Here is a 55,925-nt window from a genome sequence, read left to right on the forward strand (position 1 = left end):
CCCTCGCCGTACTCGCTGACGAGGCTCGCGCCGAGGACGCGTCCGGAGTCGCGATCGGCGGTCAGGGTAACGGTGACGGTCCCGTCCTCGGGATAGTAACCGGCGCGGGAGTTCGCCGTCACCGTTTCGGTGACCGGGTCGAACCCGGCTGCGCGGGCCTCGTCGGGGTCGAGAACGCCGGTTCGGGCGGCCTCGACGTCGAACGCCTTCACGGCCGCCGTGCCGGCGATACCGCCGCCCTCGGTCGGCGTGCCGGTGACCGTCTGTCCGACCGCACGACCGTGTCGGTTGGCGGTCAACGCCAGCGGCACGTACGCCGGGTCGCCGGTGACGACGTGCGTCGCCTCGGCGCAGTCGCCCGCCGCGTAGACGTCCGCCGCGCTCGTCTCCCGATAGACGTCGGTGGCGATCGCACCGGTCTCGCCGAGTTCGATCCCGGCGTCTTCGGCGAGGGCCGTTCGGGGGCGAACACCGGTCCCGAGCAGCACCATCTCGACCGCGACTCGCTCGTCGTCGGTGACGACGGCCTCGACGCGGTCGCCGCCCGCCAGCTCCCGAACGTCGGCATCGAGACGGAGCGCGACGTCCTGTTCTCGGAGGTGGTCGGCGACGTATTCGCTCGTTTCGTCGCTGAACCCCTTCAAAACGCGATCGCCGCGCTGGAACAGGGACACCTCGAACCCGTTCGCCGCCAGCGCCTCGGCCATCTCGACGCCGATGTAGCCGCCGCCGACGATGCCAACGGGGCCGGTACAGTTCTCGAGGTACCGACAGGCCGGCCCCCGATCCGGTTGCTGAAGTCCCTCGCCGTCGCGCGCTCGAGCGACGTACTCGCGGAGTTCCTTCCCGTCGCTCATCGAGCCGAGCGTGTACACGCCCTCGCGGTCGACGCCGTCGATCGGCGGCACCACCGACTCCGATCCCGTCGCGATCAGGAGGTGTCCGTAGGGCTGGACGACCGTTCCGGCCGCGGATTCGGCAGTGACCGTCCGCGCGTCGGTGTCGATCTCGACCACCTCGTGTCCCGTCCGGAGATCGATGTCGCGCTCCTCGCGGAACTCCTCGGGGGTCACCGAGACGAGCTCCTCGAGCGACTGAATCTCCCCTTTGACGTAGTAGGGGAGTCCGCAGGCACCGTAGGAAACCCACTCGCCTCGTTCGAACACGACGACGTCGCGGTCGGGATCGTCGCGTCTCGCCTTGCTCGCCGCGGACATTCCGGCTGCGTCACCGCCGACGACGACGAACGGATCGTTCATACGGGCCGATATGAAGGCTACGCATACATAGGATTGGGAAACGGCACTGGGTGTGCGAAACGCGACGGCGCGTCGCCCCCGCGACACCTGTCTCGAACCCCGTGGTCGGGTTCGAGCGGTCGACTCCGACCGCAGAAGGGACGAGATCGACGGATTCGGGACCAACAGCCCCGACCGGCAGCGAGATCCCACGCGAGAAGTGAGTCCGAGGTCGTTGGCGAGCGTCGGGAGAGTAGCGGTGACGGACGGCGTCCGGCCCGGTCCGACAGCGGTCAGGACAGTGCCGACGTGACGTCGGTCGACGAAACCATCCCGAGGTAGTCGTCGCCGTCCTCGACCGGGAGGTGTTTGATACCGAAGGTGGTCATCATCGCCGCGACCTCCTCGAGGTAGAGGTTCGGCGGGACTGTCTCGACCGATTTCGTCATGACGTCGGCCACCCGTCGGTCAGTGGGATCGTGCCCCTCGGCAGCGGCGGCGACGAGGTCGGTGCTGGTAACGATCGACGGTGGGTCCGTCGACACCACCAGCGCGCTGATCTCGCTGTCGCGCATCGTCGCCGCGGCTTCCGCGAGCGTCTCGTCTTTCGAGACCATTTCCAGCGGCGTCGACATTACGTCCTCGACGGTTCTGTTTGCGGCGGCCATACCCACACATATGCTAACAGAACCCATGACACTTCCGGATGACGCGACTCGGTAGCGGCCGCGTCAACAGCGTCTCGACGACCGCGGTATCGCTCCGCGCTCGCTCGTGGCAGGTACCGAACGCGGCGGGCGCAGCGGTGGACGACCGCGCGCCGACGGTCGCGTCGGACTCGAGTGAGTGCGTCGGCTCACCGGGAACGTGTCGCTCCGAAGACCCTCGTCGGACCGGCCCGAGCCGCGGAAAATATCGGCCGAAGGCCGACATCCCCCGACTCGGGTGACAGTAGATGGTGGGTGAACGCGGGATCGGCCCCTGTAGCGATGTGGCTGCAAGCCCATGTGACGATGTGGTTGTGTGCGTCACGACGAGTCGATTCCGGTCGCGGCGAGGGTCCGAATGTCTCGGGTCGGACGGATTCCGTCGGGTGCACGACTACCCCCTCGTCCCTCGCCGCTCTCACCTCGAGTCGGTTATACAATAGCTCTGTTCCCCTCATAGTGAGGTAACATCATCGTAACCGGGTCGTATCCGGGGATCTCGGCTCACGATCCGCGCTCGAGACCGGTTCGGTCCGATAGCGGCCGCTCGTCTCAGCGACGGGAGACGGCGGTGAGGAGGCGTACGTCGACACCGTCAGGCGTCGTCGGCGAGGCGTGGCCCGTCGCTGGACCCGACGTCGGGCGTTCGCAACACCGTCTCTTCGGTCTCCGCACCGAGCGCCTCGAGCCGGACGCTCGAGATTTTGTACTCGGGGATACCGGCTTGCGGGTCGAACGTCTCCTGGGTGAGTTTGTTGACCGCGCCGGCCGCGAAGTGCATCGGGATGAACAGCGTTCCCTCGCCGACGCGCTTGGTGACCTTCGCCTTCACGACGATCTCGCCGCGCCGGGACTCGACGCGGACGTATTCGCCGTCCGCGACGCCGAGTTCGGCGGCCGCCTCGGGGTGGATCTCGACGAAGCTCTCGCCGACGTGGTCCATCAGCCCCTCGACGCGGCGCGTGATCTGGCCGGTGTGCCAGTGGTAGAGCACCCGTCCCGACGTGAGCGTGAGCGGGTACTCCTCGTCGGGGAGTTCACCGGGGTGGCCGCCGTCGGCGGGCACGAAGCGCGCTTTCCCGTCCTCGAAGTTGAAGTCACCCTCCTCGTAGTCGTAGAGGTACGGGGTACCGGGGTGGTCCGCGTCCGGAACCGGCCACTGGAGACCGTGTTGCTCGCCCTCCTCGAGCCGGTCGTAGCTCACGCCGCCGTAGATGGGCGTGAGATCGCTGATCTCGTCCATGATCTCGCGCGGGTGGTCGTAGTCCCAGTCGTAGCCCAGCCGCTCGGCGAGCGCCTGGGTGATCTCCCAGTCCTGTCGGGCCGACCCCGGCGGCTCGGCGCTGGGTCGGACCCGCTGGATGCGGCGCTCGGTGTTCGTGAACGTGCCGTGTTTCTCCGGCGAGGTCGCCGCCGGCAGGATCACGTCGGCGTGCTCGGCGGTCTCGGTCACGAAGATGTCCTGGACGACCAGAAACTCGAGGGCGGCGAGCGCCGCGCCGGCGTGATCGACGTCGGGTTCCGAGAGCGCGGGATTCTCGCCGACGACGTACATGCCGCGCAGGTTGCCCTCGCGGGCCTCGGCGAGCATCTCCGGCACTTTCAGGCCGGGCTCCTCGGGCGGCCGCTCGCCCCACACCACGCCGAACTTCTCGCCGACCGCGTCGTCGGCCGGGTCCTGATAGCCGGGGAGGCTGCCGGGGAGCGTCCCCATGTCCCCGCCGCCGCCCTGGACGTTGTTCTGGCCGCGGAACGGCGAGAGGCCGGCCCCGGGCTTGCCGAGCTGTCCCAGCACGAGCGCGAGGTCCGCCATCGCCAGCAGGTTCTCCGTGCCGGTACGCTGCTGGGTCATTCCCATCGCCCAGCCGAAGACGACGGAGTCGGCATCGGCGAGCGTCTCGGCGGCCGACGCCAGTTCCTCGGGGGAGACGCCGGCCAGATCCTCGACTCTCTCGGGTGTGAACGCCTGTACCTTCTCTTTCAGCTCGTCGAAGTTTTTCGTGTTGCGCTCGATGAACGCCTCGTCGTGGAGGTCGTGCTCGATGATGTACCGAATCATCCCGTTGAGCCACGTCACGTCGTAGCCGGGGGTGGTTCGGGTGTACTGGTCGGCGTGCTCGGCGATGCCGACCTTCCGGGGATCGAAGACGACGAGATCCGCGCCGTCCCTGACGTTCCGCTTGATGCGAGTCGCCAGCACCGGGTGGGACTCGGTGGTGTTGGAGCCGCTGATGAGGTAGGCGTCGGCCTCGCCGACGTCCTCGTTGATGCGGTTGGTCATCGCGCCGTAGCCGACCGTCTGTTGGAGCGCCGCGACCGTCGAAGAGTGACAGAGCCGCGCGCAGTTGTCGACGTTCTTGGAGCCGAGCACCTGCCGGGCGAACTTCTGGACGAGGTAGGCCTCCTCGTTGCTGCCCTTCGAAGAGGCGAGACTGCCGACCGCGTCGACACCGTGTTCGTCCCGAATCTCGGAGAGCCGTTCGGCGACGAGGTCCAGCGCGTCGTCCCACGTCGCTTCCTCGAGTTCGCCGCTCTCGTTGCGGACGAGCGGCGTCGTGAGCCGGTTCTCGCTGTTGGCGAACTCGTGGCCGAACTTCCCTTTCACGCAGGTCGAGAAGTTGTTGGCGGGCGCGTCGTCGGGGTCGTCGACGGGCATTACGCCGAGCGAGTCGCCGTCTTTCCCCCACATCTCGAAGCGACAGCCGACCGCGCAGAAGCCGCAGGTCGTCTCCGCCGTGTCGATCTTGCGCAGCCGGTAGTCGCTGACCGCGTCGGCGATGTCGAACAGGTAGCCCTCGGGAAGCGTGTTCGCCGCGATCGATTCCGCGGTGTGCTCGCCGGCCAGGAACGCCTTCCGCCCGTACTCGCCGGCCGTCGTCTCGAGTGTCCGCTTCGCGTTCTCCACGAACGCGGCGACGCCGCGCCGGTCGCCGTTCGTGGTCGCGCCGGCACCGACCGCGACGTCACCGCCCGGCGCTGGCGTTCGGTTGGGCGCGGTCGTGTCGTCGAGCGTCTCCGCGTCCTCGTGATCGATAACCCGCCCGATCGAGTTGCGCTGGGTGAAGCCGGGCAGCGGGAGGGTCCCGGCACCGCCGATTCCCTTCTCGGTCAGCGCGCCGGTCGGACAGACCGTCGCGCAGTGGCCGCAGGAGACGCAGTCGGAGTCGGCCATCGTCTCGGCGTCGGACTGGAAGCCGATGCGGGTGTCCTCGCCGTGGCCCTCGATGCGGAGGACGCCCTCGGCCTGCACGTCGTTACAGCCGTCGACGCACCGGTTACAGAGAATACACTTGTTGCGGTCGATCTGGATGAACGACGAGGTGTCGTCGAGCGGTTCGTACTCGTCGCGCTCGTCGAAGACACCGTACCGCGGGTGATCGACACCCTCGCTGATCGCGGTGCGCTGGAGTTCACAGCGGCCGTTCCCGTTGCAGGTCGTACACCGGAGGTTGTGGTTCGAGAGGACGAGGTCGAGGTTGACGCGCCGGCTCTCCGCGGCGGCGGGCGTGTCCGTCTCGACGGCGAGGCCGTCCGCCGCCGGGAACGAACACGACGGCACGAGCCCGTGTGCCTCGGTCTCCACCACGCAGGTCCGGCACTCGCTGCGCGGACCGATCCCGTCACTACAGTCGCCGTCGCGGTCGTAGTGGCAGAGCGCGGGGACATCGGCATCGCCGTCGACGGCGTCCGCGCCGGGAGCGACGCTGACGACGTCGTCGTCGACCGCCTGCATCGCGTCGATGATCGTCGACCCCGGCGGGACGGTCACCGGTTCGCCGTCGACCGTCACGGTCGTCGGCTCCCCGCCGCGAGTGCCGACGGCAGGATCGTTCGCGGTCCCGGTCTCGAACTCGGCCGTGACCGGCGTCTCTGTGCGCGGATCGTCGAGGTCCGGCACCCCCGGTAGCGGATCGTTCGTGTTCGTGCTCATAGGTTCTCGGTACAGGTGCCGCTCGGACAGCGGCCGTCGGCGTGCGCGCGAAACGTCGGTTCGAACTCGTCTATCGCCGTGATCACCGGGCGCGGCGCGTGCGCGCCGATCCGGCAGTTGCTCGTCCGCTCCATCGTGCGGCCGAGTTCGCGGATCTTCGCGAGCTCGAACGACCCCCGGTAGACGTCGCGCAGCAGTTCGGTGAGCTGTTTCGTCCCCTCGCGTCCGGGGACGCAGCGGCCGCTGTTCTCGGTGGCCGCGAACCGCGCGCGCTCGCCGGCCGTCGCGACCGCACACCGGTCCTCGTTCAGCAACTCGACCACACCCTCCGTCCCGAGGCCGGCCGCAGCCAGCGTCTCCGCCGTCGCGCTCACCTCGAGCGTCTCGGTGATGCCGCCGAAGATGTCGCCCACACAGGCCATCTTGAGCGCCCCGTCGAGTGCGACGGCCTCGCGGACGGCCGCGAGGCTGTCGTCGGACGCGAGTTCGACGGTCGCCGGTGCCGCCACGTCGCCGGTGACGGTGAACAGGCGGGTGCCGGGATCTCGGTCGGTTCCGGACGGCGCGTCGTCCTGGAGCGCCCGTCGGGCCTGGAGCACCGTCCGCACGGAGTGGACCGCCGTCGGGCGGCCGTACAGGCCGTGGACCGCCGGCGACGGCGGCTGGATCCGCGGTTCGATCCGGTCGTTGCCCTCCAGGGCTTCGAGCGCCGCGGTCGGCTCGCCGGCGCGGTACTCGTCGGGGCCGGCGACCAGCTGCGGAACGACGGGGAGGACGTCGGCGGCCGCGTCGACGGCCGACTCGAGGTGGCGGTGGAGCCCGGTCTCGGTCTCGTTGACGGAGAGCACCGCGTCGACCGCGCCGACGTGCTCGGCGATCGCCGCGATCCCGTCGAGGACGGCGATCGGCGCACCTTCGAGCAGCGTCCGGTCGACCCGCTGTCGGTCGTCGGTATCGTTGGCGTTGACGACGACGACGGGGTCGCCGTCCGTCTCGCGGATCGCGGTCCAGGTCTCGTCGACCGCCTCGTCGGCGGCCGCGTCGCCGCGACCACGGCCGAGCAATCCAGCGTCACCGACCGCGGCCGCATCGCGCTCGAGCGACACGAGGTCGTAGTCGTCGGGGGCCAGCGGGTCGACCCACCCGCACGGCCCGAGGACGTCACGCCGGCCGACGGACAGCGGGCCGGTTTCGGGGACGGGAAGCGACCCCGTTCCCGGGTCGTGTTCGACGACCGCGGCGGCGGCGTCGGCCAGTACCTCACCGGTCTCGAGCGCGTCGACGACGGCGTCGACCGTCTCGGGACCGGGGTCGGGATGGAAGGCCGTACGGCCGTCGACGGTGGCGAGCACCAGCGGCTCGTACGCGGCGATTCCAGTCGGTCCCGTCCGAACGACCGGGACGGCGTCGCTCGTCCGGCGCGCGGTTTCGAAGGCGGGTTCGCGGTCGGCGGCCGTCGGGTGGGTCGAGACCCTGCAGACCGGCGATCGATCGCCCGCGGGCGCAGTATCGGTCACTGCTACCATCTTGGGTTCGGGTTACTTCTGTTTGGTTATCTATCGGGGTCGTCGGCTCGCAGTACCGACGGGGGACCGCGGTGACGACGACCGTCGGCCAGCCCGCGAACCGGACCACACCGGTTTAGTCCCTCGAGAACGGCGTTCGGGTATGACGACCCCGCGATTCGAAGCGGTGAAGACGGAAGCCGCGTCGGCACTTACGGACGACGACCTCCGCTCGGTGTACACCGGCCTCGTCCACGAGGACGGTCGGCACGAGTACTACCTCGGGAACGACACCGAAGCCGCCGCCGAACTCCGCGAGGCCGCGGCGGTCCAGCTCGGAATGCTGACGCGCGTCCTCGCGGACCGCTCCGACAGCACCGTCGAGGAGATCGCGGAACTCGCCGTCGAACGGGCCGAAGGGATGGAACTGCGGTGAGGCGGCACGCGGTCGACGTGCCGTCGACGCGTACACGACGCGTGGCTGCGTCACCGGGGACGACCATCGGCGTGCCCCGAGTCCGCTATCGGAATCGGCGTGTGCGCCACCGGACGGTCTCCGACGCCGTCCCGTCTCGAGCTACTCTTCCAGCAGATCGGCGCGCTCGAGTTCGTCCCTGACGATCGCCCGGATCTCGGCTTCGCTCCGGCCGGTATCGGTCCGCGCAGCGGCCACGTCCTCGTTCAGCGCGGCCAGGAGTTCGAAGACGTCCTCGAGCTGGTCGTAGGCGGTTTCGTGGTCGCTCTCGAACAGCTCCGGGGACAGCGCCGCCGTCTCGGGATCGCCCTCGCGTTCGACGGCGATCGGGGTGAGCCGGCGGCTCCGGGTGACGGACCCGACGCTGTCGACGTTTTTCGCGAGGTGGTTCCCGAGGTGTTCCTGCGCGTAGTCCGGGCCGTGGATCAACGCGATCGTCTCCGGGTCGACGGTCCGCGCGAACTCGAGCAGCCCGTGCTGGGCGGCGTGCCCGCTCAGCCCGTCGACCGTCGCGACCCACTCGCTGGGGATCGTTACGCGCGTGCGCGGTTCGCTCCCGTCCTCGGTCGCGATCCAGGTCACGGTATCGGCGGCGGGCCAGTCGGTCCCGAAGGGGTCGGCGTCGGTGGTGAACCGGACCTCGTCGGTCCCGGCGTCGACCTGGTTCCGGATCGTCCGCCCGACCGTCTGCTGGGCCTGATAGCCCGTGAGCAGCACCGTTGCGGCGTGGAACCGCGACGCCATTTCGACGAGATAGCGCGGGGAGTTCCCGCCGGTCAGCATCCCCGACGGCGCGACGATTATCGGTACCCGCCCGCCCGTTGCCGGGTCGGCGTCCTCGAGAATCGCCCGCCGATCGGCGTCGGACTGCGGGAACTCGACCTGCGGCGGCGAGAACGGGGTCGCGTCCCCACTCTCCCGCGCTCGGTTCGCGATGGCGTCGTCCACATACTCGCTCGTCACGTACTCGTGATACAGCGCCGTCGCCTCCTGTGCCAGTCCGTCGACGACGAGACGCACGCGGTCGCCGAGATCGTTCGGTAACGTGTGGAGCCGATTGGAAAACAGCAACTGGAGCGTCTGTGCGCGGCCCACGGCGAAGGTCGGGATCAGAACAGGTTTCCGATCGTTCAACGCCCGCTCGACGGCCTCGTAGATCGCCGCCTGTGCGTCGTCGAACGACGTGTGGCTGTGGGTCGCCCCGTACGTCGACTCGAGGAGGAGGAGATCCGCCTGCGGCGGCGGTGTGATGTCGGGCAGGTGGTCGGCGCGGCCGCCGAGATCGCCGGAGAAGACGACGCGGTAGCCGCTCGTCTGGAGCATGAGCCACGCCGAGCCGAGCAGGTGGGCGGCGTTGCCCAGTTGAAACACCAGCGGGTCCGAGTCGACCGACGCCGCGACGGCTTCGACGCGCCCGCCGCCGTAGTCGACGGGTTCGAACCGCTCGAGCACCGCCGAGACGTCCGCCCGCGTGAACCGCTGGCACCCGCCCCGTCGGTTCGCCTCCCGGCGGTGGATCGTCAACGAGTCCTCGAGTAGCGTCTCCGCGAGATCGATCGTCGGCCGCGTCGCGACGATCGGCGCGTCGTCGTCGAGCAGGCCGCGCGCCTCCAGGACCGGCAGCCCGCCGCAGTGATCGATGTGGGCGTGGGTGAGAAAGACCGCATCGACCGATTCGGGGTCGAGCCCGCGGAAATCGGGGTAGTCGCCGCCGTCGCCCTGGTTCAGGCCGCAGTCCACGAGGTAGGTGCCGTACTCGGTATCGACCTGATAACAGCTCCGACCGACTTCTCGGTCGCCGCCGCGGGGCGTGACGACCATCGGTCTGTCCGCGGACGGGCGGATATCGGCGTGCTCGAGCGGGTCGAACGCCGGCCCCGCGTCGGCGGGAAGCCACGGCGCGTCCCGGTTTATTCCGGTCATCATTGGACGATGCGGAGCGGCCCACATGGGTCTTCGGTTGTCGAGTTGACAGTCGAACGCTGCCGGCCGACGACGTCGCGTTCGACGCCACACCCCGGTCCCGAGGCGACCGGAAGCGATCGCGACCGCCCGGCGGTCGTGGCCGACCGGGCGAACCGAAAAGCGTATTTCACCGCTCTCGAACCACGTGGCAACGGCCCCCGCATGACACTCGATCGCTCCCGAACGGACCGCGACGCCGCAACACCCCACCGCGACGACCGGCCGGTCCTCGAGTCGCGGCGGCGACGGCTGGTCGCGTACTGTCGGCACAACGGAGAGCGGATCTGTCGCGATACGGCGGTGCTGGTCGCCTGGGCGCTGGTGATGACGATCTGGATCCGGGGGTTCGGCGTGCCGCGCTGGTTGTGCTACGTCGTCACCTTCGTCGGCGTCGTGGCCTACACGCAGGCGACGACGCCGTGGTCCCGGCCGTACGTGAGCCCGGACGATTTCGACGCGCGGTGACCGACGATCGGACGGTTCTTTTCGGCCCCCTCGCGACCGGGAACTGACGCGTCGTCAGAGGAATCGAAGCAGCGGGACGAGCAGCGTCACGACCCAGAGGAGCACGCCCATCCGCACGAAGCCGTGGTCTTCGGGATCGATCCGTTCCGCGTGCGACGCGCCGACGGCGATGAACCCGAGTGCGACCGCCGTCGAGAGCCGGTGGACGAACACGTTGACCGGCAGTCGCGTCACCCCGAGGAACGTGTAGTCGAGCAGGATCGCCGTCGCGAAGCCGATCGAGCCGGCCGCGAAGGCCGTCTGCCGGTCGAGCGGTCGCGCGAAGGAGTAGGCACAGACCGGCAGCCCGACGGCGAGCAGGGGGTAGAACGAGCCGGCGATGAGCCGCGGGTCGACGTCGCCGGTCCGCGTTTCGACGGCGACCGCGCCGAACCGAACGAACAGGTAGAGTCCGATCAGCGACCCGGCCAGCAGGAACGCGTGACGGAGGCGCGGGGCGACCAGCGCTCGAGGGGCGGTTCGCGACGCGACCCGGCCGATCAGCACCGCGCCCGGGAGAAGCCCGACCATCGCGAGCCGAGACGGGAGGCCGCCGTCGCCGAGGTCGATGATCGTCACCCAGCCGTTGGCATCCGAGCCGCGGTCGTTGCCGAGGTGGACGCGCCGCAGGTCGGAGACGTACCGACGATCCCTGAACTCGCGTTCGACGTACTGCTGGGAGTCCTCGACGCTGTTGACCGTGTGACTGAGCCGAAACCAGTCCCAGTGTTCCTGGTGAGCCTGGATCGCCGTCCACTCGTCGCCGTCGTCGGGGGACGCGTAGGCGCGAATGTGGTGACGAGAGCCGAGATACTCCCCATCGTGTAACTGGTAGCTCTCGTCGAGCCACCGTCCGCCGGTCGGATCGTCGTCGGCGACGTAGACGTATCGGGTCGAGCCGTCGGCGCGTCCCCAGGCGGTCGCCGTGCCGACGATTTCGTCGTCCGTCTCGACGCCCACGTCTTCCTGTTCCGGCGCGGTCTCGTTCCACTCGCCGCGGCTCCGTTCCTCCAGATGTCGACGCGTGTCCGCCGGATCGCCGGCGATGATCACGTTGATCGGGAGGGTGCGTTCCTCGAACGTCGTCGCCGGACTCGTGTACGGCCACAGCGACGAATCGTTATCGACGGTCGCCATGGGCTGGTGTCGCTCGGCCGACGAGTCGCCGGACGAGGTGGTCGCGGCCGAGCCGAGACTCAGCGCGACGAGAACGACGACTAGCGCACCGAGCGCGAGCAGCGTTCGTCGGTCGATGAGGCGTCACCCCCGTCAGCGAGTGTTCGCGTACCCATGGCTGGAACGACGGGTCCGTTCCCGTCTCGAGGTACGTATCACCCTCTCCGGTTCACTTATAACCCTTCTCTTCCGCCGCTTCAGGCCGTCTATCCCTGAGATTCACGTTTCCCAACCGGTCGATCGCGGCGCCGACGGTGAGCGGGCAAGCGGAGAACGGCGACCGGGCTCGAGAGTCCGAGCGCGGCGACGAAGATTCGGAGCGACGACGATTAGGACGGAGTCGAGAATCGGAGCGTGGAGGGCGCGAGCGGGCGATCGACCGCCGTCAGCTCCGTTCTTCTTCGGAGAGCCGCCACGGACTCTCCACGTCCACGGCGACCTCGTCCCTCGAGAGCGGGACGTTGTGGTAGAGTTGCTCGAGGTGGGTCATGGTGTAGTCGACGGAGTAGCGTTCGACGGCGGCCCTGGTCTCGCGGTCGGTCGCCAGACACGTCTCGACGGCCTCGACCATCGAGTCGAGATCGCCGTACGCGAACCGCTCGCCGTTGTCGTCGCCGATCGTCTGGTCGAACGGCGGGACGTCGGCGGCCGCGACGGGCGTCCCGCAGGCGTTGGCCTCGAGCGTCGAGAGCCCGAGGGTGTCTGCGGTCGAGGCCGTCAGGAAGGCGTCGATCGAGGAGTAGAACACCGGTAACTCCTCGCGGGGGAGGAACTCGCGGAGTTCGACGTTGTCCGGGGCGTTCCGCTCGAGGCAGCCCCGGTAGGGACCCTCGCCGACGACGACGAAGTCGTACTCGGGCAGCTCCTCGGCGACGCGGAGGATCTCGCTGACGTTCTTCTCCATGCTGAGCCGCCCGCTGTAGCCGACGACCGTCCGGTCGGGATACCAGTCCGTCTCGGTCGGCCGGAAGAAGTCCATGTCGATCCCGACCGGCAACTGGACGTGTTCGACGTCGCGTTCGATCCGTTCCGTCGACGCGGTCACGACGTCGAAGCTCCGGAGGAACGCGTCCTCCACGGGAACGTACAGCTTCGAGAGGAGCGCCGCGGCCGACTCGAGTTTGATGCTCTGGTGGAAGTACTCCTCGAGTGGCGTGTGGTGCGTGTAGATCGTCGGGAGGTCGTGTTTCCAGGCGTAGTACCGACCGAGAACCCCGATCGGTGCGGGGCCGTGACAGTGGACGACGTCGAGGTCGGGAAGCGTCGCGGTTCGTCTGGTGAGCGGGATCCGATAGCCCGCGTAGAAGGGGTTCGGGAGCGACGTGACCGGGAACTCGCGCTCCCCCGGTTCGTAGTCGCCGTCCGGGTAGACGACGTACACCTCGTGTCCCTTCCGCTCTAGCTCCTCCCGCCAGAGCTTGATCGTGTACGTTACACCGTCGATCTCGGGGAAATAACTGTCCGTAAAGAATCCGATTTTCATTCAGGCCACCTCCTCGTACAGCGATCGGTATCGGTCCGCGACCGCCGCGAGCGAGAACTCCTCGCTCCGGCGGGCCGCGTTCGTTCCGAGCCGGTCACGGAGCGCGGGGTCCGTGAGCCGCTCCAGCGCGGCCTCGAACCCGCTCACACCTGCGTCGGACACCTTCAAGCAGTCGTCGCCGTCCTCGAGCCACGAGAACGTCTCGATGTCCCGGACGAGGATCGGCTTCCCCGCGGTCATCGCCTCCAACAGCGCGATGCCCTCGTTTTCCTCGTGCGTGGGGAAACAGAAGATGTCGCCCGCCGCGTACGCACCGCGGATGTCGTCGACGTAGCCGGTGAAGGTGCAGTTGTCCGGCGAGTTGTCGATCAATCTCGTCGTCTCTCGTCCCTTCAGCGACCGGTCGAGCGGCCCGAACCACGCGAAGTCCAGCTCCGGCAGCCGCCGAGCCAGCTCGACGAACGTCTCGAGCCCCTTGCGCTTGATGACGTGACCGACGAGGAAGACCGTGGGCGGCTCGAGATCGTACCGCTCGCGGTACGTCGCTTCCAGCGACTCGAACCCCTCGAGCTTCTCGCGGTCGACCCCGTTCGAGACGACGGTCGTCGGCGTGTCAGTGTAGGTCTCGATCAGCCGCCGGTTGTACGCCGACGGACAGACCAGCGCGTCCGCGAGCCCGTAGGCCCGCTCGAGATACGGCCGGAGTGGCCTGGCGAGGGCGTTGGTAAACCGGAAGCTGTCGCCGAAGTCCTCTGCGGTCACGTGCGTGTGCGCGACGACCGGTATCCCCCGAGATCGGGCCCGCCTGGCGTACCAGACGGATCGCGGGCCCATGAGGTTACAGTGGAGCACGTCGGCGTCGAGGGTCGGCGACGTCGTGTACGACAGCCCGAGCCGATCGAGCATCTTCCGTTGATGGACGACGGACTCGCGGATGCCGCCGGTGACGTGCTCCTCGAACTCGAAGTAGTGGCTGACTTTCATACCGGGCTCCACCCGTCGTGACCGTCGGCGGTCGAGGTTGCCAGGCCGAGACGCCGGTCGCTGCATTCCGGTGAGCGCGGCGTTACTCGACTTCGAGCCACGGCACCTCCATCAGCGGCGGAATGTGCGTTTCGATGTGGTGCTCCCAGACGCCCTCCTCGCCGAAGGCCTCCCCGTGGTCGGCGGTCACGACCACCCGACCGTCCAGCTCTTCGACCAGGTCGGCGACGGACTCGAGCGCGATCCGCAGGTTCTCCTCGTACAGTTCCAGCGCCGCCTCTCGAGTCCCGTTCTTGACGAGATCGGCCGGGTCGAGTTCGAGCCAGAGGCCCGCCTTCTGCGCGAGTTCGCTCCCCTCGAGCGTGTTCTCGACTTTCGGGCGGATGGTATCGCCCAGCGAGGAGAGCGCGCCGCCACCGCCGTCGTCCGCCTCTTCGGCTTCCTCCTGCTTGCGGATCCCCTTCTGGATCTGTTTGAGCTTCTGGCCTTTCCCGCGCGAGAGGTAGGGCGCGTGGGGCTGCATGTAGTGGATGACCGTCCGCTCGGCCTGCTCGACGGCCGCCCGATTGTCTCGGAACGCCTCCGCCAGGCTCTCCGGCGGAACGGTTCCGAGGTCGTCGTCCCAACCGGTCTTCCAGACGTCGAAGACGTTCGTGATGTGATCGGACGCCGACCACTCGTAGTCGCAGCTCGCCCCCCACTTGAGTTCGTTCAGCGGAATCCCGAGATCGTTGATAAACGGGTTTCCGGAAAAGTACGCGAGATCGTGTTCGTCGGTAAACGTTCGATACGCCCACTCCGGCGTCGACGACCCCGTACTCCATCGCTTCTCCAACGACCCGTCGAGATACTCGCCGTACACGTCGCTGAACACGTCGTACCGACACGCATCCAGCACGAGACAGTAGTCCCACTCCGATTCGAGGAAGTGCTGGTCGTCCATTAGTTGTCGCCACCTTTCGAGTCGACCACTGTATTCTTATTGGTTCCTGAAAGTCACCCGGACCGACGTAAAACGGCGATCACGGCCCGAATACGCCGTCGATCCGAACTCGGTCACGGTGCGCTGCTCACTCGAGATAACCGAGTTCGCGCAGCCGCTCCTGGGTCTCCTCGTCGGCCTCGGCCAGCGCGTCCGCCTCGTCGGCGTTCGTCTCCGACGGGTCGTCCCACGCGCCGCCGACGGCGTCCTCGAACCGAGCGAGCGCCCGTTCGGTGGCGGCGACGGTCTCGTCGGCGGCCGGCTCGACAGGGGTCTCCTCGCTCGGGTCCTCGTCGAGCCGGTACCCCTCGTCCGGAATGCGATCCGCGCGGACGTACTTCGCGTCGGTGCTGCGGGCCGCGCGCAGTCGGGCGTACGCGCGATGGTCGTCGGGGAGCTCGATACCCGCCTCGCTCGCCTTCTCCTCCAGGTGGTGGAGTTCGATGACCGGCTGCGCGTACTCGACGAACGCGTAATCGCCGCCGTCGCCGTCGCCGTCGCTGACGGCGCGCTGCCCGGGGTCCGGCTCCGTCGCCGCGCCGAAGCGCCGGTAGTCGCTCGAGAGCAGCGAGCGCGTCGAATCGCGAGCGACGGCACCGCCGTCCGTCCCGGCCGCGTCGGGGTCGACGTCCAGGGCGTCGAGGACCGTGTGATAGCAGTCGAGCAACTCGACAAGGCCGTCGCGTCGATCGGCCTCGAGATCGGGGTGTTTCACCAGCAGCGGAACGTTGATCAACTGGTCGTAGAGGGCGAACTCGTGACCGTAGAGGTCGTGCTCGCCGTGGAGTTCGCCGTGGTCGGCGCAGACGACGACGGTCGTCTCCTCCCACTGGCCGGTCTCGCGCAACCAGTCGAACAGGCGGCCGAGTTCGGCGTCCATGTGCGCGATCTCCGCGTCGTACAGACCGCGGATGTCGTCCCACTCGTCGTCGTCGATGGCTCGCGCGCCGGCGTTGTACTCCTTGGAATTCTGGCAGACGTCGTCGGGGTCGACCCCCGGTGCGAACTCCTCGCGGTACTCCTCGGGTGGGTAGTACGGCAGGTGGGCGTCCATCAGATTGACGAACGCGAACCAGCCCGTCTCGCTCTCGCTGTCGTCGATGAACGACTTCGTCCGGTCGATGACCGACGGGGTCTTCGAGTCCGCCCCCTCACCGCTGGCGAGCGTGGCGTGGGCTTTCGCCCCGAGGTGGACGAGCCTCGAGGCCAGTTCGCGGAGATACTCGTTGTCGTTGACGGCCTGCCACGCGCTGGCTAGCGGCCCCGAGAGGACGTCACCGGGCAGGATCTCGAAGAACGAGTCCTGCTCGTCGAACCCGTCCGTGAGTCCGGTGTAGGGTGTGATCCAGGCGTTCGAGGAGTAACACGCCGTGTCGTAACCGGCCGCCGACAGGACCGACGCGAGGGTCGTCTCGTCCTCGAGGTACGGACTTCCCTGATCGGCCCCGTGCTGACTGGGATAACGGCCGGTAAACAGCGAGGCGTGGACCGGCAGCGTCCACGGCGCGGGCGCGACCGCCGACTCGAAGACGGCCGCCTCCTCGGCGAACCGCGAGAGTGTCGGTGTCGTCTCCCGTTCGTAGCCGTACGGACCGAGCCGGTCCTTCCGGACCGTGTCCAGAACGACGAAGAGGACGTTCGACTGACGAGTCGTTTCCATTACTGGCGATACTCGTCCCCACGCCAATAAATCGATTGAAGGTAACCGACCGATCCCGGTTCGAGGGAGCGAGTGCAGTCCCGTTCGCGCCCCGCTCGTCGGCGTCGATCAGACGTTTCAAGTTTGGTGACGATTCATACCAGCCATGGAGGAGCGTAATCGACGGGCCTTTCTCATCGGCGCGTTCGGCGCGATCGCGGTCTTCGCCGTCCTGTTTTTCGCCGTCGGCGCGCGGGACGTCGTCGACTCGTTGCTCACGGCCGACCCGTCCCTGGTCGCCGCAACGTTCGCGCTCGCGCTCTGCTGGCTCGCCGCGTGGAGTCTGATGCTCCGAACCGTCCTCGTCGCGCTCGACGTCGAACTCCCCCTCGTCAAGTCGTTTTTCGTCTACAGTGGTGCCGTCTTCGCCAACAACGTTACCCCGTTTGGACAGGCCGGCGGCGAACCGATCGCCGCGCTGCTCATCTCGAAAGTCTCCGACGCGCGCTACGAGACCGGCCTCGTCGGCATCGCCAGCGTCGACGTCCTGAACGTCATCCCCTCGATCTCGCTCGTCCTCGTGGGCGTCGGCTACTACGCGACCACCGCCGCCGTCGGCGACCGCCTCGAGACGGCCGTCGGATCGGCCGTCGCGCTGATCGGCGGCGTCGTGGTCGTCATGGTGTTCGTCTGGCGGTACCGGGACAAACTCGTCGACCGGCTTCCGGCCGTCGTCGCACCGCGACTCGGGCGGCTCGGCCTCGAGCGCTTCGAGTCCGACACGCTCGAGGAGGACCTCACGGACCGAATGGGGCGGTTCTTCGAGAACATCGAGCGGGTGGCGACGGATCGGTGGCGGCTCTCGGCCGTGATCGGGCTGTCGCTCTGTGGCTGGCTCTTCCAGACGGCCGCGCTCATGATCGCGTTCGAGGCGCTCGGCCACAGCGTCCCGCCGTACGTGTTACTGTTCGCGGTTCCACTCGCGAACCTCGCCGGCGCGGCCCCGCTCCCGGGAGGGCTCGGCGGGATCGAGGCCGCGTTCGTCACGCTGCTCGTCCCGACGACCGGCGTCCCGGCGTCGGCGGTCACCGCGGCCGTGCTCATCTTCCGCGGCGCGATCTACTGGATGCCCGTCCTGATCGGCGGCGCGTCGGTGTCGGCCTTCGGCGTCCGGTCGCTGCGGTGACCGGCGGCTTCTCGAGCGCGCGACCCGCGCGCCTCCGACAGCGTAATCCTCGTCCGACCCGGAGTGGTGACCGTCCGTGTATCGAGACGGCCACGCCGGTTTCAACGCCCTGCTGTACGCCCCGTTCGTCCCGCTGGTGAGCGACCGCTGGTCGCTCCGGCTGGCGCTCGTAGGGGCGGTCGTCGCCCTCGGCGTCGCCACGCTCCCGGACCTCGATCAACCGGCCCCGCGGATCCGCCACCGCGGGCCGACGCACACGGTCTGGTTCGCGCTCCTCGTCGGGGTCGTCGCGGGCATCGGCACCGCCATCGTCGCCCCCGGCGCGCCGGACGCGTTCGCGTTCGGGGCCGCCGTCGGTGCCGGCGGCGTCCTCGCCCACCTCGCGGGCGACGTCGTGACGCCCATGGGGATCAGCCCGTTCGCGCCCCTCTGGCGGGCCCACGTCACGCTCGACTGGTTCGCCTCCAAGAACGCGCGGATCAACCGCGCGCTCTTGCTCGTCGGCTCGAGCGCGCTGGCGGCCTCACTGGCGCTCACGCTCTCGCTGGCCGCGTGAGGACCCTCACCGCACCAGTCGCCGGCGAAGCCACTCGACCGGCCGGGCGTCCCGTCGCCACGCGAGGAGGCCGATCGACGTGGCCCAGAGCAGGGCCGTCGCGACCGGTCCGTGGACGGCGAGTCCGGGACTCCAGCTCGTCTCGAGGGGGAACAGCCAGTCGATCCCCATCGGGGAGAGCGAGTCGATCGCGAGGTGCGAGCCGATCGCGAGTGCGATGGCGACCGCTACCCGGCGACTGCGGGCGACCGCTACCCGGCGACTGCGGGCGACCGCGTAGCACCCGGCGACGAGCGCGAGCGCGAACAGCGGCGTGTGGGTGATTCCGCGGTGGACGAACGGCCACCCCCACGCCGCGGGAAAGAGGAAGTCCGCGTCCGGGAGGAGTCCGAAGACGATCCCGAGACGCGGATCGGCGTCGGTAACGCCGCGAACGAGCGCGTAGCCGACGAACGCGTGCGTCGCGAACGCGCCCGCGAGGAACGCGAACCGTGTCGGCTCCATCCCTCGCCGTTTCGGACGGCCGACACAGATACGTTACGGTTTTCGAACACGATGCACTGACACGTCGGTACGTCGGGCTCCGCTCGGGAACCAACACACCTTACATTTCGGACGGTCTATCCCCCGTTAATGCTCCCGCTGCAGTTCGAGGAGACGCCATCCTGGCTCGAGTCGATGTTCACGTCGGAGCTCGCGTTCGCGGTGTTGTTCGGAATCTGCATCCTCGAAGGAGCGATGTTGCTGCGGTTCATGCCGAGTGAACTCGTCGTGCCGGCCGCGCTGGCGCTGATCGGTTCGTCGATCCCCGAGACGGTCGCGATCGTCGGCATCGCCGTCGTCGGAACGACGATCGGACAGCTCTGTCTGTTCTATCTGGTCCGTCGGGCCGGCCGGGAGTACGTGCTCCGAAAGCGGTGGTTCCCGATCACCGAGTCGCGACTCGAGCGGTTCGACGGCTGGTTCGACCGCTGGGGGGGCGTCGCCGTGGCCATGAGCAACACGCTGTTGTTCGTTCGCGGGCTGCTCACGGTGCCCGCCGGCCTGTCCGAGATGGAGGGGCGATCGTTCCTCGTCCTGTCGGCCGCGGGCTCGCTCTCGTTCCAGTCGATACTCGCGGTGGTCTACCTGCTGGGCGGTCACTTGCTGGCGCTGGTCGGCGGTCACCTGCTGGTCTGAGAGAACCAATCGTGGCGTGTCGTGCGACCGCCGACCGCCGGATCGCGAGCCGCTCTCAGTCGCCGCTCCGATAGACCGGCAGTCGGAACCGGACGCCGACGTCGCGGAGCTTCCACCTGATCTCGAGCGCGGCCCACGTCAGCCCCGTCAGCAGCGCCACGCCGATGGCGGCGAACTCGGACTGGCCCATCCAGACCGGCGTCGCGAAGAGGAGCGCGTTGTAGATCCGGTGTGGGAGGATGTTTTCGATGAGATCGCCGAGGTAGCCGAGCGGGTCGAACCCGAACCCGCCACCGTCACCGCCACCGCCACCGCCGCTCTCGGCCGCCGTCCGCGACTCGAGGCCGAGTGCGGCGGCGCTTTGTCCGCCGTCGCTTTCGGCACCGGTCTCGAGGCGTTCGGCCTCGTAGGGGAGCGTCGAGCCGACTTCCCAGACGATGTCGCCGGAGGCGTTGACCTCAATGACGCGATTGCCGTGCGTGTCGGTGATCAGCGTGTTGCCGTTGGGGAGTCGATCGACGTCCCGCGGCCACTGGATCTGATCATCCTCCCACTCCCAGGAGCGGTTCCACTCGCCGTCCTCGCGCTGGAACTCCTGGACGCGGCCGTTCTCGGAGTCGGCGACGACGACGGCCGGACCGCCCTGACTCTCCGGGATGTAATCGGGGTTGTGCTGTTCGTACTGGACGTCGTAGTCGTTCTCGCTACCGAGCGTCCACTCCTCGAGCAGGCCCTCCTCTTGGTCGAGGAAGACGACCTGATCCTGGTTCCGGAGGCTGACCACCACGCGACCCCCCAGCCCGCCCCCCTCGATGTACTCGACGTCGTTGATGTGGGCCCAGTCGTTGGGGTAGGCGTGACCGCTCTCGAGCGAAAATTCGCTCTGGGCGTCCCAGAGCCAGTCGACGACCTCGGTCTCGGTGTTCACGATGAACACCTGGTCCGCGACGATGTCGGCGACGACGACGTGGGTCTCGTTGATGCGATCCGCGTCGTGCCACTCGCCGGCGGTCTCCTTGTAGTCGTACCGCTCGTAGAGTACCTCGACCTCGCCGGTCTCGAGGTCGGCGCGCTCGATGACGTTCCGCGCGCAGGGCGGGTCGGAACAGGTCGGCCCTTCGGAGTGGATCGTGTCCGTCGCGGTGTACTCGACGGTCAGCGGGTCGCCCTCGACGGGGTCGACGTCGAAGTACTTCGTCCGCGAGTTGTTGTAGTATAGCACGTCGCCGTCGGGCGCGTAGGCGGTGATCGTCCCCGCCCGTCCCGACTCGGTCACGACCGTGTGGTTCTCCGTCGCCGGGGCGGTCGGGACGTCGGATTCCGACGCCGTCGAAATCCCGCCCGAGGACGCGCTGACGACGGCCGCGGCCGAGACGAGGATGAGGACGACGAACGCGACCCGGAGTCGATTTCGAGTCAGCGCCGATCTGACGCGAGCGAGCGACGGGAGCGAGGTCTCGGTCACGGTTCGATCACCATCGGGGACTGGAGCACCGGCTGGGGAACCATCGTTTGCCACTTCACGAGTCGAGATACTAGTACCTTTACTAACTCCTTCGAGTCTCGGCTCCGTGGACGAACGGTTCCGGGCAGGTGTTCGCGTCGGTCCGCGCCGAAAGTCAGTCCTGCTCGTCCGCCCGTCTCGTGGTGAGGACCGGAACCGGCGACGTCCGGATCACGCGCTCGGTGAAGCTCCCCAGCAGGTGGCGGTCGAGATCGGAGTGACCGTGGGTCCCCATCACGACGAGGTCGATCCCCTCCGCGTCGGCGTAGGACGTGATCTCCCGGGAGACCGAGCCAGTCGCGATGGTCGTCGTCACGTCGTCGACCCCCGCTCGCCTGGCGGTCGCCTCCGCCTCGTCGAGGACCTCCTGAACGTTCTCCTCGAGCTGCTCGGAGAGATCGGTCGACGCCGCGTCGATCACCTCCGGCAGTTCGTCCACGACCGACAGCAGGTGTAGCGTCGCGCCGTGTCGCGCGGCGATCGACGCGGCCGCGTCCAGCGCCACCGTCGCGTGGTCGCTTCCGTCCGTCGGGACGAGGATGTCGGTGTACGGATAGCGCTGCGTCGCGTCCGCCGCCGACCGAACGGTCAGCACGGGGACCTCGCTTCGGTTCACGACGCAGTCCGTCGTGCTGCCGAGGACGTACTCGCCGATCCCCCGCCGACCGTGGGCACCCATCACCACGAGGTCGAACCGTTCGCCGGTCGCGGCGTCGGTGATCACAGTTCGCGGGTCGCCCTGAACGACCTCGGTCGCGACGTCGACGCCGCGGTCCTCGGCCAGCGCGGCGGCGTCCGCGATGATCTCGTCGCCCTCCCGCTCGAGGACGTCGACGACGTCGCCGCCGAGTCGCGTCAGACTCGGGGTCTTCGTATCGGCGACGTAGAGCAACTGCACCGTCGCCCCGTAGTTGGTGGCGACGTCTAACGCGTGCTCGAGAGCCGCCCTGGCGGGGTCGCTCCCGTCCGTCGGAACGAGTATTCGACTGATCACGGGTGCCGGTTCGGCCCGAATCCGCTTACGTTTGTGGGACGCCGGGCGGAAGCAACCCCGCGGCTAGTCGCTCGCGGGCCCGGTCGAAAACGGAGAGCGGAGAGCGAGGAACGGAAAACGCGATCGCGACCCCGTCGCGCGAGCCGACCGCGAGGCCGATTAGGCCGATTCGACGTGAATCTCGCCGTCAGCGGTGACCGTTACCAAACAATCGCAGTACTCGAACGTGACCGAACCGCCGGTGCGGAGCCCGTCCGCACGCGGTTCGAACAGTCGCTCGAGCGCCTCGGCGTTGATCGAGTAGTGAAGCGGCTCGAGTGCAGTTACGTCCTCGTCCCGGAACGTTGCGACGGCGTCCGCCACGGCAACGCTGAGCGGTTCGTCGTCGAGTCTATCGTATTGTACGGAATACTGATCCCCCATCGTGGCAGATGGCGATCGTGAACTCATCTCTGTCATTGGTTTACGTACCCCCAGTACGTTATGTGGGAAGTCATCCGACTGTTCACGGGTCGTTGCAAAGAACCTGATCGTTAACCACGTAATGGTCGTTTCGCATCGTGGTTAATCAGTTAACGTCGACGGCGGCGGACCCCTCGAACAGCGCCGCGAAGAGCTTTCGCTCGGCGGAGCGGACGTGTTTGTGAAACGCGGGCGAGGAGATGTCGAGCGACGCGGCGATCTCCTCGCCGTTCGCCCGCCGCGGCCACTCGAAGAACCCGCCGTGGTAGGCCGTCTGAACGACCTCGCGCTGTCGATCGGTAAACGTCTCGAGCATCGCGTTGCGTGCGGGACCGCCCAGCGTCGACAGGTCGTTCGTGCTCTGTTCGCGTCGGGCCACCATCGATACCGACGGGCCGTCCCGATTGATGCTCGCTAACACTTCGCGGATCTCGACTGCGTCCGGGACGTCGATGATCGCACGACCGCCAGACCCGTCGGCCGCGAACTCCCGCAGTCGTGCACCGTGGGTATCGACGATCGATCCGAGGAAGGGATCGGTCAGCTCGATCTGGAGTAACGTCTCGCCTTCGTGTTCGGTGATCGTCGAAACGCCGCGTATCCCGTCGAGTGCGATCCGGTCGATGGTCGCCGTCGGTTCCTCGATCAGTCCGTCGACGGCGACGAAGACGATCTGCGAGCCGTCGGCGCGCGTGGTCGCACCCTCGTAGGTGACGGATTCGCCGAGGGAATCGGCCAGCCGGCACAGCGTCGCGTCCGCGGCGACCTCGAGTTCGACTTCGGTTCGGTTGTCGCCCAGCAACGCGTTCTTCCGTTTGACGGCGTCGATCGCGTACGCAATCGTCTCCCCGAGTTCCGAAAGCGTCGCTCGGAGCCACTGGTCGAACGCGTCCCGCTGTTCGCCGTACATCGAGAGGACCCCGTAGAGGAACCCGTCGTAGACGAGCGGGACCGCGTACGCTGACTGGAAGTTCCGCGACAGCGCCTCGCCCCGCCACGCCCCGTCGTGGACCGACTCCGCGACGTTCTCGACGTAGATCGCCTCCTCCGTGCGAGCGGCCCGGCCCGCGGGTTCGGCGGCCGACTTGTCGACCGTCGTCACCGTCACCGCATCGAGATACCCGCGGTCGAGCCCGTGCCGTGATCGCGACTGGAGCGTGTTCCCGCTCGGGTCGGGCTCGCCGATCCAGGCCATCGAACACGCCTCGAGGTCGGCCAGCCGCTCGGGAACGCCGCGTTCGATCTCCTCTCGGGTATCGGCCAGCAGGAGCAGCTGTTCGATATCCTGTCGCATCTCGTTGGCCTCGTTGAGACGCTCGAGGTGGCGATTCTGGCGCTTGAGTTCCCGCTCGCGGTCGTGGAGTCGCCGCGTCCGACCGATCCGGTCGAGCGCGGCTTCGGCCGCCGTCGCGAACAGCTGTGCGAGTTCGACGGTGTCGTCGTCGTACTCACCGGGGGTCGTCGACAGGGCGACGAGCACGCCGTGCTCGCCGAGCGGAACGTAGAGCCCGCTCCGGGCGGCGGTCGACTCGTCGTAGACGCTGGCCGCGTCCCTGACGTCGTCGTGGACGGCGGGCTCGCCGGTGACGAACGTCTCCCAGGTGATGCCGTCGTCGGGCCGGAACCGCGGCGGCGACCCGAACGTCGACTCGAGGGCGTCCGACCACGCCGCGGGCTCGAGGACGTTCTCCTGGTCGTCGAACCGGTAGACGACGCCGTCGATTTCGAGCACGTGCGTCGCGACGTCGACGATGTACTCGCACGCGGCCGCCTTCGACTCGACCGTCAGCAGGTGACTGGTCGCCTCGTGGAGCGCGTTCAGCGCCTCCTGATACTGCACCCGTTCGGTGATGTCGTTCGCGACCCCGATCACGCGGTCGACGGTTCCGTCGTCGTCCACGATCGGCCGATACCACGTTTCGAAGATGCGATCGCCGAGCTGTCTGCGCGAGTTGACTTCGTCGCCGTCGAGCGCCGTCCTCGCATCAGTACAGACCTCGGGGTAGTCCTCGAGGAGATCGAAAAACGACCGACCGACGACCTCCTCGGAGTCCAATCCGAGGTTCGCGAGGCCCCGTCCGTCCGAGAGCGTGAAGGTCCCGTCGTCGTCGAGGACGAACAGGACGACCGGCACGTTCTCGACGAGCGTCTGTAATCGCTCCGTCCGCTCGGTCAGATTCCGCTCACGCTCGACGCGTTCGGACACGTCCCGCCAGTAGACGGAGATGCCGGAGGGAGAGGGGTAGATCCGCGCTTCCACCCACACGTCGTAGGGATCGTAGTACGTTTCGACCGTCTGGGGTTCCTGCTGGTCCATCGCCTCGATGGCGACCGACTGGAGTTCCGTTCCCTCCATCTCCGGGAAGACGTCGAGGATCTGCTTTCCGAGCAGGTCCGATCGTTCGAACCCGAGCATGTCGAGCGCTCGGTCGTTGATGTACGTAAAGCGCCACTCCGCGTCGAGGGCGTAGAACGAGTCGGTGACTCGTTTGAACGACTCGGATAGCTCCTGCTCGATGCGGTGATACTCCGTGATGTCCCGGATCGAGGCGACGACGCCGTCGATGAGGCCGTCCCCGAGCCGATTCATGAGAACGGCCTCGTGGACGTACCAGGAGCCGTCCGCGTGTTGGCACGTGTACTCGACGGTCCGCGTCGCTCCCTGTTCGTCCTCCCGAACGGCGTCGAACTCGTCTCGCACCGCTCGGGCGTCGTCGGGGTGAACGTAGTCGAGCATGTGGCTTCCGCGCATCTCGTCCGCCTCGAATCCGCCGACCCGTTCGACCGCCGGGCTCGCGTAGGTGACCTCCCCCGATCGGTCCAGCACGATCAGGAGGTCGGACGACTGATCGAGCAACGTCTGATACCACGCCGTCTGCCGGTCCGCCGCTCGTTCCATCGCGGTGAACCGAACCGCCCGCCGAAGCCGGTGGGCCAGCAGCGGCGGCTCCTGAATCGTCGTCTTGGCGACCACGTCGGTGTCGTCGCCGCCGATTCGATCGATCGGTTCGTTCGCTCCTGGATCGATCGCGTACACGACCGGACACGCCCCGTCGACCGCGGCGAGCGCGTCCCGGTCGTCGGTCAGGACGCAGTCGGCCGCATCGAGTCGGTCGTCCGTGAGCGCCGCCGCGTCCGGGACGGCTCCTGCGACGGTCACCGACTCGTCCGCGAGCCCCGCCGTCGCCGTCCGAATCCAGTCGGACGTCCCGACGGCGAGGGCGCGTACCGGGGTCGTTTCGGTCTCCTCGAGGCCGCGAACCATACTACAGGGTCGGTCGGAGCGGATAAAAAAGTCGCGTCGCATCGAGCGACGCTCGAGTCGCCACTGATAGCCGCGCACGTGGCCGTCCGTTCGGGGTTCGGTCGCTCCGGCGAGGGGTATCGTCGCGGCTCATTCGAGCGTGAGCGGCGCGTGCTCGACGCGGTAGCCGTCGTCGATCTCGTCGACGGTGCGTACTTCGCGCAGCTGGATCCCGCGTTCCATCGCGGTGACGACCGGCGTCTCGTAGTAGTCCGCCTCGTACTCGAATCCCGACCCCTCCTCGCGGCGGCGCTCGACGAACTCCCGATGGCGTTCGAGGCGCGCCCGGCCGATCGACCGCGACAGCGCCGGCACCTCGTCGACGCCCTCGTCGAACACCTCGAGGAAGGCGTCCTCGAGTTCGGAGCCGACCGAGCTCCGGCCGGCACACATCGCCGCGAGCGTGGTCGTTCCGGTCCCCCAGAACGGATCGAGGACGGTGTCGCCGTACGCCGAGTACATGCAGATCAGTCGATAGGGGATCTCGAGTGGGTAGGCCGCGGACCGTTCCCGGAGTTCGTCGTCGACCGTCTCGATCGACTGGAGCGCGCCCGTGACGTCGGTCCAGACGTCGGTGAACCAGCGATTGCGCTCCTCCCAGAAGTAGGCGGCCTCGTATCGCCGGTCGGCCCGCGGCTCGAACGAGCGGCTCTCCGCTCCCTTGCGAAACACCAGGATGTACTCGTGTTCCAGCGTGACGTAGGCGTTGGGCGGGATCATCCCGCTGCCCATGAACTTGGCCGCGCTGTTGGCCGGCTTCCGCCAGAGCACGTCCGGGAGGGGGTCGAACCCTCGCTCCTCGAACGCCTCGAGCACGCGGGCGTGATTCGAGTAGACCCGAAAGCTGCCGTCGACCGATCGGGTCGCGTCACCCACGTTGATACAGGCGATCCCGCCGTCGACCAGGACGCGCTCGAGTTCGTCCCAGACGGCGTCGAGCCGGGCGTGCATCGCGTCGAACGCGTCGCGGCCGTCCCCGGCGGCCAGCGCCTCGCCGATCGCGGGATCGAGCTCGGTGAAGAGGTCGTCCCACATCTCGATCATCGGATACGGCGGGGACGTGACAACGAGTTCGACGGACTCGTCGGCCACGTCCGCGAGGTCGCGAGAGTCACCGACGAACACGCGGTGGGTCGTCTTCATTGGGTTCACACTGTCGGCGTCGCTCCCTTAGCTCCTTCGTCAGGCCGACGACGCGAGGCGTCCGGCGTCGACTCGAGTCCGGCGCGGCAAACACGGAGAATCGGGTCGGTCGTGCGCCGAAACCGCTCGCGGAGCTCCTTACTCCTCGACTTCGTCGTCGGCCGCGCCGGCTTCGGCGTCCTCGGCGTCTTCGTCCATCTCGCTCTCCTCCGCTTCCGTCTCGCCGCCCGTCGCGGGTTCGAACTCCTCGATCGGTTCCCACTCCTCTTCCTCCCCCGCCGAGAGCCGTCGACGGAGGGCCACCGCCCCCGCGACCGCACCGATCACGAGCAGGAGCCGCGGCAGTCGGGACCCGGACCCGCTCTCGCCCCCGGACGTCGCCGACTCGCCCGTCTCCGCTGTCGTCTCGCTCATCTCGTCGGCCGACTCCATCACGTCCTCGATGATCTCCGGCTCCTCCAGTTCCTCGATCGGCGACTCCTCGAGTTCGGGCGACTGTCTGCCCACCAGGAAGCCGACGGCCGTGCCGAGGCCGAACAGCGCTCCCGCGAGCGGAAGCCGACTGCCGGATCGCGACCCGTCCGCCTCCTCGACGGCCTCGAGAATCGAGTCGCGCATCGGCGACTCCATCCCCCTGTTGACCGCTTCTTTGACGATGAGCTCGGACAGCGTTTTGTCTTGTTGTTCCATCTCGGGCATAATCCGCTCCGACCACACCGCCGTACATAGTTCTATTCACCGTTCCCACAGCCGCGTCCCTCTCGGAACGCGTTATGTTCAAGTTAATGATGTAATCTGCCGACACAACGAGCTATTACGGGGACGTGAGCGATGGGTATCGGGCCGACGCGGCGCGTCTCGGCTGCCTGCGACTCGAGTCGGCGTCGACGAGACGCGGTCGAAACCGGGCGGTGGCGCGGTGTCGTGTTTCCGGTCGAATCCGGATCGAACACCGTCGCGCGGGCGATCCACTCCGGCACCGCCGCCGCCGCGGGCGAAAACGACGGTCGCTCTCGGAGCGATCGGCCGCCCCAGCGACCGACGGTCCGATCGGGACGGATAAACGGACTGTTACGGGAGTATAAATCCATCTGGGCGCGCCGAGCGCGGTCCATGCGGGAGAATGCCTTCCATAACGAAAGGGTCGCCGCCGAAAGGGGTCGGAATATGAGCGTCATTCGCCAGCCGGAGGTGCTCGGCCGACGGGCGCGGCGTCGCATGGTGGGCATCACGGCTTCGGTATCGGCCGCGGCCGTCGAAACGGTCGCAGTCGGACTCTGGTTCGCGCTCGTCATCGGCTCACGGACCTCCTCGACCGCGCTCGCGGGGCTCGGCATCCTCTTCTGTGGCTCGCTGCTCAGGGCGGGTGTCTTCGGTGCGACCGTCAGCGAACTCGGCGACCTCCTGCAGCCGCGCCGGCTCGTCGCGGCGCTCGCGCTCACCGCCGGCTGGGTCGTCTGGCTGTTCGTGGCCGAACGGATCGGCGACGCGCTCGGCGTCGCCGTCGCCACCGCCGTCCTCGCCGCCGTCTTCGCCGGCCAGTTCGTCCTCGAACAGCGCGCGTTCAAACGACACGCCTGCTACCGAGTCACGGTCACGCCGGTGCTCCCGGCGGTGTTGCTGGCCGCGGGGGCGTCGACGTTGCTCGCCGCCGTCTGGTTTACCGACTGGGGGATCTCGTCGCCGCCGCTCTCGCTCGGTTTCACGACGGTCGCCCTCCGGATCGAGGCCCTGCAGGTCGCCATCGTCGTCTTCGGTCTGCTCTCCTTCCTCGCCCACCAGCGACGGTTCCAGCGGCTCCTCGATCACTGACGTCTGGCCGACCAGTCGATCACTTCCCCTGTGCGCCCACGTTCTGGTCGCTCTCGAAGGAGTCCGGATCAGGCTCGATCGACGCGTACTGGACCGCCCGTCGACCCAGCGTTCGGACCCGCTTCTCGAGTTTCGGATCGACGAACTCGCCGTCCTCGACGGCCGCGCTCGCGTTCGGGACCGCCGCCTCGTGGGGAATGACCCACGCGTTCAACGCCCGACAGACCGATCGCATGTGCTCGAGAGCCGTCACGGGGAAGGCCCCGCCCGAGACCGCGAGGAGGCCGACGGTTTTGTCCGCGAACTCGTCGAACCCGCAGTAGTCGAGCGCGGTCTTCAGCGGCGAGGCGTACGAGCCGTGGTACATCGGCGAGCCGAGGACGATCGTGTCGGCCGCCCGAACGCGCGCGGCCAATTGCTCGGCGTCGCCCGCCGCGCTGCGGTCGCGGTCCGCGTCGAAAATCGGCAACTCGTACTCCCGGAGATCGAGCAGTTCGGTGGTCGCGCCGGCCTGCTCGGCGGTCGAGAGGACGTGCTCGAGTGCGGTCCGAGTGTGGCTCTCGTCGCGGAGGCTGCCACAGAGTGCAGCCACGCGAACGTCGCTGTCGCTCATGCCCGTCCGAACGGCGGGGACCGGGAAAAGTCCTCCCGGAACGATCGGCCGCTCCCGGGAAGCCGAGGTCGGCTCGAGATCCGATATCCATTTCTCGTCGGCATTCGAACGGTTCGCCGTGCAGTCACTCCTCTCCGTGTTGCTCGAAGAGGCGCTCCCGCGCGTGCTGACAATCAGCCTGCTGATCGGCGCGGGCGTCGGGCTGGCGAATCTCGCCGTGGCGTACGGCCTCGTCGCCGTCGTCGCCCGCGCGGGCCGCTATCTCACGGAGCCGGCGAACTTGCCGCCGGCAGTCGGGACGGCCGTCCTGACGAACGCGGTCTCGGTGACGGCGGGGTACGGCATGCTCGCGGAGTTTCGCGAGGAGGCGCTCCTCGACGACCGGGCGACCCTGATCGCCGTCGTCGTCAACACGTTCTTCGGGTTCGTCCAGCACATCTTCACCTACTACGGGCCCGTCCTCGTGCCGATCCTGGGGCTCCGCGTCGGCCTCATGTACGTCGGTGCACGCGCCGGCATCTCGCTCGCGATCACCCTCGTCGGCCTGCTCGCCGGCGCCGTCCTCCTCCGGGGCTACGAGTACGACAGTACCGCGCTCGAGCCCGACGCACCCGGCGAGGAACCGCGAACGAACCGGGAGAAGCTCCGAACGGCCGGGGAGGATACCCTCGAGCGCCTGCGCTCGATCGTCCCCCGGCTCGCGGTCGTCTACTCGCTCGTCTTCGTCGCACTCGAGTACTCGGAGCGGATTCTCGCCGCGTTCGCGTCGGCGGGGATCGACGATCCGGGTGCAGTGCTCGCGCCGATCGCCGGGCTAGTGGGCCTGCCGGGGGCCGCGGTGCCGGTGATCCTCGTCTCGCTGGTCGATCCGACGACCGGCGCGATCACCGTCGCACCCATGATCGGCGACGTGTTGACGCCGGACGAGGCGGTGATCGCGCTGCTCGTCGGGAGCCTCGTCTCGCTGACGATCGGGACCGTCAAGCGCTCGATCCCCTTCCAGTTCGGGATCTGGGGCGCAGCGTTCGGAACGAAAGTGATCGTCGTCAACGTCTGTCTGAAGGCCGCGTTCATCCTCGTCACGATCGGCGTCTTCGTCCTCGTCTAGGGGCTCCGCGACGGGGGCGATCGGCGATGTCGCTCGAGCCACCGCCGCCGCTGAGCAGTGACCGTGAACCGACGCCAGCAGGAAGCGGCCGTCGTTACGCGCTCGCTGCCGCGGTGTCCGACGTCTGGAAGCTCCCGTAGACGCCGGCCAGCGAGAGGATCACGATGAGCGCACCGGAGACGCCGTTGATTCCGAGCACCAGCTGGCGCTGGGGGTCAAATAGCACGATCGGTGCGATCGCGACCCAGATGCCGAGCACGGCGAGGATCACCGCGAGGGCGAGCGTGGGTCTGCGGGTCGTGCTCGTTCGGAGCGCGTGGACGGCTCCGAGGACGGCGATGACGGCACCCACGAGGACGTTGTGAATCCCCAGCGTCCCCGTGATCGTGAAGACGACCGTCGACGCCATGACGAATGCACCGAGTACCGCCGTCAGTCCGGCCGTTCGTTCGACCAACACTGACGCACCGTCCGCGGACCGTGTCTGGCTCATACAGTGTGACTAGCGATCGCCACGTATTTGATAGCGTCGAAGTGTTTCAAATTTGATTAATATTCGAGGGCCAGCGGGCGGTGACCCGGCACTTACCGGAACCGAGTCGAACGGCGTCGTGGTCGTACTCTCGACCGCCCGTCGAACCGAGCCGTCGTCGCGAGCGTCGGGAAGTTTATCCGATACAGAATACATTCCTAATACTATGACAGAACGGGGCATCGGTACCGGCGGGCCCGTACTCGAGGGCGGTGACGAAACGGCGACGCTCCAGCGGTACCGGACGCTCACGGAACTCCTCGACGACGGGCTCTTTCAGCTCGATACCGCCGGCCGGTTCGTCGCGATCGACGACGCGTTGCTCGATCGGCTGGACGCCGCTCGTGCGGACCTCCTCGACGAGCACGTTTCGAGACACCTCGACGAGGACCGCGACCGCGTGAGCAACGTTCTCCGCGACTGTCGCGACACCGACGGCGTCACGACCCTCGAGACGACCGCCCGGACGACGGCCGGCGACCAATTCGCGTGTGAGTTGCGACTCCGGCCGCTCGTCGTCGACGGCGAGCAGCGCGGTATCATCGGTCTCGTTCGGGACATCGTCGACCGAACCGAGCACGAACGGAAACTCGCTGAATCGGAAGGGCGCTACCGGGCGCTCGCCGAGTCCTTCCCCAACGGTATCGTCACCCTGTTCGATCGCGACCTCGAGTACACGCTGGCCGCCGGGCAGGGATTCGCGGACCTCCCCGCCGATCCGGCGGACGTCGAGGGTCGGTACGTCCGGGATGTCGTACCCGAGAAAATGGCCGACGCGCTCGAACCCGCGTTTCGGGCGGCGCTCGAGGGGGAAGAGCGATCGATCGAACTCGAGTTCGACGGTCGCGTGTGGTCGGTGCAGGTGGTTCCCCTCGCCGACGACCGCGGCGACATCGTTGGCGGGACGACCGTCGCGCAGGAGGTCACCGAGCGCAAGGACCGCGAGCGCGACCTCGCCAAGTACGAGACGATCGTCGAGGCGATCAACGACGGTATCTACGTCAAAGACGAGGCGGGCCGGTTTACGATGGTCAACGACGCGTACGCCCAGCTGACTGGCTACGCCCGCGAGGATCTCGTCGGCGAACACGCCTCGCTCGTCGTCGACGAAGCGACGCTCGAACGGGCCGAAGCGCAACGGGCGGCGATGGCCGACGGCGACGAGACGAACCCGACCATGGAGGCGACGATCCGGCGAGCGGACGGGGAGACGGTCCCCGCGGAAGGGACCTTCGCGACGCTCCGGACCGACGACGGGGAGACGAAACAGATCGGCGTGGTTCGGGACATCACCGAGCGCAAGCGACAGCGGCGCAAACTCGAGGAATCGGAGCAGCGGTACCGGACGCTGATCGACCACTTCCCGGACGGTGCGGTCGGGTTGTACGACGAGGACCTCGAGTACATCATCGCCGGCGGCGAGGTCTTCGACGACCTCGACCTCCCCGAAGAGGCGGTGGTCGGGTCCACCCTCGCCGAGCGGTACCCGCCCGAGCTCGTCGCGACGGTCGAGCCGTACTTTCTGGCGGCGCTCGAGGGCGAATCGAACACGTTCGAGTACCGGCTCCACGACCGCGACGTGTGGGCCCACACCCTGCCCGTACGAAACGACGACGGCGAGATCTTCGCGGGCATGGTCATGGCACAGGACATCACCGAGCGCAAGCGAATGGAGCGAGACCTCCGCGAGAGCGAAGCCCGATTCCGGATGCTCGCCGAGAATCTCGAGGACATCGTCTGGATCGGCGCACCCGAGACGAACGAACTGCTCTACGTCAATCCCGCCTACGAGGAGCTGACCGGCCGCGACCGCGAGGCGCTGTATGACGATCCGCTCGCGGTCGCGAACGGGATCCACCCGGACGACCGCGAGCGCGTCGACGCCGCCTACGGCGACCTGTCCGACGAGGAGTTCGACGAGGAGTTCCGCGTGGTCACGCCCGACGGCGAGATCCGCTGGCTCCACGCCCGAGCGAGACGGGTTCGCGACGCGGAGCGCGACGTCTCGCGGATCGTCGGCATCGCCGAACACGTCACCGAGCGAAAGGAGCGCGAACGCGCGCTCGAGGAACTGGTCGCGAAGTTAGAGGCGTCCAACGAACGCCTGGAGCAGTTCGCCTACGCGGCCTCCCACGACCTGCAGGAACCGCTTCGGATGGTCTCGAGCTACCTCCAGCTGATCGATCGGCGGTACGGCGACGACCTCGACGACGACGCGAGCGAGTTCCTCGCGTACGCCGTCGACGGGGCCGACCGGATGCGAAACATGATCGACGCCCTCCTCGAGTACTCCAGGATCGACACGCGGGGCGAGCCGCTCGAGCCGGTGTCGCTCGAGGCGGTGTTCGAGGACGTCCTCGAAGACCTCCGGCTGCAGGTCGCGGACGCGAGCGCGGAGATCACCGCCGACGAACTGCCGCGCGTCCAGGGCGACGCGGCCCAGCTCCGGCAGGTGTTCCAGAACCTGCTGGCCAACGCGATCACGTACAGCGGCGACGAACCGCCGACGGTGCACGTGTCGGCCGAGCGCGACGGCGACGAGTGGCTCGTCTCGGTCCGCGACGACGGGATCGGCATTCCGCCCGACGAACAGGATCGGATCTTCGAGGTGTTCCAGCGGTTGCACAGCCGCGAGGAGTACGCGGGGGCGGGCATCGGGCTCGCGCTCTGTCAGCGCATCGTCGAGCGCCACGGCGGCGACCTCTGGGTCGAGTCCGACGTGGGCGACGGTGCGACGTTCTCGTTTACCGTGCCGCGGCTCCCCGAAGGCGCGTAGCCGACTCCCCGCGCGGCCGGTGCGCGGAGCGGTCGCTCGCTCCGCGGGCCGTCGCGGCACGGGCGAAAATGACAATGAGTACACTAATTATCGGGGCGGGCGGAGACGCCGTACGGAGGTCTCTCGGTATGCTGCTCGATCTCAGGACGCGCGTGTCGCTCGTCCTCCGAATGCTCGCCGCGCTGGCCGTTCTGACGCCCGTCTCGATCGGTATCGGCGCGACGGGCGTTCTCGCGGGTGGATTCCTCGGCTGGCTCGCCCTGCTCGTGATCCTCTACGTACTCGAAACGCTCCTGCTCCCGGTCCCCGGCGATTCCTACGGATTGCTCGAGTGGGCGCTCACGAATCCGGTTCCCGTCGTCGTCGGAGCCGGGTGTCTCCTCCTCCCGGTTCTGTACGTCCGTCCGGTCCGGGACGAGATCCGCGCGTTTCGAACGGAGCTGGGGAAGGCGGGTGCGCCGGCGTCCGAAACGCACCCCGAGATAGCCACGATGGCCCGTCGGCTCGCCCAGCAAGCCGCCATCCCGGAACCGGACGTCTACGTCGCCGACCGGCGGCGGCCGGAGTCCTACGCCGTGGGCGGTCGCTCGAACGGAACCGTCATCGTCACCACGGGGCTCGTGAATCGGCTCTCGGACGCCGAACTGGCGGCCGTGATCGCACACGAACTCAGCCACCTCGTCAACGGCGATAGCCGGATCATGAGCCTCGTGCTCGCCCCGATGCTGCTCGCCGAGCACGTCGGATCGGACGGCCCGCCGCCGCGACGGCTGCTCCTCCACCAGCCCCTCGCCTATCTGGCGACTTTCGCCCTGTGGGCGCTGCTCGCGGCCACCACCGCGATACAGCGACTGTGCTGCCAACTCGCGATCGCCGTCCTCTCGCGCGGACGCGAGTTCGCCGCCGACAGGGGAGCCGCGGAGCTGACCGGCTCGCCGAGCGCCCTCGCCAGCGCGCTCGAGACGCTCGACGACGGACGCGATCGGCCCAGCGAAGACAAACGCACCTGGGCGAGGTCGGCCAGCGCGCTGGACCTTCTCCCCCGAGAACGGGCGGTCGGCTCGCGGGGATGGTTCCGGACCCACCCCCATACCGACGAGCGCATCGACCGGCTGGAGCGACTGGTCGCGACACAGGTGGCCGACGCTCGGTAGCCCGTGCGGTAACCGGTCGCGCCGGTTGCTACTCGAGGATGGCTGCGAACTGCGTCGCGAGCGCGTCTCGCCGCTCGGCGGAGAGCCCGGCGGAAAACTCGGCGGTCGACAGCTCCGACACCGCCGTGCCACGCTCGAGCGACCGGAGGGCCTCGACGACTGCGGTCCGATCGCCGACCCTCGCGACGCGGTTGCGAGAGGTCCAGAGGTCGACGTGCTGCCGGCGGGCGTCCCGCCGGCTGACGCTCGGCAGGACGTAGCCGTCACAGCTCTCGATCGGTGCCAGCACGTCCGTCGTCTCGCCGACGACCTCCCGCCGGAGCTTCACCACCTGGCCGTTCGTCACGAAGGTTTCCCAGTCCGGTCCGTCGTCGACCGCCGGCGGATCGGACAGCGCGGCCGGGTCGCTCACGTCGACGTGCACGAGGTCGGCCGTGCGCCAGTTCCCTACGACGGGGACCTCGCTGTTCCGGAGTACCCGCCGTTCGAACGCCGGCGTGCGGTACGCGACCGCGTCTTCGTCGACCGAGACCGACCCGACCCGCCGGGCCGTCTCGAGCAGATCGCGCCGCTGTTCGGTCGCCCCCGGACGGGTCAGCGGCGGGAACAACACGAAGGAGAGCCGCCCTCCGGGACGGACGTGCTGGCACGCGCGATACAGCCACGCTTCCGTGTGCTCCGGATACCAGGGTGGATCGAAGAACGCGACCGGGTACGCCGACTCGAGCGCCACCGGCTCGTGGACGTCTTGCTGGAGGAAGCGCAACGACGCCGGCTGGGTCGCCGCGCGCTCCGCGAGCTGCTCGCTCCGATCGACGAGCGTCACGGAGACGCCCCGCCGAGCGAGGCGAGAGGCGACCGTCGGCGCGCCGAGACAGAGGACCGGCGGTCCACGCTCGGCCAGCGCGTTCGCGATCGTGGTCGCGGTGTCCTCGGTGAAGTACCACTCGTAGTCGAGCGGGTGCAGTTCGGGCGTCCGGGCGGCGTCGGGTGCGTCGGCCGGCTCGAGGTCGCCGGTCGGGAGCCGGTCGGCGATGCCACGTTCCCGCAACCGCTCGTAGACGAGCGTCGGAAACGCGCCGCGGGAGCCGCGAATCACGCTCCCGATCGTCGCGCCGGGAGTGGTTGCGATGGTCGTCACCCGTTCGTCGAGGCGACGGCGATACGGCGTATCACTGACGGAATGATCGGTCATCGGTAGGGGCTGCAGTGGGGATTCGATCGGCGGTACGGATTCGCTGCGACGGCCGGCGAGCGGCCGGGATCGACTGCGGCTCGTCTCCGCATCGGACAGGCAAAACGTAACCTCGCTCACAGTTAAAATTTTACCCGGTTGATAGCTTCGGCGGCCGGCGCTGGAGAGTGCGCCGGACGGCCGCCTCGACTCCGTTCCCCGGCGTCACCGTCTACGGGCCGCGCCACAGCGGCCATCCCGCCCCGTTCGTCCTCGGCGTGGCCGCGGGATTCCACCCCCTATCGTTTCCTCGATTGACGTATCTAATTTTTTTAGAAACTGATTAGGTATTGTGGATGAGACTCGTTATCGAATGTCTACCAGCGACAGGGGTACGGTGGAATCGGGGTACGTCTTCAATTCGGTGCTCTTCTACACGACCGTCGGTCTCGGACTCGGGGTGGCGATTCTCCTCCTCAGCGAGTTCGGCACGTCGCCGCTCGAGGCCACCGAACTCGGCGTCCTGGCGGCCGAGCGAATCGAGCAGTTGAACACGGATCTGCTCCCGACGGCGGTCCTGGTCACGAGCGTCCTCGTCGCGATCGCAGCGCCGATGCTTGGCTGCGTCACCGGCTTTCTGGCCGCCAGCCGCATTCCGAGACGCAATCGGGCGGTCGCCTACAGCGCGGCCGCCGCGTTCGTCGGCTCGTTCGTCTTCGCGCTGGTCGTCGTCTCGCTGTGTGTCGCGGCGTTTACCGACGAGGCGACGGTGCTCACGCAACTCGAGGGCGTCGACGTCCAGGGCGTCGTCGTCAACGCCGTCCTCGTCAGTCTCGCCAGTACGATCCCCGCTGCCGGCACGACCTACAGCGCGTCGCGATGAGCGACGCGGGACGGGTCACGAGTTACAGGAACCGATCACTCGGTGCTCGGCGTCCCGTCGTCGCCGACGACCGGCCACCCCTCGTCGTCCCACCGAATCGGGTCGATCGCGAGCACGCGCTCGGCCGGTTCGCCGGCGGCCACGGCGTCGTACAGCAGCCACCAGTCGCCGTCGTCGTCCCGGATCGTCGCGCCGTGTCCCGGGCCGCCGAACGCGTCGGTGTCGCGCAGGACGGCCGCGTCCGCGCGGTCGGCGTCGGGTTCCCGGCGGTCCGCCCCGCGCCGGTTCTCGTACGGGCCGAGAACGGACTTCGAGCGGCCGATCGCCACCCCGGACGCGCCGTCGGCTCCGTCGTGCGGGCCCGTCGAACACCACAGGTAGTAGTAGCCGTTCGCCTCGAGGATCGTCGGTCTCCCCGCCCGCTCGCTCGCTATGCGGACCGTCGTGCCGGGGACGGGGTCCGTTCCGTCCGGGGTCAGTTCGACGCCGTAGATCCCGTCCCGGCTCCCCCACACCATGTAAGGCGTGTCGTCGACGACCGCCAGTTCCCCGCCGACGGCGCCAGTCACGCCCAACTCCGCCGCGCGGAACACCGGTCCCCGATCCGTGAACGGCCCCGCAGGATCGGACGCGGTCGCGAGCGCGATCCCCGACTCCGCCCGACTCCCACCGGTCGAGTAGGCGTAGTACAGGTGGTACGTCCCGTCGTACCGAGCGACTGACGGGGCCCGCACTCCCGCACCGGACTCGTCGCGCCAGTCCGGCCGCGCCGCGAGGGCCGAGCCGACGGTGGTCCAGTCGACTAGCTCGTCCGATCTGACGACGGAGACTGCACCGTCCGGCGTCGTCCCGTAGGCGTAGTAGGCGTCGCTGGTCCGGAGGACGCTCACGTCCCCGAACCCGACGGATTCCGTCGGATTTCCGTCGCGGTCGCCGCGTTCGTCGCCGTCCGTTGCCCCGGCGATGCAGACCGGCCCCGCGATGGCGACCGCACCCGAACACCCCCACCGCAATACCTCTCGTCTGCCAACTGCCACCCCACTGTTACGCATTGTAACGTGAGAACAACTAGGCCCGTACGTAATATAAGTTTCTCTTATACGTGTAATTATAGCCGGCGTCTACGTGTGGATATCGTCGCGAGTCGGTCGCTCTCACCCCTCCTCTCGCGCTCACCCGACAGCGCCCCGTCAATATTAGATATTCAACAATTATTCGACGTGACGCTCGACCGACACTCGAGCGGCGGGTACCAGTCCGGCGGCACACCGAATCGTCCGGCAGTAGTATCCACTCCCTGCCGGCCGATCCGGATTCGGGAACGGGGTGGTGGGCACAGCGGGCACGCACCACCGAGGGGAGGCCCCGCTGGACCCCGTCCGGAGCAGCCGTTCGGCGGGGCTCGTGCTCGAGGGGCGGTCGCCGCCGAACACGCCGGGCGCGATGCTCCGTGCGGTCGACCACCGTTCAGAACCGCCTACTGCTTCCGATCCAGTAACGACGAGACGGCCTCGTAGTCGACGGACTTCCGGCGTTCGGTCCGCACGAGGTTCTCGTCGTTGATATCGAGGGCGAGCTCGTCGAGCTGTTCGGCGACGTGGGTGATGTCCTCGTGCTCGGCACCGACCGCCTTGATGTGGAGGTTCTCCTGCCCCGTCATCAGTTCCGTCACTTCGACGACCTGGGGGAACGCCATCGCCTCCTCGGCCACGGTGGCGCGTTTGCCGATCCGAGCCGTACAGCTGAAATGGAAGGTGAGATCGAGCCCCGTCCGGCCGTGGTCGACGCTCGCCGCGTAGCCGGTGATGACGCCGGCCTCCTCCAATCGATCCATCCGGTTGTGGACGGTGTTGTCGGAGACGCCGATCTCCTCCGCGAGTTCGATCGCCTTGTACCGAGCGTTCTCCTGCAAGAGATCGAGCAACTGTCTGTCGACGTCGTCGAGCTGGTAGGCCGTCACAGTCGACTTCGTCGTCCCGCAGCCTTTCATGTGTCGATACTCCACGTCCACCGGGGTGCAGGCTCGAGATTCTCGACGACGAACGCGGACGGTGGAATATTCGTACGCAACGTCTCGACTCGCGTCGTAACTCGGGCCGGTCAGGAAATCACCACAATATGCAGGATATGGTTCGAGTATCCACTATAGAAATCTATACTACTTAGATTATCGAACTACACGGCGAGTCTTTTATAAGTGGCGAGTGCATGAATGTGCTGTGGACGATCCACTGTACACATCCATCTCGACGGTCGAGTCGGACGACTCGGACGAACTCATCGAGGCAATCGTCGAGCAGATCGCCGACGCGGAGGGAGTGTCACCGCTGGAGTTGGTGCCCCTGGCGACGGTCATCGACCCGGAGGCGCTGTGTGCGCTCTGTCGGCGCGGGGCGAGCGAACGGATCGTGAAATTCCGATATCAGGGACACCGGGTGCGCGTGTCCAGTGGCGATCAGGTTACGGTCGCGGTCGGGGACGGCTAAGCTGTGATCGCGCCCGTCGCGGGGCGACAGTCGGCATCGGACCGGTCGCCGGCGGCGGTCGTCGATCGGGCCGACGCGAGCGGGGATGGCGGCCTGCGATGGCGGCAAAGCTCCCGAAGCGGCCGTTTGCGGACGCCGTGAGGCCGCCGTTGCCGATCGGAAGACCGTACAGGTGGTGTTTTATTCGTGCGGTCGCATACACAAGTATGGCGTCGTCAGACAGGACGAATGACGGTGATCTGGGGGAGGTGATAGACATCCTGTTGGTCGAGCCGAACCACGGCGACGTTCGGCTCTTCGAGGAGAGTTTCAAGGAGGGGAAGATCGTGAACGCGATCCACACCGTCTCGGACGGCGAGGCGGCGCTCGATTTCGTCCACCAGTGCGGCGACTACGACGACGCGCCGGCACCGGATCTCATCCTGCTCGAGCCCCAACTCCCCGGGACGACCGGGATGGAGGTCCTGTCGGAGCTGAACGACGAGCCGGCGCTGAACGAGATCCCGGTCGCCGTCCTCACGAGTTCGGAGCTGGGCGCGGACATCGTGAAGTCCCACGGGCTCGAGGCGGAGGCGTACATTCGGAAGCCGGTGGAGGCCGACGAGTTCGTCGAGTTCGTCCACTCGATCGAGGAGTTCTGGTTCGCGATCGTCAAGGACGAGCCCGACGACTGAGGCCGGCGAACCCGGTCGTCGCGTCGGGTTCGGACGGGGCCGACCGATCGGGCCGGCCTACCCCACCCACGTCCCGTCGGCGCGGAACGCGCTCCCGCAATCGTCGCAGCGCCACCAGCCCGTCAGCGGGTCGCGTTCGGGGATGGGCGCGCCGCAGTCGGGACACCGCGTCGGCCCCCCGGTTTCGGCGTCGGTCATCCGTCGCCGGCTTCGCGGGCGCTCGAGTCGCCGGCGCGATCGACCACGACGAGCCCGCAGGTCTCCGCGAGGCGCTCGGCGCGATCCAGTAGGAGCGCACAGGCCCCTGACGTGGCGACGTACTCGACCCGCCCCTCCTCGGCTCGCTCGCGTCGCTCGAGGAGGCGGTGCCCGACCAGGACGGTCAGCGTGGGGTAGAGGCGGTCGTGATCGAGGTTCGGATAGCGGTCCTCGAGTTCGCGGCCGATGCCGGCTTCGTCGCAGCGCTTGCCGTCGCGCTCGCAGCGGGCGACGGCCTCGAGACAGTCGCGCTGGAAGGCGGTGAGGTCGGCCCAGGTAGTACCCCCGTCGGCTCGGAGGAGGCCACCATCGACCCGGAGTCGATCTGCGGACGATGCGTCTGCTCGAGCGGGGCTTTCAAGGTCCCACGAAGTGTCGTCGTGCATGCTTCCGGAGGACGATTTTCGGGAGCGGTTCGCGGACCCGGTGTCACGACCACCGATCCGCACCTTTCCGGACATCTTCGATCAGCGCCGTGTGTCGCCCCCTACGGATCTATGAAGTCATGAAATAATAAATCCATTGTATAACAGTTTAATTATACGATGATATACGCAATTCTTTGAAATCGGGGTTTCATAGTGGCGGTATGACCGACGAGACGACGACGGTAACCGTTTCTACGGATACCTGGAAACGGCTTACCCTGCGGAAAGACCCCGGCGATAGCTTCGACGACGTAATCAGCGAACTCCTCGACGAGGTCGAAGGAGAACCCGACGAATAGGGACTGCCAGCAACTGGACCGTCTTTCACAGTCGTTCTGCATTCCTCGGTCTCGATCAGGATCTACTCGATCGGGGTTTTCGCGAGTCCGCGACGTGTCGTCGTGCATGGCTTTCGAGGGAGTTTTGCCGCTGATTGTAGGCTCGGCATTCTAGCACCGAGCCCTGTTCATCGGACCTGTGAGACGCGAATCTGCACAGCCCATACCTAATGTTCATTCATTTGTATCTACTAATAGTTTGCTCAAATACCCCTTCCGTATGTCCATAGCAAACAAAAGGGAAATAATCGTGGGGTATAGGCAGGTCAGAACGGTATTCAGGGTAATGAGGTTGGATGCAGACTGGATGGTCAGAGCAGACGACCGGATCTTGGAATTTCTCAGAGACGAAGGACCTCACCCGCCCTCGAAAATGGAACGCGACGACCGGATCAAATTCGGTGCGGAATATATCGGACGACGGTGCAGAGACTATCTCCGTCCGCACGGGCTCGTGACGAATCTCGGAAACGGTGTCTACGCGATCACCGAAGACGGTGACGCGTACTTGGCGGGCGAATTAGATGTGAGTCAAATCGAACCTCGAGACTGACTGATTCAATTGACAGTATTCTATCTGAGTCCGCCCCAATAAAATTGCTCACTATATGTTGAGAAATTACTCAATTAATAGTGAGTGGCATTCAGTGCATCGACAGGCGTATTGATCCGTTCTCGTACTGGACGATCATGCGTCGTCCCGGCGACTGGATGCAGATGCCCACCGACGAGCGAATTCTCGAGGCGCTCCATTCATCGGGCATGATCCTGTCGCCGGCCGTGATCGCGAAGAATATCGATCGCAGTCGAGAGGAAGTCACTCGGCGGCTGACCGTGCTTGTCGAGTATGGGTTCGTGACTCGAGTCGAACGAGGCTATTACGAGATCGACGAGTCCGGAGTGCAGTATCTCGACGGTGAGCTAGATGCCGACGATCTCGAGCCGCTCGAGGAGTGACTGAACTCGGAAGCGAGAATCAAGACACAAATAGCGGGTCAGATCCGCTGCGGTACGTACAGGGCAAGCAGGTAACGGAGTCGCAATCAAGTTCACTGATCACTGTCAAAGGCGGCGTACGAGATACAAAGCGTACATTGACTATTGCGGAGTGTGCGGAGAATATAACCCGGACGGCCAGTCAACGAGACCTATGGATAGTGAAAAAGAGAAGATGCTGAACGGGGAACTGTACGACGCCGACGACCCCGAGCTCGTGGCCGAACGGGAACGCGCACGTGACCTCACGAGACGCTATAATCGCACGAACGAGCAAACCGAACGACGAGCACTGTTAGAGGAACTCCTCGGCTCTTGCGGCGAGGAATGCGAGATCGAACCGCCGTTTCGCTGTGACTACGGGTACAATATCCACGTCGGTGAGAACTTCTACGCGAACTTTGATTGCGTTATCTTGGACGTGTGTCGGGTGGACATCGGGCAGAACTGTCAAATCGCACCGGGCGTCCATATTTATACAGCGACGCATCCGCTTGATGCGACCGAGCGAATCGAGGGGCCAGAGTACGGCAAACCGGTGACAGTCGGCGATAACGTCTGGATTGGAGGCCAAGCGATTCTCAATCCCGGCGTGACGGTTGGCGATAACTCCGTCGTTGCATCTGGGGCCGTCGTCACCACGGATGTTCCAGAAAAGGTCGTCGTCCAAGGGAATCCGGCAACAGTGGTAAAAGAACTGGATTGAGAGGCTCAGTTGAAATCTTTGAGGAAAACGGTTCAGCAGTAAAAATCACGCTATCAGCCGATACGAGAGCAAACGCGACCCTCGACCGCCACGTCACAACACCCCGAAAGTACGATCACCGCGCTGCCCCCACCCTCGAGCACCACGACCCCGGACCCCGACGTGGCATCGAAGCCCGCCCCCAGTCCCGTGGCGGTCGATCGCCCGCCGCTCGAGCGCGACACTCGAAACCCCGACGCACGCTACCAGGCTACCCGACGGCCCTCAGCACTCCTCGGGAACGATATGGATCTGCCCCGAGACCGAATCGTCACCGATCGAGGCCGTCCACTCGTACTCGCCCTCCTCGAGTTTGTAGGCGAAGTACGGCTGCCTGTGTCTTCGGGGCTCGAACTCGAGGCGGGTCCGCTGCGTCTCGTCGCCGACCTCGAAGACCACCTCCCTCTCGACGGGCTCGTAGTGATAGCTGACGATCTCGAGGACGAGGAACCCGCCGGACCGCTCCTGCCCGTCGTAGAGCGTGTGGACGATCGGCTCGTCCCTGCCGCTTTTCGGGGAGATCAGGGAGAGGTGGAACCCCTCGTCCCGCTCCTCGTAGTCGTCGTCGGCCTCGACGACCAGCGTCCCGGTTTCGGTCGCCCCGCCCGCGGTGATCGTCCACTCGTGTTCGCCCGCCCCCAGGCTCCGCGGATGGACGAAGCCGAGCGTCTCGTCCTCGCTCTCGCCGGGACCGATCTCGAGCGGCCCCTCCTCGTCGGTGATGGCCCCGATCTCGAGGGAGACCGGAACCGAGACGGCTTCGTCGCCGTAGTTCCGCACGCAGAGCTCGAATTCCGTCGTGAAGTCGTCGATATGCGTAGTTTCCTCGACCGTCACGTCGACCTCGATGTCACCCCCGCTCGTGTCGGCCGTCTCGTCCTCGTTCGTGTCCTGCGTCCCCACCGCGCTGGTCGGGACGACCAGACTGCCGGTCAGGAGTGTGGCGCTACTCGCGAGCATCGATCGCCGGTGCCGATCTGCCATATGGCTACAGAGGCCCGTTTCCATCTTTTCTATATGTTGGGTAAAAAACAGTATCTCACTGCAATTGGGACGGTCTGGGACGGGAACGCGTCGATTCCGCGCTCGGAAGCGATCCCACGCCGGACCGAAAGCGCAGTCGCTCGAGATAGATCTCCTCGAGGGCTGCCAAGTGGATGCTGTCCATGATCTTGCCCGTGATTTGCGAGTGGTAGCTGTCCCTGGAAACGTATCACACCGCACTCCAAAGCATTCCGATCGCCTCACGAGCATCTCCCGCAGCGACATCGGCGATGTAATCCATGGCGTCGCTCGTGCTCGTTCCCGGCCGCAACTCAGCCTGGATACGGGCTTGAAGGATATCGGTCAATTGGACGTGCGAAAATCGGGCCAACGTAATCGTCTCTGCACTCAGGAGTCGGCTCCGAACGCGAGAGTATAGGTGACAAAGAGATGGCCTTCGTCGCTCGTGATCGCGACGATCGTCACGTTCGGAATGTCGCAGAGCGTTTGGAGAGCGGTGTCATCTTCGAAGATGTCAACTTCGTCGACGATCGCGATGACACGCTTGTCGCTCTCCGGAGCCGATCAATATCCGCAATCGGCCGCAGCGCATCAGCTAACACCCAATTTTCGCGTCCCGATGATAGAGGTTGCTCAGAACGGAAGGCAGTTTGAGGGCTCGAGCACCGTCGATCATAGATAATGAGTGGAAACCAAGCAAGCAGTACGATGATACTTATTTGGATCCGATCAACAGGAGTCGCTATGGATTGTATCGTGTTCAACTTCGGTATGAATTTCGTACTGGAACTGGTGGACATCGTAGGTTAATTCGATGGCTGAGGAAACGGTGGCATTGTGTCCGTAGTCAGTGGTAGTTACAGTTACTGATTGCCGATCGCCGAGATCGAGATAGACGTGATAGACCCAGTTGTAGTGAGCCTGTTCGACAGCGTGATTTGCCCAGTTCTCGAAATCAAATTCGAGGAAGAGGTTTGGACCACTGTTGTCACTCACGTTTTCATCAAGGTAGTTTGCAGCAAGTGTTCCACCGGTCCACAACACCGAACCGACAGTTCCACCAACGTAACCGGCTAAAAGACCAGCACTAGCCTGCATGACATGGTCGCACGTTTCGCACGGATTTTCTAACGGATCCGTGGCATCTTTGTATGCGTAGGCTTTGGGGCTGTACCCAGCAGGCCTGGGTTCAACTGCAGGGTAGTCGTACCGATCTTCATTCCACTTGACTTCGAGTACCCCTTTTTGTATGTCGCGTGGTACCGATCCATTCTCATCTTCTGTAATCGCTGAACAACCAATCGCCGTTACCCACTCATGTTTGTGTCGGTCAGAATCGAAACCCCGGTACCAGGTTTCGGCTTTCAGCGTTTGATTTATGACGATGTCATCAGGGTTACCAAGAGTGTCACAGTTGTCGGATTTAACGCCGTAGTCGTGGTCGGGCTCTTCGTTGTGGTGGGCTACAGCAGGATCAGTCATAGTCCCTAGTGCACCAATTCCTACTGTAGTTCCACCAATCGCCTTTAGAACCGATCGGCGGTTGCTTGTAGAACTATTACTACTATTTTCGCGGCCGTATTCAGGATCGTTCGCCATCTGTAACTATCACTAATATCTAAACACTTAAGTTTTTCCAGTGTTGGATATTTCCAATAGCTCCGAGTATTGGTGGACAATCAGATTTCATCGTCACAGAGTTATTCCCGTTTTATCTATAGTCCGAACCAAAAGGAAATGTTTCTCCAAACCCTTGGTTGCACGTCAACGAAGTCCGATCCCCGATGTTACACGTCGACCTCGAGCCGAGACGACCGCCGGAACGATCACGCCGGCAATCCGCTCCGTTTAGCCGACTTCTAGCCACGAAATGAAAATTGGTGTGAAGATACTCCGTGTAGTACGTCTTGCAGGGCGAGTGGATAACGGTCTTATGCTTCCGATGGAGATTCTCGAACCGTCAGTACTGGAATCGGCGAGGTCCGAATGAGATGTTCGGTGACGCTTCCAAGGAGATATCGATCAAAGCCAGTCCGGCCATGTGTGCCGACGACGACGAGGTCGATATCATGGGCTTCGATATACGCGCAGATCGCTTGGTGGATTGACCCGCCACTTTCAACCGTCTCGGAAACTGGGTCGACGCCAGCGTCTTCCGCGAACGACGACGCGCCTTCCAGGATGGTCTTGGCACTCTCCTCGAGCGACGGTAACTGGATATCACTCCGGACGTCGACGCCAAGGCTCGACGTAGTGATAACGGACAGAAGATGGAGGGCCGCGTCTTCCGTATCAGCGATTTCGACTCCGACCGTGAGCGCCTCACGTGCACAGTCACTTCCGTCAGTTGGAACCAGCACATCGCGATACGGATAGGTGACCGATTCGCCGTTCGGTTTGAATGTCAACACAGGGGTGTCCGCACGTCGTACGACACGCTCGGTCGTACTGCCGAGCAGGAACCGCTTCAGACCGCGGCGGCCATGAGTCGGCATAGTGATGAGATCAACATTGCGCGATTCTGCATAGTCGATAATCGTACTGTAGGGAGTCCCCTGGCGGACCTCGGTGACCGTATCCACTCCCCGTTCTCGGGCACGGTCTGTGGCGTCACGAACGATTTGGGCACCTTCTTGCTCAAGGACGTCAACGACATCCCCTTGCATCCGAACGACGCTGTCTTTCATCGTGTCTGCGACGTGAAGGATGTGCACTGTCGAGTCGTGGGCGGCGGCGATCTCGAGGACATGGTCAAACGTGACCGACGCACCCTCGCTGCCATCAGTGGGAAAGAGGATCTCGGTGTACATGGTGCAGTTTTGAACCGTACTCACTCCTGCACGTCTAACGTCCCTTCCTCGGCGGTGTTCGCCTCTTGCCACCAGACGAGTTCGAACTCGATGCTCTGCTTTGCTTCCGTGTCCCCTTCGGACCAGTCTGATTCACCCTCGAGTTTGAACGTGACCGGCTCAGTCGGATCAAGCCGCACTTGCGTGCCGCCGAGTTCCAGCGTCACGTCACCATCACCATCCAACTGGTCAGCCATCTCGCGGAGATAGCTAGCGATTTCTGTCCGGGACCGTTGCTCTTCAGTTTCGAGTTCCCCCATGCAAACTGGTATGCCGACAAGGGGTATAAACTCGGAGGTGTATAGAGGTACTGAACGGTCTAGCAGACCGTCTCGGTTACCCGACTGACTATCGGAGTAGTTTGTCAGGTACGTGACTGACACTGTTTCCGACAGAGAATGCGCTTATGGGTACAGGCGGAGTGTTGTTACTCTGTATGCCCGAAGAAGTCCTGTTCAAATCAGAGAGCGGACAGACCCGAGAAGAGATCGCCTCGTATCTTCACAGTGTCGCCGACAAACTCGAGCAAGACAATGCAGTCACACTAAAATCGGGTTCCGAGTCCGTGACGATGGAACCGCCAGCCCGCCCGACGTTTGAGGTCAAAGCCGAACGCGAAGGCCCGGCGGACGGGCCCGGTAAAGTGAGTATCGAGTTCGAACTCGAATGGGACGAGAACGGCAGTGAAGGAGCCGACGAGAGCGGCCAGTTGGCAATTGAGTGATCAGGCGACGTACCTAACGGTTCCTTCGTGAACGGCCCGCTGATGAATAATTTGTTGCGCTCTGTCTACGACTCGTCGTTGCCATCACCAACTACGAGCGAGGAAACGATCCGGGCTGTGAGATATTATGAGATGGATTCTATGACACGCTCCAACAAAAGCAGCTTCAACCTACGAATCGATCTATTTCCTCCGCAATGGCTTTGAATACTCCCTCGTCATCGGCCGCCCTCCGCACTGTCCAAATCCTCTGCCTCGAGTCGTTTGTAAACCTCGATCGTCTCCTTGAGGTTACGGATCGCTGGGTCAAGTGTGAGCGGGTGGATCAGTTGCCGGTTGAGAACCCGAACCTCAGAGAGGATTTCCTCGAGACGGGCGTGGACTGGATGCTCTGGTTCGGTCGTCATGTTTCGGCCTCCGGATCGCTTCAGCGCTGAGACGGTCCGTCACCGCGAGAGCAGATCTGTCGGGCTCTGGGCCGGCAACTGCTTTCGCCTCAGCAAGCAGCCGCATCTCAGGTCCGCCTCTCGCTCGAGTTGCTCACCACGGAGACTCTCGTGTCGGTCTCTAACGGTTGATATGATAAGAGAACCTTCTCGAGGACTTCCTGTGCCTCGTCGACTGCCGAGACAGGTCGGTCAGCCCAGCCGCCACACTCCTGGTCGATGAACTGGATCCAGCGTCGGAGATCCTCGCCATCGACAGTGATCCGGATGATCGCCTTTCCAATCACGAAGCGGAAGTCGACAGGCTACGCGAGGAGCAGTTCGATGCCATGCTGAACGCGATGATTGCCTATCAACGGATCTTCAGCGACGTCTGTGATATCGATATGAGTGAGTTCCGGAGCGATGACGTACCATCTACGAAGAGCATTTTAGAGTCGCGCGAGCGCCTTCGTGAATCGATTGATGATGTGGCGTCCTGTTGAATTCCCCAGGGCGTTTCAGTGTGAGCGAACGAGGCGACGGCCGTGAGCCGAGGGAGAGGTATACCTTTCGTCGAAGCGAAGCGGTATCGAAGATCCCGAGAGGTTGTCGGCACGAAGCGCCGACGCTCGAAGACCTTTGCCCCGCTGTCGTCGGACGGCGTTGACACCCGACTGGAAGCGATTCCTTCGGAATCGTCCAGTCCAGCAGGCTTCGCTCTCTCGAGATTTCGTTGAGGGCGCGACTCTGTCGCGCTCGTAGCGCAAACGTTCGGTTCGACTGAGCGACGTGTCTCAGTCAGTCCGTACTCTCGCTTGGTTGCGGTCGGTTTTCGGAGACGGAACGACGGGCCACGAAGACAAGTGCCATCAATGTCAGCAGCGCCGCGACCAACAACAGTCCCGTTCCCGCTGACAGCCCGACCAGGGCCGCGACATCGGCGTAGAAGGTAAAGAGGAGAAACACTGGGAAGAGGGTCCCGATCGCGTATCGCCACGGGACCACCAGTGGGCGCGAGAGCTGTCCCGAACCTTTGAGATACTCCTCAATCGCGACCGGACCGAGGACCCAAGCCGTGTACACCATGAACCCGGTCAGACCAAGTACCAAGAGTAGATCGACGAGGTGGTTCGCGAACAGCGTAAACACCGCGGGGCTGAACGCGTTCACGCCGCCGGTGAGTGTGATCAGCGCGAATAGCCCCCAGGTCGCTGTCGACCGCTCGAGGCCGAACTCGTCAACCAGAAACGAGACCGGAATCTCGAGCATGCTGATCAGACTCGTCAGGGCTGCGAGGAGAACGATGAGGAAGAAGACCGCGCCGAGAAGTCGCCCGCCGGGCAGGCTCGCGAACGCGCCGGCGATCCCGATGAACAGGGCGCCGGGGCCGCCCTCAGTCGGTCCCGGCGCGAATGAGAACAGCAACGGGAACACCACGAGTCCGGCCAGGATGCCGATACCGAGATTGAACACAGCGATAGCCGAGGCGTCGAGGGGCAGCGAGCGGTCGTCGTCGACGTAGGAGGCGTAGGTAATCATCGTCCCGCTGCCGATCGAGAGAGTGAACAGCGCCTGGCCGGCGGCCGCTCCCAGTACCGATAGGAAGTTCTCCGCGAGGTAGGCACCGTCGAATGTGAGGTAGAACTCGTATCCCTGCGCGGCACCGGGTTGTCGGGCCGCCCAGATCGCGAGTCCGACGAGCAACACGACGACGCCGGGTATCATCACCTTCGTCGTCGCCTCGATGCCGCGTCTGATCCCCGCGGCGACGATCAGAGACGTGGCCGCGAGGACGGCGAGTTGGTAGCCGAACGCTTCGGCACCGTAGCTGATCGCCGCGAAGTGAGTTTCGGGATCCACGAAATAGGCACCCGTCGCGCTCTCGAGGAAGTACCTGAGGATCCATCCGCCGACGACGCTGTAGAACGACATCAGTATGATCGAGGTGACGACACAGAGCACGCCCAACACCGTCCAGAAACGCGATCCGCCGAGCGATTTGAACGCCCCCACTGGGTTCCGATTCGACCGTCGACCGATCACGAATGCGGCCAGCAATCCCGGCACCCCGACGCCGAGGACGATGAGTAGATACAACAGTAGAAAGGCACTCCCACCGTTCTCCGCGGTCATCCAGGGAAATCGCCAGATGTTCCCCAGTCCGACCGCGCTTCCGACCGCGGCCAGGATAAATCCGGCGCGACTCGACCAACTCTCACGTACCATTCTGTCTCAGGGAACCGACTCGGCGCGCATAAGAATTGTTTATCACTGGCTCAGTTCATTCGCGGTGATATGAAATCAGGTAATCTGAACACGACGCTTAACCAGATCAGTTCGCATGTGTATCTGCTGGTCTATTTACATCAACGGCACGCGGAATTTATGTGATCTGTTGTCTTCTACGGGGCTGTCTGAGAAACCCTCGGTTATGCTACTCCTCCGGATTCGGCTTCCTTGAGGTAGCGGTCTCGCCGATCGTAGATTCCACGGGCGGTCGATCGGTTCACGCCCGTTTCGCCGGCAATGTCCCTCCATGAACGGCCAGCCTCTCGGAGGCGGATCACTTCGAGGGCGGTCGTCCGTGATCGTCCCCACGCTGTTCACGGGCCTCCATCGCGGCATGGGATTTCTTTATTTTCCGGCGTTTGGCGTCGCTCTCGACGTCGAATAGCCGACTCGCTGGAACGAAACCGATCATCGCTGCACCTCCTCGCCGTCGGTCAGTGACGGACAGACTCGGTTCGAGCCCGTCCGCTCGAGTCGGCGAGAACACCCCCGCTTGTGACCCGCTTCCGACTGGCCGTCGAGCAGGACAGTACACCGAGCACCGCACTCGTCACAGCGAAATTCGCGGCTTTTCGTCGGCAGCGGTGTGAGCCCCCGATTGATTCGGAGACGCTTCGCTTCCGTTTCGGAAAGCGTCACGCCGACCACCCCGTCAGGTATAGATTCCTTCTGACAGGTTTAATTCGTACGAAACCGCAATAATTAAGGTCAGAGTGGGGTCGGAGGGAATAAACTTGAGCTATTCTCGATGCTCCGTCGCTGACCGTAAGTGTCATTGGTCGATCTCCTCGTTGATGTCGCTCGGGTCGCTGTGCTTACAGAGGTCGATACCGTCGAAGTCCGTGATCCGACGTCGTAGCTCCGAGTCGAGATCGGGTCTGTCGTAGTACCGGCGGATCACGTCGGGGGTCGTAGCCGCACGATCGGCCACGTCCTGAACCGAGCGGCCAATGTTGAGCTGCCAGGTGATCGAACCGCGACGGACTGGATGGGGCGACGTCGACGACGGGCACTTGCTGCTGTCCTGCTGTTCCGTCCACTGGCATTTGTGACGCTCCTTCCCGTGGGGGCACGATTTCCGAACGCACGGGAGCGTCGCCTGGTAGATCCAGTTCGTGATCGTGCTCTTGACCGGGCGGCCGCGCGCGCTGGCAAACAGTGGACGACGGCCGTGCTCGTCGTGCCTCTCGCTGCGATCGCGCTCGACGTATTCCTCGAGGATGCGATTCGGCGTCTCGGCGAGGACGACCTTCCGCTGATGGGCATCGCCCCGCTTGAGCCGAGTCCCGGTCTTCGGCCGATTCAGAAACGTCAGCGTCCGCGCTTCGGGATCGTAGTCGTCGACGTCGAGTGCACGGATACAGGATCGACGGGCACCAGTGTGGCCGATGATCTCGAGGAGTGCGTGCCCTCGTTTCGATCGCCACTTGAGGGAATCGCGGTAGTATGCGAGCGTCTCGTTCAGCGTCTCCGGCCGGAAAATGTCCGAACTGGTCTGCTCACTGTCGGTGAGCTTCAGCGGCTCGATCGCTAGGTGCGTACCGACCTCGATATAGCCTTGCGATTCGAGCCACTTGAGCCAGCGACGCGCCTGTTTCTGCTTGCTCTGGACGGTGACGCGAGCGTAGTCCTGCGAGAGCAGGTAGTCTGTGAACCGCCCGACGCGCCACATCTCGAGGTCGTCGAGCGTCTCGAGGTCGGTCTCTTCTGCGAACGCCTCGAAGGTATCGAGACTCTTGCGGTAGGTCCGAGCCGTCTCGCCCTTCCAGTTCGGCTGGTTCCGACTGATGAACAACTGCATCGCCTCCTCGAGCTCGAGATCGGGCACATCGCCCGGGCCGGCAGTCTGAGGTGGGTTCATCGTTCACCTCCCGATCTCCTGAATTCAGTTCGATTCGGTGGATTGCATTCCGCACATTCTCGCCTACCTGGTCTCGAAAAAGAGGCGCATATTCGATCTACGGGCGTTTCTCTCGTCGTTTTGTCCCCATTCGGGGGTTCTCTGGTGACAGTTGGTGACATGCGTGGCTCTCGGTCCGCGTTTCGGCGCTGAGAGTGCGGTTGCCTCGATGCCCGAGTGACGCATAGAAGCCTCTAACCGGAGACGAAGCTTTTTGCGTCTCAGGCCAGAAAGGGTAGATGGTCAGTCGATCCCTTTCTGACGCCGTTTTGGTGGGCAGCCTATCGTTCCTCAGTCCATGGGCCGAATTCTTGGGGCCAGGCCAGGTTTATCGCAGGCTTTGTATTCAGGCTATTTGCCATTGGTAGTATTAAATATTGTGTATACACCACTGTGATTCAGCATATGCTTATCTGGCTACGGTCATGTGGCAGACGGCCGGATTCAAGCGCTTACAGAGGCTTTTTTGCCGATGCCACCACAGAGTACGGTAGTCACGTAGTCCAGTTACTATGCGAGCACGAATAGCGTGGATTCAGATGAGCGATCTCGATATTCTGGAGTTTCTAGACGGCCACGAGCTGGACGACTTTCAGGCCCCGCCCGCGACCATCGCCAAAAACATGGATCCGACCAAGGGGACCGTCCAGCAGCGCGTTCGAATTTTGAACGCCGCCGGACTCATCGAGAAGAAAGACGCAACCGGCGGGTACTACTGTATCACTGGCGTCGGTCGACGATATCTTCAAGGAGAGCTGTTGGATGAGGAGCGGGACCGACTCGAGCAGTTCGATCCGTCTAACGTATAACATCTTTCCGCACGAGGGGGTCATAGAACTATTCCGGCAAGGCTGTTTCCATCCTTCATTCGACGGGTTAAATAGTGGGTGGATATGCGAACTGACCGCTGAGAGCCCTGCCAATTTCAGATGGTGTTTGAGAGTGGTGCTGACTACATAGCGCATATTCAGCATGGTATGACGAGCGAACACAAGCGGCGGACTGGTGAAGTATATCTGTGGTGATTCGCTCAAGAAGGGCCCGATGAACGAGCCGACTCGCATATATATTCACTTTATTCACTAACGCAATTTAGACGAATGATTGGGAAAGAGTAAGTCAGATCCTCGTTGCTCGGAGCCTCACTACCGTGCGTTCATCGACGCAGTAGACGAATTGGAACATACCGACCTCAACGCACTCCTTGAGTAGTTGGAGACCGAGCTGAAGGTCACGCCCTGTTCAACTATTGTAGTGGCCTTTTTTAGAATAAAGCTTTGGAAACGAATAAGTAGCAAGACAATAATCCTATTATGTTGATAATAGGATAAAATACTGGTTGGCAACAACTGAATCAACCTCTCTACCGTAAGACAGTCACAAATATATCCAGGAGACAGCTTACATCACTACATTCAGAATTTACTCAATCTAAGATAATAGAAAAGGTTTATTGTATTGGAAATTACGAAATAGTGTATGGTAAACCGGCACGGTAATTCCAGACGGAAGCTATTAAAGACCATCGGAGCAACAGGATCGCTACTAACAGTAGGCACAGGGCAAGTACTGGCAGCGGATACTGGAGAGGAATATCCAATGGTGAGTGGTGAGATTTATAATGGATCCGTTCAGGAAATTGCCTCATACACTGGTGGATTCAGTGGCATCCCTGGTGTAGCTAAACACCCATCACAAGATCGGGTTGCTTTCATTTCCCCCTATGGTGAAGGTGCACTTGATCTGTTTATCGCTGAAGGAATTCAATCACCCAACGATAAAGCAGATGCAGTATATCGGATCACGGATGCACCGGAAGCAGGTGTCTATGCCCCAGAATGGCTTCAAGGGAATCATTTAGCATTCCAACAAAATTTTACTCGATATTCAGTTAATATACCACAAAATTATCTTATTGAAGAAAAGACGGTGCTGGATGAGGATGTAACGGAAAATAAAACTGTTAGACCGGCCTTCTCAATACCGAATCTGCCTAAAGTACCTAACTCAATTCCCTTCAATCTCTGTGTCCCGTTTGGCAGATCAAAATGGTGTGTACAGGCGGATGATCTCGCTATTGGTCAACCAAAAGATTGTAATTCTGGGATGACTCCGCCGCTTGCTTCGGCAACAGCTCATATTCAGAAAGAGGTTCTCGGTTTGGGGGGTTGGGATGTTGAAACCGATATTCAAATGTGGGTTGGTGTTGAAGAAGATCTTAATGGGGTTTGGTTCGGCGCCCCAGACGGCGAATGTGCTAGATACCAGATAGATCCTCCAGATCCAACTGCAGCGGTTGACGACATTGTTGATTCGCTTAATCAGGCTGGAGATGATGCAGCAGAGTGGATTGATGACCATGGGGGACCAAACAAAGGAACACACGCAAATGACTTTCTTGTTCTTGTCGTACTACTCATTATTGCACTCATTATTATAGCAGGATCGGCGACCGGTACTTGGGGATAATACTAGAACTTAATACCACGAATTCCAGTTATTTCCTATGGACATACACAATAAAATACGCTTCCCGGAGGTTATTGGTTCGGTAGTTATTTTAGTTGGTGTCATTTTAACCTATGACCAATCACATCCGATAGCATATAAGTTAATATCTTTGTCTCTTATAATCGTATCATTCCTAATTGCTCTTGAAGGTGTAGAAATCTATCAAGCATCACTCGCAATTGGTATTCCAGTTCTTATTGCAGGTGGACTAATCATTTATGATGATACTCTCCCCCCATTATATGGGATTGTGACTATTGTAATTGCCATTTCGGCACTAATTCTGTATTCTAAACTACCAAGAGACTCCTAAACCCATATTTTATATGGTGAAAAGTCATTTTCCGTTCACGGATCTCGTTCTCGAAGTCGCTCGAGTCGTCGCTCTGTACTGGGATGCGTCGTTACTATCCGGTTCAACCGGCTGGTAGGTAACGGTACGCCGCCAAAATCAGGCTGTTTCCGTGGAGGTTCAACGATCGCAAGCGGTGAAACCTCTGCACTTCTAAGATCAGTCGATGGTCGTTCGGCAAGTGTTGAATCGATTTTTTCGAGGGCAGTAGCCAGCGCAACCGGTTTCCCGGTGATAGCAATTGCGCCGCTGTCAGCGGTGAATTCTCGCGTCCGAGAGAGCGCTGTCCAACAGAGGACAGCGACGATCCAGACTGGAAGAACGAGGATCAGTCCAGCAGTGACAAGTGCATCCCCGAGATCAGCACGACTTGTGTGTCCGTGTTCGACACCGATAGTGGAGTTCGAGAGAAGACGAAAAACGCGCTGTGAGGACCCGACCGGTAACGAGACGGCAGTCATTACCGCTGCGTCCCGATTTTGCACGTGAGCGATTTCGTGTGCAATGACCGCTTCGAGCTCGGACTGCTCGAGTAGCGTCACCAGTCCCTCACTCACCACGAGTCGTGCGGTTTGTGGCTTGAATCCTGTCGTGAACGAAACCGGCGCGTCCATTGGCGCGACGTAAACGTCCGGGACAGGCACTACAGCTTGGTGAGCAACCAATTGGACAGTATCTATCAATTCGGAACGCTCCTCTCTTCGAGCCCGAGAAGCACCGACCGAACGGATCGTATGCACGGGTGCATCTCGTTCATGACGCACCAAGAGAATCAGCAGACAGATTCCTGCGCTACAGATGATCGGGACGAGGATTTCCGCTGCAGGAAGTGTTGCTGGTTGAAACAAAAACTCATAGATGAGAAGCAAAAATAGAGTGATAATACTTCCTGCGACGACCGTCGTCAGAAGAGCCGTTACACTAAGTCCAAAGAGCAGTATCACCATTAAACCATACAAATTGGTCCTTTCCC

The 55,925-nt window shown here is 64.5% G+C and carries 55 protein-coding genes and 1 pseudogene (2 of these 56 running past the window's edge); 21 read left to right on the forward strand and 35 right to left on the reverse strand.

The features are described from left to right. From BMX07_RS04400 to BMX07_RS04420, 4 genes are all read right to left on the reverse strand, one after another. Nucleotides 1-1,259, reverse strand: the 5' portion of a protein-coding gene (locus BMX07_RS04400; protein ID WP_090614224.1) for an FAD-dependent oxidoreductase. 157 nt of this gene lie to the left of the window's left edge; 1,259 of the gene's 1,416 nt are visible here — the first part of the coding sequence; its start codon is at nucleotides 1,257-1,259; the stop codon falls past the left edge of the window. A 272-nt stretch (nucleotides 1,260-1,531) separates the two neighbouring features. Then, nucleotides 1,532-1,873 carry a CBS domain-containing protein gene (locus BMX07_RS04405; RefSeq protein WP_090614873.1) on the reverse strand — a complete coding sequence of 114 codons (342 nt, stop codon included), beginning with the start codon at nucleotides 1,871-1,873 and terminating at the stop codon, nucleotides 1,532-1,534. Nucleotides 1,874-2,540: 667 nt separating this feature from the next. Further along, nucleotides 2,541-5,876, reverse strand: coding sequence for a formate dehydrogenase subunit alpha (gene fdhF, locus BMX07_RS04415; protein WP_090614230.1), 3,336 nt, complete (start codon nucleotides 5,874-5,876; stop codon nucleotides 2,541-2,543). Next, complete coding sequence (locus BMX07_RS04420; RefSeq protein WP_394328378.1) at nucleotides 5,873-7,393, reverse strand: NADH-ubiquinone oxidoreductase-F iron-sulfur binding region domain-containing protein; 1,521 nt, start codon at nucleotides 7,391-7,393, stop codon at nucleotides 5,873-5,875. Before BMX07_RS04420 ends, fdhF begins: the two co-directional genes overlap by 4 nt. Nucleotides 7,394-7,544: 151 nt before the next feature. On the opposite strand from BMX07_RS04420, the gene BMX07_RS04425 reads away from it, so the two are divergent. Beyond that, nucleotides 7,545-7,817, forward strand: a complete 273-nt coding sequence (locus BMX07_RS04425; protein WP_090614235.1) for a DUF8113 family protein — start codon at nucleotides 7,545-7,547, stop codon at nucleotides 7,815-7,817. Between the two features lie 141 nt (nucleotides 7,818-7,958). Here the strand turns inward: BMX07_RS04425 and BMX07_RS04430 are convergent, their stop codons facing one another. Further along, the gene (locus BMX07_RS04430; RefSeq protein WP_090614876.1) at nucleotides 7,959-9,779 is read right to left on the reverse strand and encodes an MBL fold metallo-hydrolase; all 1,821 of its coding nucleotides are present in this window, start codon (nucleotides 9,777-9,779) and stop codon (nucleotides 7,959-7,961) included. Between the two features lie 204 nt (nucleotides 9,780-9,983). On the opposite strand from BMX07_RS04430, the gene BMX07_RS04435 reads away from it, so the two are divergent. Next, on the forward strand, nucleotides 9,984-10,286 hold the full coding sequence (locus BMX07_RS04435; RefSeq protein WP_090614879.1) for a DUF8119 family protein: 303 nt from the start codon (nucleotides 9,984-9,986) through the stop codon (nucleotides 10,284-10,286). 54 nt (nucleotides 10,287-10,340) lie between these two features. On the opposite strand, the gene BMX07_RS04440 is transcribed toward BMX07_RS04435, so the two are convergent. From BMX07_RS04440 to BMX07_RS04460, 5 genes are all read right to left on the reverse strand, one after another. Beyond that, on the reverse strand, nucleotides 10,341-11,462 hold the full coding sequence (locus BMX07_RS04440) for a hypothetical protein (protein WP_245742040.1): 1,122 nt from the start codon (nucleotides 11,460-11,462) through the stop codon (nucleotides 10,341-10,343). 424 nt (nucleotides 11,463-11,886) lie between these two features. Then, entirely contained in the window at nucleotides 11,887-12,984 is a 1,098-nt protein-coding gene (locus BMX07_RS04445; protein ID WP_090614243.1) for a glycosyltransferase, read from the reverse strand. Further along, the gene (locus BMX07_RS04450; protein ID WP_090614246.1) at nucleotides 12,985-13,968 is read right to left on the reverse strand and encodes a glycosyltransferase family 4 protein; all 984 of its coding nucleotides are present in this window, start codon (nucleotides 13,966-13,968) and stop codon (nucleotides 12,985-12,987) included. It lies immediately after the preceding gene. Nucleotides 13,969-14,050: 82 nt separating this feature from the next. Beyond that, a complete protein-coding gene (locus BMX07_RS04455; protein WP_090614249.1) occupies nucleotides 14,051-14,911 on the reverse strand; it encodes a hypothetical protein in 861 nt (286 codons plus the stop codon). Between the two features lie 127 nt (nucleotides 14,912-15,038). Continuing rightward, nucleotides 15,039-16,610 carry a sulfatase gene (locus tag BMX07_RS04460; RefSeq protein ID WP_090614251.1) on the reverse strand — a complete coding sequence of 524 codons (1,572 nt, stop codon included), beginning with the start codon at nucleotides 16,608-16,610 and terminating at the stop codon, nucleotides 15,039-15,041. Nucleotides 16,611-16,755: 145 nt separating this feature from the next. Here BMX07_RS04460 and BMX07_RS04465 point away from each other — a divergent pair, with 145 nt between their 5' ends. Then, nucleotides 16,756-17,775: a lysylphosphatidylglycerol synthase transmembrane domain-containing protein gene (locus BMX07_RS04465; RefSeq protein ID WP_090614254.1), complete on the forward strand. Its 1,020-nt coding sequence runs from the start codon at nucleotides 16,756-16,758 to the stop codon at nucleotides 17,773-17,775. 76 nt (nucleotides 17,776-17,851) lie between these two features. Further along, nucleotides 17,852-18,331 (forward strand): metal-dependent hydrolase, encoded by a 480-nt coding sequence (locus BMX07_RS04470; protein ID WP_090614257.1) that lies wholly within the window; start codon nucleotides 17,852-17,854, stop codon nucleotides 18,329-18,331. A gap of 6 nt (nucleotides 18,332-18,337) precedes the next feature. Here the strand turns inward: BMX07_RS04470 and BMX07_RS04475 are convergent, their stop codons facing one another. Then, entirely contained in the window at nucleotides 18,338-18,835 is a 498-nt protein-coding gene (locus tag BMX07_RS04475; protein ID WP_090614259.1) for a metal-dependent hydrolase, read from the reverse strand. A gap of 129 nt (nucleotides 18,836-18,964) precedes the next feature. Between BMX07_RS04475 and BMX07_RS04480 the strand changes: the two genes are divergently transcribed. Continuing rightward, nucleotides 18,965-19,510 (forward strand): DedA family protein, encoded by a 546-nt coding sequence (locus BMX07_RS04480; protein ID WP_090614262.1) that lies wholly within the window; start codon nucleotides 18,965-18,967, stop codon nucleotides 19,508-19,510. Nucleotides 19,511-19,565: 55 nt separating this feature from the next. On the opposite strand, the gene BMX07_RS04485 is transcribed toward BMX07_RS04480, so the two are convergent. The 6 genes from BMX07_RS04485 to BMX07_RS04510 form a co-directional block, all read right to left on the reverse strand. Beyond that, a complete protein-coding gene (locus tag BMX07_RS04485) occupies nucleotides 19,566-20,975 on the reverse strand; it encodes an aryl-sulfate sulfotransferase (protein ID WP_090614265.1) in 1,410 nt (469 codons plus the stop codon). Nucleotides 20,976-21,129: 154 nt separating this feature from the next. After that, nucleotides 21,130-22,008 (reverse strand): universal stress protein, encoded by an 879-nt coding sequence (locus BMX07_RS04490; protein WP_090614268.1) that lies wholly within the window; start codon nucleotides 22,006-22,008, stop codon nucleotides 21,130-21,132. Nucleotides 22,009-22,167: 159 nt separating this feature from the next. Then, nucleotides 22,168-22,431: a HalOD1 output domain-containing protein gene (locus BMX07_RS04495; RefSeq protein ID WP_245742041.1), complete on the reverse strand. Its 264-nt coding sequence runs from the start codon at nucleotides 22,429-22,431 to the stop codon at nucleotides 22,168-22,170. Nucleotides 22,432-22,576: 145 nt separating this feature from the next. Then, nucleotides 22,577-25,735: a PAS domain S-box protein gene (locus tag BMX07_RS04500; RefSeq protein WP_090614274.1), complete on the reverse strand. Its 3,159-nt coding sequence runs from the start codon at nucleotides 25,733-25,735 to the stop codon at nucleotides 22,577-22,579. A gap of 129 nt (nucleotides 25,736-25,864) precedes the next feature. After that, on the reverse strand, nucleotides 25,865-26,917 hold the full coding sequence (locus BMX07_RS04505; protein WP_090614276.1) for a DNA-methyltransferase: 1,053 nt from the start codon (nucleotides 26,915-26,917) through the stop codon (nucleotides 25,865-25,867). A gap of 138 nt (nucleotides 26,918-27,055) precedes the next feature. After that, nucleotides 27,056-27,616, reverse strand: a complete 561-nt coding sequence (locus BMX07_RS04510; protein ID WP_090614279.1) for a hypothetical protein — start codon at nucleotides 27,614-27,616, stop codon at nucleotides 27,056-27,058. Between the two features lie 468 nt (nucleotides 27,617-28,084). On the opposite strand from BMX07_RS04510, the gene BMX07_RS04515 reads away from it, so the two are divergent. Then, nucleotides 28,085-28,729, forward strand: a complete 645-nt coding sequence (locus BMX07_RS04515; protein WP_090614882.1) for a hypothetical protein — start codon at nucleotides 28,085-28,087, stop codon at nucleotides 28,727-28,729. 19 nt (nucleotides 28,730-28,748) lie between these two features. On the opposite strand, the gene BMX07_RS04520 is transcribed toward BMX07_RS04515, so the two are convergent. Then, nucleotides 28,749-29,342: an NADPH-dependent FMN reductase gene (locus BMX07_RS04520; protein WP_090614282.1), complete on the reverse strand. Its 594-nt coding sequence runs from the start codon at nucleotides 29,340-29,342 to the stop codon at nucleotides 28,749-28,751. 118 nt (nucleotides 29,343-29,460) lie between these two features. On the opposite strand from BMX07_RS04520, the gene BMX07_RS04525 reads away from it, so the two are divergent. After that, a complete protein-coding gene (locus BMX07_RS04525; RefSeq protein WP_090614888.1) occupies nucleotides 29,461-30,450 on the forward strand; it encodes a nucleoside recognition protein in 990 nt (329 codons plus the stop codon). A 94-nt stretch (nucleotides 30,451-30,544) separates the two neighbouring features. Here the strand turns inward: BMX07_RS04525 and BMX07_RS04530 are convergent, their stop codons facing one another. Further along, entirely contained in the window at nucleotides 30,545-30,943 is a 399-nt protein-coding gene (locus tag BMX07_RS04530; protein WP_090614284.1) for an SPW repeat domain-containing protein, read from the reverse strand. Between the two features lie 205 nt (nucleotides 30,944-31,148). Between BMX07_RS04530 and BMX07_RS25745 the strand changes: the two are divergent. The 3 genes and pseudogenes from BMX07_RS25745 to BMX07_RS04540 all read left to right on the forward strand — a co-directional run. Continuing rightward, nucleotides 31,149-32,654, forward strand: a pseudogene (locus BMX07_RS25745) (PAS domain-containing protein); the annotation flags it as partial. Continuing rightward, nucleotides 32,652-33,758 carry a sensor histidine kinase gene (locus BMX07_RS25750; RefSeq protein WP_449289577.1) on the forward strand — a complete coding sequence of 369 codons (1,107 nt, stop codon included), beginning with the start codon at nucleotides 32,652-32,654 and terminating at the stop codon, nucleotides 33,756-33,758. The pseudogene BMX07_RS25745 and the gene BMX07_RS25750, both read left to right, overlap by 3 nt. 128 nt (nucleotides 33,759-33,886) lie before the next feature. Beyond that, on the forward strand, nucleotides 33,887-34,912 hold the full coding sequence (locus BMX07_RS04540; protein WP_090614292.1) for a M48 family metallopeptidase: 1,026 nt from the start codon (nucleotides 33,887-33,889) through the stop codon (nucleotides 34,910-34,912). A gap of 28 nt (nucleotides 34,913-34,940) precedes the next feature. Here BMX07_RS04540 and BMX07_RS04545 read toward each other — a convergent pair whose 3' ends face one another. Further along, nucleotides 34,941-36,107 (reverse strand): class I SAM-dependent methyltransferase, encoded by a 1,167-nt coding sequence (locus BMX07_RS04545; RefSeq protein ID WP_090614297.1) that lies wholly within the window; start codon nucleotides 36,105-36,107, stop codon nucleotides 34,941-34,943. A 352-nt stretch (nucleotides 36,108-36,459) separates the two neighbouring features. Between BMX07_RS04545 and BMX07_RS04550 the strand changes: the two genes are divergently transcribed. Then, complete coding sequence (locus BMX07_RS04550; RefSeq protein WP_139210795.1) at nucleotides 36,460-36,969, forward strand: hypothetical protein; 510 nt, start codon at nucleotides 36,460-36,462, stop codon at nucleotides 36,967-36,969. A gap of 35 nt (nucleotides 36,970-37,004) precedes the next feature. Here BMX07_RS04550 and BMX07_RS04555 read toward each other — a convergent pair whose 3' ends face one another. After that, entirely contained in the window at nucleotides 37,005-38,021 is a 1,017-nt protein-coding gene (locus tag BMX07_RS04555; RefSeq protein ID WP_090614300.1) for a family 43 glycosylhydrolase, read from the reverse strand. 425 nt (nucleotides 38,022-38,446) lie between these two features. Continuing rightward, nucleotides 38,447-38,959 carry an Lrp/AsnC family transcriptional regulator gene (locus tag BMX07_RS04560; protein WP_090614303.1) on the reverse strand — a complete coding sequence of 171 codons (513 nt, stop codon included), beginning with the start codon at nucleotides 38,957-38,959 and terminating at the stop codon, nucleotides 38,447-38,449. A 229-nt stretch (nucleotides 38,960-39,188) separates the two neighbouring features. Here BMX07_RS04560 and BMX07_RS04565 point away from each other — a divergent pair, with 229 nt between their 5' ends. Then, nucleotides 39,189-39,455: a HalOD1 output domain-containing protein gene (locus BMX07_RS04565; RefSeq protein ID WP_090614307.1), complete on the forward strand. Its 267-nt coding sequence runs from the start codon at nucleotides 39,189-39,191 to the stop codon at nucleotides 39,453-39,455. A gap of 206 nt (nucleotides 39,456-39,661) precedes the next feature. Beyond that, on the forward strand, nucleotides 39,662-40,129 hold the full coding sequence (locus BMX07_RS04570) for a response regulator (protein WP_090614310.1): 468 nt from the start codon (nucleotides 39,662-39,664) through the stop codon (nucleotides 40,127-40,129). Nucleotides 40,130-40,186: 57 nt separating this feature from the next. Here the strand turns inward: BMX07_RS04570 and BMX07_RS24180 are convergent, their stop codons facing one another. Both BMX07_RS24180 and BMX07_RS04575 read right to left on the reverse strand, forming a co-directional pair. After that, nucleotides 40,187-40,327, reverse strand: a complete 141-nt coding sequence (locus BMX07_RS24180) for a hypothetical protein (protein WP_175480035.1) — start codon at nucleotides 40,325-40,327, stop codon at nucleotides 40,187-40,189. After that, the gene (locus tag BMX07_RS04575) at nucleotides 40,324-40,773 is read right to left on the reverse strand and encodes a hypothetical protein (RefSeq protein ID WP_090614313.1); all 450 of its coding nucleotides are present in this window, start codon (nucleotides 40,771-40,773) and stop codon (nucleotides 40,324-40,326) included. Before BMX07_RS04575 ends, BMX07_RS24180 begins: the two co-directional genes overlap by 4 nt. Before the next feature lie 203 nt (nucleotides 40,774-40,976). Between BMX07_RS04575 and BMX07_RS23535 the strand changes: the two genes are divergently transcribed. The 4 genes from BMX07_RS23535 (at nucleotide 40,977) to BMX07_RS04590 (ending at nucleotide 42,855) form a co-directional block, all read left to right on the forward strand. Further along, entirely contained in the window at nucleotides 40,977-41,114 is a 138-nt protein-coding gene (locus BMX07_RS23535; RefSeq protein ID WP_245742042.1) for an antitoxin VapB family protein, read from the forward strand. A gap of 259 nt (nucleotides 41,115-41,373) precedes the next feature. After that, nucleotides 41,374-41,706, forward strand: coding sequence for a MarR family transcriptional regulator (locus tag BMX07_RS04580; RefSeq protein WP_342708153.1), 333 nt, complete (start codon nucleotides 41,374-41,376; stop codon nucleotides 41,704-41,706). A gap of 137 nt (nucleotides 41,707-41,843) precedes the next feature. After that, a complete protein-coding gene (locus BMX07_RS04585) occupies nucleotides 41,844-42,110 on the forward strand; it encodes a winged helix-turn-helix domain-containing protein (RefSeq protein WP_090614319.1) in 267 nt (88 codons plus the stop codon). A gap of 193 nt (nucleotides 42,111-42,303) precedes the next feature. Further along, nucleotides 42,304-42,855: a sugar O-acetyltransferase gene (locus tag BMX07_RS04590; protein ID WP_090614322.1), complete on the forward strand. Its 552-nt coding sequence runs from the start codon at nucleotides 42,304-42,306 to the stop codon at nucleotides 42,853-42,855. Nucleotides 42,856-43,119: 264 nt separating this feature from the next. On the opposite strand, the gene BMX07_RS04595 is transcribed toward BMX07_RS04590, so the two are convergent. From BMX07_RS04595 to BMX07_RS04610, 5 genes are all read right to left on the reverse strand, one after another. Then, nucleotides 43,120-43,878: a hypothetical protein gene (locus BMX07_RS04595; RefSeq protein WP_139210797.1), complete on the reverse strand. Its 759-nt coding sequence runs from the start codon at nucleotides 43,876-43,878 to the stop codon at nucleotides 43,120-43,122. 229 nt (nucleotides 43,879-44,107) lie between these two features. After that, a complete protein-coding gene (locus tag BMX07_RS25600; protein WP_394328379.1) occupies nucleotides 44,108-44,179 on the reverse strand; it encodes a hypothetical protein in 72 nt (23 codons plus the stop codon). 449 nt (nucleotides 44,180-44,628) lie between these two features. Beyond that, nucleotides 44,629-45,498, reverse strand: coding sequence for a hypothetical protein (locus BMX07_RS23540; RefSeq protein WP_139210798.1), 870 nt, complete (start codon nucleotides 45,496-45,498; stop codon nucleotides 44,629-44,631). Nucleotides 45,499-45,830: 332 nt separating this feature from the next. After that, the gene (locus BMX07_RS04605; RefSeq protein ID WP_090614327.1) at nucleotides 45,831-46,709 is read right to left on the reverse strand and encodes a universal stress protein; all 879 of its coding nucleotides are present in this window, start codon (nucleotides 46,707-46,709) and stop codon (nucleotides 45,831-45,833) included. 20 nt (nucleotides 46,710-46,729) lie between these two features. Further along, a complete protein-coding gene (locus tag BMX07_RS04610; RefSeq protein WP_090614330.1) occupies nucleotides 46,730-47,008 on the reverse strand; it encodes an amphi-Trp domain-containing protein in 279 nt (92 codons plus the stop codon). Between the two features lie 176 nt (nucleotides 47,009-47,184). Here BMX07_RS04610 and BMX07_RS04615 point away from each other — a divergent pair, with 176 nt between their 5' ends. Next, nucleotides 47,185-47,472, forward strand: a complete 288-nt coding sequence (locus BMX07_RS04615; RefSeq protein ID WP_090614891.1) for an amphi-Trp domain-containing protein — start codon at nucleotides 47,185-47,187, stop codon at nucleotides 47,470-47,472. Nucleotides 47,473-47,690: 218 nt separating this feature from the next. Here BMX07_RS04615 and BMX07_RS23545 read toward each other — a convergent pair whose 3' ends face one another. From BMX07_RS23545 to BMX07_RS04640, 5 genes are all read right to left on the reverse strand, one after another. Beyond that, nucleotides 47,691-47,879, reverse strand: coding sequence for a hypothetical protein (locus BMX07_RS23545; protein ID WP_139210799.1), 189 nt, complete (start codon nucleotides 47,877-47,879; stop codon nucleotides 47,691-47,693). Nucleotides 47,880-47,986: 107 nt separating this feature from the next. Next, on the reverse strand, nucleotides 47,987-48,205 hold the full coding sequence (locus BMX07_RS04625; RefSeq protein ID WP_090614335.1) for a hypothetical protein: 219 nt from the start codon (nucleotides 48,203-48,205) through the stop codon (nucleotides 47,987-47,989). Nucleotides 48,206-48,698: 493 nt separating this feature from the next. After that, nucleotides 48,699-50,126 carry a sodium-dependent transporter gene (locus BMX07_RS04630; protein WP_090614338.1) on the reverse strand — a complete coding sequence of 476 codons (1,428 nt, stop codon included), beginning with the start codon at nucleotides 50,124-50,126 and terminating at the stop codon, nucleotides 48,699-48,701. Between the two features lie 203 nt (nucleotides 50,127-50,329). Continuing rightward, on the reverse strand, nucleotides 50,330-50,467 hold the full coding sequence (locus BMX07_RS25605) for a helix-turn-helix domain-containing protein (RefSeq protein ID WP_139210800.1): 138 nt from the start codon (nucleotides 50,465-50,467) through the stop codon (nucleotides 50,330-50,332). Nucleotides 50,468-50,961: 494 nt separating this feature from the next. Then, on the reverse strand, nucleotides 50,962-52,050 hold the full coding sequence (locus BMX07_RS04640) for a tyrosine-type recombinase/integrase (RefSeq protein ID WP_217643670.1): 1,089 nt from the start codon (nucleotides 52,048-52,050) through the stop codon (nucleotides 50,962-50,964). A gap of 578 nt (nucleotides 52,051-52,628) precedes the next feature. On the opposite strand from BMX07_RS04640, the gene BMX07_RS04645 reads away from it, so the two are divergent. The 3 genes from BMX07_RS04645 to BMX07_RS23560 all read left to right on the forward strand — a co-directional run bounded on the left by BMX07_RS04645 (nucleotide 52,629) and on the right by BMX07_RS23560 (nucleotide 54,913). Next, a complete protein-coding gene (locus tag BMX07_RS04645; protein ID WP_090614343.1) occupies nucleotides 52,629-52,898 on the forward strand; it encodes a helix-turn-helix domain-containing protein in 270 nt (89 codons plus the stop codon). A gap of 670 nt (nucleotides 52,899-53,568) precedes the next feature. Continuing rightward, complete coding sequence (locus BMX07_RS23555; protein WP_139210801.1) at nucleotides 53,569-54,558, forward strand: hypothetical protein; 990 nt, start codon at nucleotides 53,569-53,571, stop codon at nucleotides 54,556-54,558. Between the two features lie 37 nt (nucleotides 54,559-54,595). Next, a complete protein-coding gene (locus BMX07_RS23560; RefSeq protein ID WP_139210802.1) occupies nucleotides 54,596-54,913 on the forward strand; it encodes a hypothetical protein in 318 nt (105 codons plus the stop codon). Between the two features lie 35 nt (nucleotides 54,914-54,948). On the opposite strand, the gene BMX07_RS04650 is transcribed toward BMX07_RS23560, so the two are convergent. Further along, nucleotides 54,949-55,925 carry the 3' portion of a M48 family metallopeptidase gene (locus BMX07_RS04650; protein WP_090614346.1) on the reverse strand. Its footprint extends 79 nt past the window's final position, so only the last 977 of its 1,056 coding nucleotides appear in the window; its start codon lies beyond the right edge, outside the window — the gene reads right to left on this strand; it ends in the stop codon at nucleotides 54,949-54,951.

The sequence above is a fragment of the Natrinema salaciae genome (assembly GCF_900110865.1).
Lineage (GTDB): Archaea > Halobacteriota > Halobacteria > Halobacteriales > Natrialbaceae > Natrinema > Natrinema salaciae.

Excerpts from the sequence above, each read along its gene's own strand:
- BMX07_RS04405 (WP_090614873.1), bottom strand. The coding sequence starts at position 1,873 with ATGTCGACGCCGCTGGAAATGGTCTCGAAAGACGAGACGCTCGCGGAA.
- fdhF (WP_090614230.1), bottom strand. The coding sequence starts at position 5,876 with ATGAGCACGAACACGAACGATCCGCTACCGGGGGTGCCGGACCTCGAC.
- BMX07_RS04425 (WP_090614235.1), top strand. The coding sequence starts at position 7,545 with ATGACGACCCCGCGATTCGAAGCGGTGAAGACGGAAGCCGCGTCGGCA.
- BMX07_RS04430 (WP_090614876.1), bottom strand. The coding sequence starts at position 9,779 with ATGACCGGAATAAACCGGGACGCGCCGTGGCTTCCCGCCGACGCGGGG.
- BMX07_RS04435 (WP_090614879.1), top strand. The coding sequence starts at position 9,984 with ATGACACTCGATCGCTCCCGAACGGACCGCGACGCCGCAACACCCCAC.
- BMX07_RS04440 (WP_245742040.1), bottom strand. The coding sequence starts at position 11,462 with ATGGCGACCGTCGATAACGATTCGTCGCTGTGGCCGTACACGAGTCCG.
- BMX07_RS04445 (WP_090614243.1), bottom strand. The coding sequence starts at position 12,984 with ATGAAAATCGGATTCTTTACGGACAGTTATTTCCCCGAGATCGACGGT.
- BMX07_RS04450 (WP_090614246.1), bottom strand. The coding sequence starts at position 13,968 with ATGAAAGTCAGCCACTACTTCGAGTTCGAGGAGCACGTCACCGGCGGC.
- BMX07_RS04455 (WP_090614249.1), bottom strand. The coding sequence starts at position 14,911 with ATGGACGACCAGCACTTCCTCGAATCGGAGTGGGACTACTGTCTCGTG.
- BMX07_RS04460 (WP_090614251.1), bottom strand. The coding sequence starts at position 16,610 with ATGGAAACGACTCGTCAGTCGAACGTCCTCTTCGTCGTTCTGGACACG.
- BMX07_RS04465 (WP_090614254.1), top strand. The coding sequence starts at position 16,756 with ATGGAGGAGCGTAATCGACGGGCCTTTCTCATCGGCGCGTTCGGCGCG.
- BMX07_RS04475 (WP_090614259.1), bottom strand. The coding sequence starts at position 18,835 with ATGGAGCCGACACGGTTCGCGTTCCTCGCGGGCGCGTTCGCGACGCAC.
- BMX07_RS04480 (WP_090614262.1), top strand. The coding sequence starts at position 18,965 with ATGCTCCCGCTGCAGTTCGAGGAGACGCCATCCTGGCTCGAGTCGATG.
- BMX07_RS04495 (WP_245742041.1), bottom strand. The coding sequence starts at position 22,431 with ATGGGGGATCAGTATTCCGTACAATACGATAGACTCGACGACGAACCG.
- BMX07_RS04500 (WP_090614274.1), bottom strand. The coding sequence starts at position 25,735 with ATGGTTCGCGGCCTCGAGGAGACCGAAACGACCCCGGTACGCGCCCTC.
- BMX07_RS04505 (WP_090614276.1), bottom strand. The coding sequence starts at position 26,917 with ATGAAGACGACCCACCGCGTGTTCGTCGGTGACTCTCGCGACCTCGCG.
- BMX07_RS04510 (WP_090614279.1), bottom strand. The coding sequence starts at position 27,616 with ATGCCCGAGATGGAACAACAAGACAAAACGCTGTCCGAGCTCATCGTC.
- BMX07_RS04515 (WP_090614882.1), top strand. The coding sequence starts at position 28,085 with ATGAGCGTCATTCGCCAGCCGGAGGTGCTCGGCCGACGGGCGCGGCGT.
- BMX07_RS04520 (WP_090614282.1), bottom strand. The coding sequence starts at position 29,342 with ATGAGCGACAGCGACGTTCGCGTGGCTGCACTCTGTGGCAGCCTCCGC.
- BMX07_RS04530 (WP_090614284.1), bottom strand. The coding sequence starts at position 30,943 with ATGAGCCAGACACGGTCCGCGGACGGTGCGTCAGTGTTGGTCGAACGA.
- BMX07_RS25750 (WP_449289577.1), top strand. The coding sequence starts at position 32,652 with ATGGAGCGAGACCTCCGCGAGAGCGAAGCCCGATTCCGGATGCTCGCC.
- BMX07_RS04540 (WP_090614292.1), top strand. The coding sequence starts at position 33,887 with ATGCTGCTCGATCTCAGGACGCGCGTGTCGCTCGTCCTCCGAATGCTC.
- BMX07_RS04545 (WP_090614297.1), bottom strand. The coding sequence starts at position 36,107 with ATGACCGATCATTCCGTCAGTGATACGCCGTATCGCCGTCGCCTCGAC.
- BMX07_RS04550 (WP_139210795.1), top strand. The coding sequence starts at position 36,460 with ATGTCTACCAGCGACAGGGGTACGGTGGAATCGGGGTACGTCTTCAAT.
- BMX07_RS04555 (WP_090614300.1), bottom strand. The coding sequence starts at position 38,021 with ATGCGTAACAGTGGGGTGGCAGTTGGCAGACGAGAGGTATTGCGGTGG.
- BMX07_RS04560 (WP_090614303.1), bottom strand. The coding sequence starts at position 38,959 with ATGAAAGGCTGCGGGACGACGAAGTCGACTGTGACGGCCTACCAGCTC.
- BMX07_RS04570 (WP_090614310.1), top strand. The coding sequence starts at position 39,662 with ATGGCGTCGTCAGACAGGACGAATGACGGTGATCTGGGGGAGGTGATA.
- BMX07_RS24180 (WP_175480035.1), bottom strand. The coding sequence starts at position 40,327 with ATGACCGACGCCGAAACCGGGGGGCCGACGCGGTGTCCCGACTGCGGC.
- BMX07_RS04575 (WP_090614313.1), bottom strand. The coding sequence starts at position 40,773 with ATGCACGACGACACTTCGTGGGACCTTGAAAGCCCCGCTCGAGCAGAC.
- BMX07_RS23535 (WP_245742042.1), top strand. The coding sequence starts at position 40,977 with ATGACCGACGAGACGACGACGGTAACCGTTTCTACGGATACCTGGAAA.
- BMX07_RS04580 (WP_342708153.1), top strand. The coding sequence starts at position 41,374 with ATGTCCATAGCAAACAAAAGGGAAATAATCGTGGGGTATAGGCAGGTC.
- BMX07_RS04585 (WP_090614319.1), top strand. The coding sequence starts at position 41,844 with ATGCGTCGTCCCGGCGACTGGATGCAGATGCCCACCGACGAGCGAATT.
- BMX07_RS04590 (WP_090614322.1), top strand. The coding sequence starts at position 42,304 with ATGGATAGTGAAAAAGAGAAGATGCTGAACGGGGAACTGTACGACGCC.
- BMX07_RS04595 (WP_139210797.1), bottom strand. The coding sequence starts at position 43,878 with ATGGCAGATCGGCACCGGCGATCGATGCTCGCGAGTAGCGCCACACTC.
- BMX07_RS23540 (WP_139210798.1), bottom strand. The coding sequence starts at position 45,498 with ATGGCGAACGATCCTGAATACGGCCGCGAAAATAGTAGTAATAGTTCT.
- BMX07_RS04605 (WP_090614327.1), bottom strand. The coding sequence starts at position 46,709 with ATGTACACCGAGATCCTCTTTCCCACTGATGGCAGCGAGGGTGCGTCG.
- BMX07_RS04610 (WP_090614330.1), bottom strand. The coding sequence starts at position 47,008 with ATGGGGGAACTCGAAACTGAAGAGCAACGGTCCCGGACAGAAATCGCT.
- BMX07_RS04615 (WP_090614891.1), top strand. The coding sequence starts at position 47,185 with ATGCCCGAAGAAGTCCTGTTCAAATCAGAGAGCGGACAGACCCGAGAA.
- BMX07_RS23545 (WP_139210799.1), bottom strand. The coding sequence starts at position 47,879 with ATGACGACCGAACCAGAGCATCCAGTCCACGCCCGTCTCGAGGAAATC.
- BMX07_RS04630 (WP_090614338.1), bottom strand. The coding sequence starts at position 50,126 with ATGGTACGTGAGAGTTGGTCGAGTCGCGCCGGATTTATCCTGGCCGCG.
- BMX07_RS04640 (WP_217643670.1), bottom strand. The coding sequence starts at position 52,050 with ATGAACCCACCTCAGACTGCCGGCCCGGGCGATGTGCCCGATCTCGAG.
- BMX07_RS04645 (WP_090614343.1), top strand. The coding sequence starts at position 52,629 with ATGAGCGATCTCGATATTCTGGAGTTTCTAGACGGCCACGAGCTGGAC.
- BMX07_RS23555 (WP_139210801.1), top strand. The coding sequence starts at position 53,569 with ATGGTAAACCGGCACGGTAATTCCAGACGGAAGCTATTAAAGACCATC.
- BMX07_RS23560 (WP_139210802.1), top strand. The coding sequence starts at position 54,596 with ATGGACATACACAATAAAATACGCTTCCCGGAGGTTATTGGTTCGGTA.